55 protein-coding genes and 1 tRNA gene (1 of these 56 only partly in view) are annotated in these 57,671 nt (G+C 36.2%); 27 read left to right on the top strand and 29 right to left on the bottom strand.

Annotation, left to right across the window (positions count from 1 at the left end; genetic code table 11):
- Positions 1-2,766: the 5' portion of a PD-(D/E)XK nuclease family protein gene (locus ACOVO2_RS01275; RefSeq protein WP_421768229.1), read on the bottom strand. 168 nt of this gene lie to the left of the window's left edge; the window shows 2,766 of its 2,934 coding nt (coding positions 1-2,766); it begins with the start codon at positions 2,764-2,766; its stop codon lies beyond the left edge, outside the window.
- A 78-nt stretch (positions 2,767-2,844) separates the two neighbouring features.
- On the bottom strand, positions 2,845-4,158 hold the full coding sequence (locus ACOVO2_RS01270; protein ID WP_421768228.1) for a cryptochrome/photolyase family protein: 1,314 nt from the start codon (positions 4,156-4,158) through the stop codon (positions 2,845-2,847).
- Positions 4,159-4,274: 116 nt separating this feature from the next.
- Between ACOVO2_RS01270 and ACOVO2_RS01265 the strand changes: the two genes are divergently transcribed.
- The 3 genes from ACOVO2_RS01265 (at position 4,275) to ACOVO2_RS01255 (ending at position 6,534) form a co-directional block, all read left to right on the top strand.
- Positions 4,275-5,000: a hypothetical protein gene (locus tag ACOVO2_RS01265; RefSeq protein WP_421768227.1), complete on the top strand. Its 726-nt coding sequence runs from the start codon at positions 4,275-4,277 to the stop codon at positions 4,998-5,000.
- Between the two features lie 111 nt (positions 5,001-5,111).
- Positions 5,112-5,447 carry a DUF6984 family protein gene (locus tag ACOVO2_RS01260; RefSeq protein WP_421768226.1) on the top strand — a complete coding sequence of 112 codons (336 nt, stop codon included), beginning with the start codon at positions 5,112-5,114 and terminating at the stop codon, positions 5,445-5,447.
- Between the two features lie 49 nt (positions 5,448-5,496).
- On the top strand, positions 5,497-6,534 hold the full coding sequence (locus ACOVO2_RS01255; protein ID WP_421768225.1) for a serine hydrolase domain-containing protein: 1,038 nt from the start codon (positions 5,497-5,499) through the stop codon (positions 6,532-6,534).
- Between the two features lie 23 nt (positions 6,535-6,557).
- Here ACOVO2_RS01255 and ACOVO2_RS01250 read toward each other — a convergent pair whose 3' ends face one another.
- Positions 6,558-7,769, bottom strand: coding sequence for a WG repeat-containing protein (locus tag ACOVO2_RS01250; RefSeq protein ID WP_421768224.1), 1,212 nt, complete (start codon positions 7,767-7,769; stop codon positions 6,558-6,560).
- Positions 7,770-7,933: 164 nt separating this feature from the next.
- Positions 7,934-9,178 carry an ABC transporter permease gene (locus ACOVO2_RS01245; protein ID WP_421768223.1) on the bottom strand — a complete coding sequence of 415 codons (1,245 nt, stop codon included), beginning with the start codon at positions 9,176-9,178 and terminating at the stop codon, positions 7,934-7,936.
- Positions 9,179-9,447: 269 nt separating this feature from the next.
- Here ACOVO2_RS01245 and ACOVO2_RS01240 point away from each other — a divergent pair, with 269 nt between their 5' ends.
- The gene (locus ACOVO2_RS01240) at positions 9,448-10,710 is read left to right on the top strand and encodes an asparagine synthetase B (protein WP_421768222.1); all 1,263 of its coding nucleotides are present in this window, start codon (positions 9,448-9,450) and stop codon (positions 10,708-10,710) included.
- Between the two features lie 376 nt (positions 10,711-11,086).
- On the opposite strand, the gene ACOVO2_RS01235 is transcribed toward ACOVO2_RS01240, so the two are convergent.
- Positions 11,087-12,571 carry a hypothetical protein gene (locus tag ACOVO2_RS01235; protein WP_421768221.1) on the bottom strand — a complete coding sequence of 495 codons (1,485 nt, stop codon included), beginning with the start codon at positions 12,569-12,571 and terminating at the stop codon, positions 11,087-11,089.
- Positions 12,572-12,957: 386 nt separating this feature from the next.
- Between ACOVO2_RS01235 and ACOVO2_RS01230 the strand changes: the two genes are divergently transcribed.
- Entirely contained in the window at positions 12,958-14,943 is a 1,986-nt protein-coding gene (locus tag ACOVO2_RS01230; RefSeq protein WP_421768220.1) for a M1 family metallopeptidase, read from the top strand.
- Here ACOVO2_RS01230 and folB read toward each other — a convergent pair.
- The 3 genes from folB to ACOVO2_RS01215 all read right to left on the bottom strand — a co-directional run bounded on the left by folB (position 14,940) and on the right by ACOVO2_RS01215 (position 18,087).
- Entirely contained in the window at positions 14,940-15,293 is a 354-nt protein-coding gene (folB, locus tag ACOVO2_RS01225) for a dihydroneopterin aldolase (protein WP_421768219.1), read from the bottom strand. The two genes, ACOVO2_RS01230 and folB, sit on opposite strands and share 4 nt — an antisense overlap.
- Positions 15,294-15,401: 108 nt before the next feature.
- On the bottom strand, positions 15,402-17,075 hold the full coding sequence (locus ACOVO2_RS01220) for a DivIVA domain-containing protein (protein ID WP_421768218.1): 1,674 nt from the start codon (positions 17,073-17,075) through the stop codon (positions 15,402-15,404).
- 106 nt (positions 17,076-17,181) lie between these two features.
- Positions 17,182-18,087 carry a WD40 repeat domain-containing protein gene (locus ACOVO2_RS01215; protein WP_421768217.1) on the bottom strand — a complete coding sequence of 302 codons (906 nt, stop codon included), beginning with the start codon at positions 18,085-18,087 and terminating at the stop codon, positions 17,182-17,184.
- A gap of 171 nt (positions 18,088-18,258) precedes the next feature.
- On the opposite strand from ACOVO2_RS01215, the gene ACOVO2_RS01210 reads away from it, so the two are divergent.
- Positions 18,259-18,768, top strand: coding sequence for a phosphoheptose isomerase (locus ACOVO2_RS01210; protein WP_421768216.1), 510 nt, complete (start codon positions 18,259-18,261; stop codon positions 18,766-18,768).
- A 43-nt stretch (positions 18,769-18,811) separates the two neighbouring features.
- Here ACOVO2_RS01210 and ACOVO2_RS01205 read toward each other — a convergent pair whose 3' ends face one another.
- From ACOVO2_RS01205 to ACOVO2_RS01195, 3 genes are read right to left on the bottom strand one after another with little or no spacing between them, the layout of a single operon-like run.
- Positions 18,812-19,252 carry a DinB family protein gene (locus tag ACOVO2_RS01205; protein WP_421768215.1) on the bottom strand — a complete coding sequence of 147 codons (441 nt, stop codon included), beginning with the start codon at positions 19,250-19,252 and terminating at the stop codon, positions 18,812-18,814.
- Positions 19,253-19,276: 24 nt separating this feature from the next.
- On the bottom strand, positions 19,277-19,690 hold the full coding sequence (locus tag ACOVO2_RS01200; RefSeq protein ID WP_421768214.1) for a GNAT family N-acetyltransferase: 414 nt from the start codon (positions 19,688-19,690) through the stop codon (positions 19,277-19,279).
- Positions 19,690-20,523, bottom strand: coding sequence for a M48 family metallopeptidase (locus tag ACOVO2_RS01195; RefSeq protein ID WP_421768213.1), 834 nt, complete (start codon positions 20,521-20,523; stop codon positions 19,690-19,692). The genes ACOVO2_RS01200 and ACOVO2_RS01195 overlap by 1 nt, the downstream gene beginning before the upstream one ends.
- Before the next feature lie 216 nt (positions 20,524-20,739).
- Here ACOVO2_RS01195 and ACOVO2_RS01190 point away from each other — a divergent pair, with 216 nt between their 5' ends.
- From ACOVO2_RS01190 to ACOVO2_RS01145, 10 genes are all read left to right on the top strand, one after another.
- Positions 20,740-21,351: a fumarylacetoacetate hydrolase family protein gene (locus ACOVO2_RS01190; RefSeq protein WP_421768212.1), complete on the top strand. Its 612-nt coding sequence runs from the start codon at positions 20,740-20,742 to the stop codon at positions 21,349-21,351.
- 107 nt (positions 21,352-21,458) lie between these two features.
- On the top strand, positions 21,459-23,528 hold the full coding sequence (locus ACOVO2_RS01185) for a M23 family metallopeptidase (protein ID WP_421768211.1): 2,070 nt from the start codon (positions 21,459-21,461) through the stop codon (positions 23,526-23,528).
- Entirely contained in the window at positions 23,461-23,910 is a 450-nt protein-coding gene (gene bcp / locus ACOVO2_RS01180; protein ID WP_421768210.1) for a thioredoxin-dependent thiol peroxidase, read from the top strand. Before ACOVO2_RS01185 ends, bcp begins: the two co-directional genes overlap by 68 nt.
- A gap of 190 nt (positions 23,911-24,100) precedes the next feature.
- Complete coding sequence (locus tag ACOVO2_RS01175) at positions 24,101-24,967, top strand: transketolase (RefSeq protein ID WP_188765050.1); 867 nt, start codon at positions 24,101-24,103, stop codon at positions 24,965-24,967.
- 88 nt (positions 24,968-25,055) lie between these two features.
- The gene (locus ACOVO2_RS01170) at positions 25,056-26,012 is read left to right on the top strand and encodes a transketolase family protein (RefSeq protein WP_188765047.1); all 957 of its coding nucleotides are present in this window, start codon (positions 25,056-25,058) and stop codon (positions 26,010-26,012) included.
- A 292-nt stretch (positions 26,013-26,304) separates the two neighbouring features.
- Positions 26,305-26,868 (top strand): RNA polymerase sigma factor, encoded by a 564-nt coding sequence (locus ACOVO2_RS01165; RefSeq protein ID WP_421768244.1) that lies wholly within the window; start codon positions 26,305-26,307, stop codon positions 26,866-26,868.
- 72 nt (positions 26,869-26,940) lie between these two features.
- Positions 26,941-27,660 (top strand): hypothetical protein, encoded by a 720-nt coding sequence (locus ACOVO2_RS01160; protein ID WP_421768209.1) that lies wholly within the window; start codon positions 26,941-26,943, stop codon positions 27,658-27,660.
- Positions 27,661-27,737: 77 nt separating this feature from the next.
- The gene (locus ACOVO2_RS01155) at positions 27,738-28,178 is read left to right on the top strand and encodes a Spy/CpxP family protein refolding chaperone (RefSeq protein ID WP_421768208.1); all 441 of its coding nucleotides are present in this window, start codon (positions 27,738-27,740) and stop codon (positions 28,176-28,178) included.
- A 124-nt stretch (positions 28,179-28,302) separates the two neighbouring features.
- Positions 28,303-29,544, top strand: coding sequence for a pyridoxal phosphate-dependent aminotransferase (locus ACOVO2_RS01150; RefSeq protein WP_421768207.1), 1,242 nt, complete (start codon positions 28,303-28,305; stop codon positions 29,542-29,544).
- Between the two features lie 103 nt (positions 29,545-29,647).
- On the top strand, positions 29,648-30,478 hold the full coding sequence (locus tag ACOVO2_RS01145) for a S1 RNA-binding domain-containing protein (protein ID WP_421768206.1): 831 nt from the start codon (positions 29,648-29,650) through the stop codon (positions 30,476-30,478).
- A 79-nt stretch (positions 30,479-30,557) separates the two neighbouring features.
- Here ACOVO2_RS01145 and ACOVO2_RS01140 read toward each other — a convergent pair whose 3' ends face one another.
- The 4 genes from ACOVO2_RS01140 to ACOVO2_RS01125 all read right to left on the bottom strand — a co-directional run bounded on the left by ACOVO2_RS01140 (position 30,558) and on the right by ACOVO2_RS01125 (position 34,877).
- Positions 30,558-30,959: an ExbD/TolR family protein gene (locus ACOVO2_RS01140; RefSeq protein ID WP_421768205.1), complete on the bottom strand. Its 402-nt coding sequence runs from the start codon at positions 30,957-30,959 to the stop codon at positions 30,558-30,560.
- A 138-nt stretch (positions 30,960-31,097) separates the two neighbouring features.
- The gene (locus tag ACOVO2_RS01135; protein WP_421768204.1) at positions 31,098-31,772 is read right to left on the bottom strand and encodes a MotA/TolQ/ExbB proton channel family protein; all 675 of its coding nucleotides are present in this window, start codon (positions 31,770-31,772) and stop codon (positions 31,098-31,100) included.
- Between the two features lie 170 nt (positions 31,773-31,942).
- Complete coding sequence (locus ACOVO2_RS01130) at positions 31,943-33,427, bottom strand: helix-turn-helix domain-containing protein (protein ID WP_421768203.1); 1,485 nt, start codon at positions 33,425-33,427, stop codon at positions 31,943-31,945.
- Positions 33,428-33,602: 175 nt separating this feature from the next.
- Entirely contained in the window at positions 33,603-34,877 is a 1,275-nt protein-coding gene (locus tag ACOVO2_RS01125; protein ID WP_421768202.1) for an aminotransferase class I/II-fold pyridoxal phosphate-dependent enzyme, read from the bottom strand.
- A 155-nt stretch (positions 34,878-35,032) separates the two neighbouring features.
- Here ACOVO2_RS01125 and ACOVO2_RS01120 point away from each other — a divergent pair, with 155 nt between their 5' ends.
- Positions 35,033-35,893, top strand: a complete 861-nt coding sequence (locus ACOVO2_RS01120) for a hypothetical protein (RefSeq protein ID WP_421768201.1) — start codon at positions 35,033-35,035, stop codon at positions 35,891-35,893.
- On the top strand, positions 35,894-36,229 hold the full coding sequence (ytxJ, locus tag ACOVO2_RS01115; RefSeq protein WP_421768200.1) for a bacillithiol system redox-active protein YtxJ: 336 nt from the start codon (positions 35,894-35,896) through the stop codon (positions 36,227-36,229).
- A gap of 53 nt (positions 36,230-36,282) precedes the next feature.
- Here the strand turns inward: ytxJ and ACOVO2_RS01110 are convergent, their stop codons facing one another.
- Positions 36,283-36,702 (bottom strand): OsmC family protein, encoded by a 420-nt coding sequence (locus ACOVO2_RS01110; protein WP_421768199.1) that lies wholly within the window; start codon positions 36,700-36,702, stop codon positions 36,283-36,285.
- Between the two features lie 225 nt (positions 36,703-36,927).
- On the opposite strand from ACOVO2_RS01110, the gene ACOVO2_RS01105 reads away from it, so the two are divergent.
- The 3 genes from ACOVO2_RS01105 to ACOVO2_RS01095 all read left to right on the top strand — a co-directional run bounded on the left by ACOVO2_RS01105 (position 36,928) and on the right by ACOVO2_RS01095 (position 39,890).
- Entirely contained in the window at positions 36,928-37,647 is a 720-nt protein-coding gene (locus tag ACOVO2_RS01105) for a hypothetical protein (RefSeq protein WP_421768198.1), read from the top strand.
- Between the two features lie 102 nt (positions 37,648-37,749).
- Positions 37,750-38,625, top strand: coding sequence for a lipoyl synthase (gene lipA, locus ACOVO2_RS01100; RefSeq protein ID WP_421768197.1), 876 nt, complete (start codon positions 37,750-37,752; stop codon positions 38,623-38,625).
- 101 nt (positions 38,626-38,726) lie between these two features.
- Positions 38,727-39,890: a lycopene cyclase family protein gene (locus tag ACOVO2_RS01095; protein ID WP_421768196.1), complete on the top strand. Its 1,164-nt coding sequence runs from the start codon at positions 38,727-38,729 to the stop codon at positions 39,888-39,890.
- Positions 39,891-40,016: 126 nt separating this feature from the next.
- Here the strand turns inward: ACOVO2_RS01095 and ACOVO2_RS01090 are convergent, their stop codons facing one another.
- Positions 40,017-41,231 (bottom strand): NADH-quinone oxidoreductase subunit D, encoded by a 1,215-nt coding sequence (locus tag ACOVO2_RS01090; protein WP_421768195.1) that lies wholly within the window; start codon positions 41,229-41,231, stop codon positions 40,017-40,019.
- A gap of 79 nt (positions 41,232-41,310) precedes the next feature.
- Complete coding sequence (locus ACOVO2_RS01085) at positions 41,311-42,189, bottom strand: phosphodiester glycosidase family protein (protein WP_421768194.1); 879 nt, start codon at positions 42,187-42,189, stop codon at positions 41,311-41,313.
- A 30-nt stretch (positions 42,190-42,219) separates the two neighbouring features.
- On the opposite strand from ACOVO2_RS01085, the gene ACOVO2_RS01080 reads away from it, so the two are divergent.
- The gene (locus ACOVO2_RS01080) at positions 42,220-42,798 is read left to right on the top strand and encodes a DNA-3-methyladenine glycosylase (protein ID WP_421768193.1); all 579 of its coding nucleotides are present in this window, start codon (positions 42,220-42,222) and stop codon (positions 42,796-42,798) included.
- 59 nt (positions 42,799-42,857) lie between these two features.
- On the opposite strand, the gene tgt is transcribed toward ACOVO2_RS01080, so the two are convergent.
- Positions 42,858-43,988 (bottom strand): tRNA guanosine(34) transglycosylase Tgt, encoded by a 1,131-nt coding sequence (tgt, locus tag ACOVO2_RS01075; protein ID WP_421768192.1) that lies wholly within the window; start codon positions 43,986-43,988, stop codon positions 42,858-42,860.
- A 126-nt stretch (positions 43,989-44,114) separates the two neighbouring features.
- Here tgt and ACOVO2_RS01070 point away from each other — a divergent pair, with 126 nt between their 5' ends.
- The 4 genes from ACOVO2_RS01070 (at position 44,115) to ACOVO2_RS01055 (ending at position 46,513) form a co-directional block, all read left to right on the top strand.
- The gene (locus ACOVO2_RS01070) at positions 44,115-45,329 is read left to right on the top strand and encodes a glycosyltransferase (RefSeq protein WP_421768191.1); all 1,215 of its coding nucleotides are present in this window, start codon (positions 44,115-44,117) and stop codon (positions 45,327-45,329) included.
- 27 nt (positions 45,330-45,356) lie between these two features.
- Positions 45,357-45,986 carry a 16S rRNA (guanine(527)-N(7))-methyltransferase RsmG gene (gene rsmG, locus ACOVO2_RS01065; RefSeq protein ID WP_421768190.1) on the top strand — a complete coding sequence of 210 codons (630 nt, stop codon included), beginning with the start codon at positions 45,357-45,359 and terminating at the stop codon, positions 45,984-45,986.
- 26 nt (positions 45,987-46,012) lie between these two features.
- Positions 46,013-46,297 carry a hypothetical protein gene (locus ACOVO2_RS01060; RefSeq protein WP_188765020.1) on the top strand — a complete coding sequence of 95 codons (285 nt, stop codon included), beginning with the start codon at positions 46,013-46,015 and terminating at the stop codon, positions 46,295-46,297.
- A 142-nt stretch (positions 46,298-46,439) separates the two neighbouring features.
- Positions 46,440-46,513: transfer RNA gene (locus tag ACOVO2_RS01055), tRNA-Asn, on the top strand.
- Between the two features lie 1,578 nt (positions 46,514-48,091).
- Here ACOVO2_RS01055 and atpH read toward each other — a convergent pair.
- The 9 genes from atpH to ACOVO2_RS01010 all read right to left on the bottom strand — a co-directional run bounded on the left by atpH (position 48,092) and on the right by ACOVO2_RS01010 (position 55,187).
- Complete coding sequence (atpH, locus tag ACOVO2_RS01050) at positions 48,092-48,625, bottom strand: ATP synthase F1 subunit delta (RefSeq protein ID WP_421768189.1); 534 nt, start codon at positions 48,623-48,625, stop codon at positions 48,092-48,094.
- A gap of 203 nt (positions 48,626-48,828) precedes the next feature.
- Positions 48,829-49,323, bottom strand: a complete 495-nt coding sequence (gene atpF / locus ACOVO2_RS01045; protein WP_421768188.1) for a F0F1 ATP synthase subunit B — start codon at positions 49,321-49,323, stop codon at positions 48,829-48,831.
- Between the two features lie 235 nt (positions 49,324-49,558).
- Entirely contained in the window at positions 49,559-49,828 is a 270-nt protein-coding gene (gene atpE / locus ACOVO2_RS01040) for an ATP synthase F0 subunit C (RefSeq protein ID WP_350263650.1), read from the bottom strand.
- A 94-nt stretch (positions 49,829-49,922) separates the two neighbouring features.
- Complete coding sequence (gene atpB / locus ACOVO2_RS01035; RefSeq protein WP_421768243.1) at positions 49,923-50,987, bottom strand: F0F1 ATP synthase subunit A; 1,065 nt, start codon at positions 50,985-50,987, stop codon at positions 49,923-49,925.
- 38 nt (positions 50,988-51,025) lie between these two features.
- Positions 51,026-51,394 carry a hypothetical protein gene (locus ACOVO2_RS01030; protein ID WP_421768187.1) on the bottom strand — a complete coding sequence of 123 codons (369 nt, stop codon included), beginning with the start codon at positions 51,392-51,394 and terminating at the stop codon, positions 51,026-51,028.
- 10 nt (positions 51,395-51,404) lie between these two features.
- Entirely contained in the window at positions 51,405-51,602 is a 198-nt protein-coding gene (locus tag ACOVO2_RS01025; protein ID WP_421768186.1) for an AtpZ/AtpI family protein, read from the bottom strand.
- A 112-nt stretch (positions 51,603-51,714) separates the two neighbouring features.
- The gene (locus ACOVO2_RS01020) at positions 51,715-52,587 is read right to left on the bottom strand and encodes a glycosyltransferase family 2 protein (RefSeq protein WP_421768185.1); all 873 of its coding nucleotides are present in this window, start codon (positions 52,585-52,587) and stop codon (positions 51,715-51,717) included.
- Positions 52,588-52,619: 32 nt separating this feature from the next.
- Entirely contained in the window at positions 52,620-53,750 is a 1,131-nt protein-coding gene (locus ACOVO2_RS01015; protein ID WP_421768184.1) for a glycerate kinase, read from the bottom strand.
- Between the two features lie 63 nt (positions 53,751-53,813).
- Positions 53,814-55,187, bottom strand: coding sequence for a methylmalonyl-CoA mutase family protein (locus tag ACOVO2_RS01010; protein ID WP_421768183.1), 1,374 nt, complete (start codon positions 55,185-55,187; stop codon positions 53,814-53,816).
- Positions 55,188-55,391: 204 nt separating this feature from the next.
- Here ACOVO2_RS01010 and dnaA point away from each other — a divergent pair, with 204 nt between their 5' ends.
- On the top strand, positions 55,392-56,849 hold the full coding sequence (dnaA, locus tag ACOVO2_RS01005; protein WP_421768182.1) for a chromosomal replication initiator protein DnaA: 1,458 nt from the start codon (positions 55,392-55,394) through the stop codon (positions 56,847-56,849).
- Between the two features lie 161 nt (positions 56,850-57,010).
- Here the strand turns inward: dnaA and ACOVO2_RS01000 are convergent.
- On the bottom strand, positions 57,011-57,671 hold a 661-nt coding region (locus tag ACOVO2_RS01000; RefSeq protein WP_421768181.1), incomplete at its 5' end, for a class I SAM-dependent rRNA methyltransferase.

Raw genomic sequence — 57,671 nt, 5'->3', positions numbered from 1 at the left:
TACTTCTAATTTTTCTTTTAAATTACGGAATGAATAAATTTTAGCTGTAACACCATAATTTTCAAACTTTTCTCCACCAATGATGAGCTTTCGCTCATTCATTGATTTTGTAACAAGGTATTGGTACAACCAAAGTTGGCGTAATTTTTCTTTATCAGGGTCTCGGAGTGCTTCTTCCAAAGTTAGGTCTTTGGGAGTTTCCAAATCTTTCGCAACTACTTTTCCCGTTTTATAATCAATAACTTTTAGGGTCTTTCCTTCTCGCTCAATTCTGTCGATTCGACCAGCAATTTTTATTTTCTGATTCTTCCCAAGAATATTTTTTTCGTAGATAACTTCAATGAGTTGTTCGGCTTCAATTACCTCAATCGGAAAATTTTGAACCTCACGTTGGCTCACAAAAAAATCTTTTAATAATTGTTCGGCTACTTGTTTTAATAAATAATTCATACCCGACTCAACCACAAAACCACCGAATTTTTCTTGGTAAGCATCGTCAAGTCTTTTTTCTAACTCACTGATAATCTTTTCGATATTTTCCTCAAAAATTACTGGACCATAATCTTTGTCGATTTTTTCTAAGGTATTATGAATCCAGGTTCCGAAAACGTCCGCTCCAAAATTTTCATCAATTTCTTCTCTCTTTGAAATTTTTGCAACTTTATCGAAATAGAACTGCAATGAACATTTTAAGTAATTACTCAGCGAAGTTGGGTAAATTCCTTTTTCTGCAATAAGTTTACTTATATTCTCAAGGATTTCCTGATTCTTAAAAATCTCAATTTTATTAATTACATCTGCATCATTATCTTTCCCAAAACTTATCTTTGGATACGACAATTTAATATTTTTATTTTCTTTTACCAATTCATTTTCTATCTGTAAAATAAATCTACTCTTTTCGCTACCTCCGCCCCCAAGTCCTTCGCCATTTGGAATTACATACAAAATATCAATTTCTTTAGCTCTCTGCAATAATCTAAAAAAATGATATGACATTACAGCGTCTTGGTCGGAATGCACTGGTAGATGGTATTCGATACAGGCATCAAACGGAATCAAAGAATTTACATGTTTGGCCGATGGTAAAATTCCCTCATTCACCGATAGAATAATCACTCTTTCGAAATCCAGACATCGAGTTTCGAGCATACCCATAATTTGTAAGTTTGAAACTGGCTCACCGCTAAAGGGTATTTTTTCTTGCTTGATTAACTCATATAGAAAATGTTTGAAGCTTCTCAAACTCAAGTCTTTATTCTGAAATAGTATTTTTTCAAGACGGTGTAATATAGTAAGAAACAGATAAAGGTATTCGGTTTCGATAGCATCGTTTGAATCTCGGTAAACATTTCTGAGTTCGTCAATCAAATCATAAAATGCAAAAAGAGCTTTTTGCGGATTTTCTCCCCAACGTGAAAACAATATTTTGAAGATAGGTTCATTTTCACCTAATTCCAACATTTCATCCTGACTCAGATATACTGCGTTTCTCTTCAAAATTTCAGAAAGTGTTTTTCTAAAAACTGTTCTTTCCTGAGATTTTGCTTTAATATCGGCCGCATACTTTATTTGTTCATAACGTCTTATAAACGGATGGTTCAATACTTTGAAAATGTGCCGATGACTAAACTTTGGCATTTTTACAGTACCACCATCTCTTGTTTTAAATTCTGCAATATTTTGTTGAAGTTCAAAAATTGCGTCAATCAATGTAAATAACATTGAACCACGCAATGAAAGTCCCATCGTAATATTAAAATCGGAGATTCGTTCGTTGAGGGAATACATAACTGGCTGTAATAAATTTTCATCGGCCAGTACAATAACTGTTGGAACATCAGGGTTGTCAGCAACAGCTTCAGCATAAAGATGTCCAGCAACTTTGGTCTGAAGTGTAGCATTCTCCACTCCTATTATTCTCATCTGTTTCTCACCTTTGAGTAATTCATCGGTTTGCCAATTCCATTTTCCAAACCTACCGCTATTTTTATACGTACGCAATAGCGAGCCAGCTTTATGATTATACTCCGGACTCATAAAGTAGGTATCAGCATCCCAAAGAGTTTCGGCTCGGTTAGTTTTCACGAGGGTTTCAATAATTTTTTCTTCGGAGGCACTTAGGGCATTGAAACCGATAAAATAGTATTTTTCAAAGATAATAGAATTTTCATTCTTCTCGACCAAGAGCTGTTTAACTGATTCTGCTAAAATGCGATAGGCCATTCCTCGATATGCCAAACCTTTTTCGGTAAGCGATTTTTGCAAATCAGTATAAACATTATAAATATTTTCGAAGAGTTTGAAATATTTATCAAGAGTCGGAGTAATCTCATAAGCCTGACGGCCATTGTCTAGTTGCGAAGGGTTCCATCTTTCCAACACCTTTGCCTCACTCATGTATTCAAATATCGATTTGGGATTATCGACCAAATATAAATCAATCGTATCAAAATCACGGAGGAGTGTCGGAGCCCAAGAAATAAATCTTTCAAACTTTACCTCGGGGTCGTATTTTTTAAAAGTCTCGTACAATTCAAATAGCAAACTCACTGCATCTATCTGATTGACTCCCGACATTTGCATAACAAAATCATCAATGGCCAAAATCTCAGGCGAGATAAATGGCACATCAGAAAATTTTGAAAGTGCTTGTTTGAAATAAAAAACTGCTCTACGACTCGGCAATACCACACAAATATTTTTTAGCTGTACGAGTGGATGTTTTTCAAAAATATATTGAGCCGATTGATTAAGAAATGTCATTTTTGTTGGATTACTTTTGATTTAGAGCCAAAACCCTCAATCAAAAATACACACTTCGGCCCGAAGTAGCAAATCATTCTACTTTTTATCTAAGGCATCTTTATAGGCTTTCAGTACTCGTTCGCGAGCAAAAGAGTGGTCAACGATTGGTCGGGGATACTCAAAACTATTCAATTCTGGAATCCATTTTTTAATATACTTTAACTCTGGGTCGAATTTCTTAGTCTGAGAAGTTGGATTAAAAATTCGGAAATACGGAGCGGCATCACAGCCACTACTCGATGCCCACTGCCAACCACCATTATTGGCAGAGAAATCGAAATCCAATAATTTTTCAGCAAAATAGGCTTCACCCCAACGCCAATCAATCAATAAATGTTTTATCAAAAAACTGGCAGTAATCATCCTGACTCGGTTATGCATAAAACCTGTTGCGTTGAGCTCTCGCATACCCGCATCCACTATCGGGTAACCTGTTTTTCCTGCACACCATTTTTTAAATTCAGTTTCGTTGTTTCGCCAAACTATATTATCGTATTCTTTTCTAAATGATTTACCTTCGGCTATATGAGGAAAATGGTAAAGAATATTCATGTAGAAATCTCTCCAGATAAGTTCATTCAACCATTTTTCATTGAGAGCCAAAGCCTTCTGCGTAAGTTTTCTGATACTCACAGTACCGAAACGAAGATGAACACTCAGTCGGCTTGTTCCGAGAATTGATGGAATATCACGAACTTCATCGTATTTTTTTATCAACTCTTCTCGCAATTCTTTTTTCGGAAAAACGCTTCCTGTTTCGATAAAACCAATTTCATTCAAAGTTGGCAAATCATAAAGATTTGAATTTATGAAGTTTTGGAAGTATTGTTCGGTAGGATAAGATTTCAAATAAAAATCATTGAGTGTTTCTTTCCACTTTCTGCTGTAGGGTGTAAAAACCGTATAAGGAGTACCAGCCCCGCTTAAAACTTCATTTTTCTCAAAAATGGTTTGGTCTTTAAAAGTATAAAAAGCTATTCCATTCGTATTCAATGTTTCCCCTACCTGCTTGTCCCGTTCGATAGCATATTTTTCGTAATCATGATTGGTATAAACCTCGGCAATATCAAAATCTGAAATCAATGTTTTCCATACCTCAAGAGGAGAACCATATTTCACTAATAATGAAGAACCAAAAGATGTAAGTTGCTCTTGGATTTCGACGAGAGCATGATGGATAAACTCCACTCGCTGGTCTTTCTTATTTTCGAGTTTGTCTAAGATATTTTTATCGAAAATAAAAATTGGTAAAACTTTATATCCACTTTTTAAAGCATGGTACAAGCCAGCATTGTCTTCCAAACGAAGGTCACGGCGAAACCAAAAAATAGCTACTTTTTCTTTTGTCATTATTTATCAGTTTTTTATCTATTTCTATCCTTTTTTTGTATGCACATTAAAATAAAAACTTTACATTTGAGTAAATTGTTTGTCTAAACATCAAATTCAATCAAAATTAAAAAATAATGAAAAAACTAATTGTAACTGCTTTTTCTTTCATCACATTCGGCACTTTTGCACAAGATACACCAAGTGCCGATGCTATCATAGAAAAATATTTAACGGCCATCGGTGGCAAAGAGGCAATCGCTAAAATTCAAGATTTAACCATCAGCAGTACAAGCGAAACTCAAAGAGGTACATCAGAAACCGAAATGAAATTTAAATTTCCTGACCGTTACGCAATGTCGGTTTATGCAAATGGAAACGAAGTTATGAGTACAATATACGATGGAAATAAACTAAAAAATAATAGTAGCTTCGGAGGCGGAGGTGGCCGCCCACCGATGGAAGGTAAAGAAGCACAAATGGCAGCAATGAGAAGCAATCCATTTTCAGAAACACTCTACGATAAAATGGGAATCACTCGCACTGTTGTTGGCAAAGAAAAAGTTGGCGACAAAGATGCTTACAAACTTGAACTTACCACGAGTGACGGAAAAAAATGGAATGATTTCTATGATGTTGAGTCTGGTTTGAAAGTAAAAACATATTCAGTAAACGAAACTCCAAGAGGTAAGTTTGAAAACAATGTTTTTTATTTAAACTATAAAAAATTCAAAGGAGTTGATGTAATGCTACCTTCTCAAACCAAAAGAAGTGCAGGACAAATGGGCGAAATTACTTCGGAAGTACAATCTGTAAAAGTAAATAAGGGTCTCAAGGATTCAGATTTCGTGATTAAGGAGTAAGTTGATTTCAAATATTCAATTCTCAGGGCAGATAATTTTACGGTTATCTGCTCTTTTTTTGATTTATGAAGCATAATTTCTTTAATTTTGAAGAAAAATATTAAAAATTCAATGGAAAACCGTAGAAAAATCAGAGAAAACGAACGTCATTTAATCATATTTTTATTGGAAAAATTGGGGTCAAATACAAAACAATACCCAATCAATGAAGACGTAGAAGAGTATGAAGGTGGAAAAATGGGTAGTATAAGCATGGGAAATCCTGATATTTCTCCCTATAAAGATGACCTCATTCAAGCAAAATATGTAGATTCAGATGGTACGGAGGTCGTAATTACCCTCACGCAATGTGTGAATAATCAGCTACTTGATTTGGATTTTTGGAAAGTTGACTTCTCAAAATTGATTACCTACCCCACTCCAGAAACTTTAACTTTTGCTGATTAACTTATTTTCTAAATTCGCAAGCTGAAAACTTGTACTACAACAGTATAAAATGTTACTAAAAAAAACACTTCTTTGCTCTATACTATTATGTATTTTAGCATTCCAACATTCGCTTGGACAAGTAAATAAGGTATTATCAAAACAGATTGATTCTTTGATAAATGCAAAAACCACGAAAGCATTTAGCGGAATCATTGCTATCACCAAACACGGAAAAGTACAATATTTAGCAATTAATGGATTTGCCGATAAAGAAAAGAAAACGCCTCTTAAAAGAAACGACCAATTTGTAATTGGCTCAATTAGTAAGCAATTTACTGCCGCACTAATATTGCGTGCTTATGATGAAGGGAAGCTTAGTCTCAATAGACCAATCCGAGAATATTTGCCAAATCTAAAGCTTTCTTGGGCCGACACGGTAACAACTCATCAACTTTTAACACATACTCACGGTATTGTATCATTAAATAAACCACTTGCTTTTAAAGCAGGCACACAGTATGCCTATTCTCAAATTGGTTATGATTTAATGGCACAAATTCTTGAAAGCGTTAATAAAAAATCATTTGCTATCCTTGCCAATGAATTATTCAAGAGTTGTGGAATGAACAACACTTTTCACCCAGACTTAAAAAAATACAATAATTTAGTTAAAGGTTATACAGAGCAAGAAAATGGAAAATTAATATTTGAAACAGCAACATTTGAAAATTATCCAGCAGCAGGTGGATTTATTTCTACTGTCGATGATTTAGTCAAATGGAATGAATGGTTATACTCTGGGAAGCTATTTAAACCCGCTACTTTTGAAATGATGAAAACCAAACAACTAGGGGCGGTTCGCCAACATCCTTTATTTGGCAGAACCGAATATGGTTACGGCATTACGGTTGATGATAAAGAAGGATTATTACAACTCGGGCAAACGGGGTATACACCAGGCTTTATCTCGATGAATTTCTATTTTCCAAAAACTCATACGAGTCTTATTATTTTAGATAATTTCGTTTGGTATCCAGAGGAATTAGACAAAGCATTTAGGTATCATATAGTAATTCTGAGATTTTTAAGAAATTCTCTAAAATAATTTTGGGACAGACAGCCACTAAATTATTTTGAAGTCAGTGTGCCTGCACTACTAATTACGTATTCGTTACTATTAATCAACAAAACCACACGAGCAGGCGTAAACGAATCATCGAGACTTACTAAGATTTTCTCTTTACCATCAATGTAACCTTTTTTCTTATCGAGTTTAGCAATTACTATATTACTCTCTTCATCATATTTAGGGTCGAGTGGCGATGTATACACAATTCTACCCTCTAAATCTATATAGTGAAAATTATCATTTAGTTTTACTGCCGCCATGCCTTGGTCAAAAGCAGATGCTTTATCGAACGTTGCTGGAATAAACTCATATCCCAGTCGATTCACAAAACCATATTTTTTATTGATTTTGAAAACGGCAATTCCATCTTCAAAGTCATCCAATAAATCATACCGTGGCGAAATGACCTCTTTTCCTTGGTGGTCAATAACCCCAAATTTATTATTACGCATCACTACCGCAACTCCCTCCTTAAAACTACGAACGGTCTGATAAGTAGGCTTCACCACAAAATTTCCTTTTTTATCAATCACTCCTGCCCTATTATCTAACCTCACCGAAGCCACACCCTCATGAAATGAACTTGCTAATTCATATTTTGGCTCTATCACAACTTTACCTTTTTTATTGATATACCCAAATTTGCCATTTTTCATAAACACGGCATATTCTTCCGAGAAAGGCAACGAAAACTCAAACTGATAATCAATTACTAATTTTCCTTTGGCATCAATGTATCCGTTGTGTCCGTCTTTTCCTACTAAACCTAATCCTTCACTAAATCCCATTGCGAAGTCATGGCGTGGATAAACAACAATACGTCCATTCTTATCTATAAAACCATACTTATTCTGAAAACTCACCATAGCAAAACCATTATAAAATGGCTCGCACTTATCGAAAATCAATGGGGTAAGTAACGAACCATCTAAACGAATAAAACTATGACGATTATTCTCAGTTACAATGGCCAAGCCATCTTTGAAGTCAGAAACCATATCGTATTGACAAGGAATCTGCAAAATACCTTGTCGGTTGATAAAACCGTATTTACCACCAATATTCACCTTGGCCATTCCATCATAAAAGAAAAGTCCGATGCTTTCTCTTTTCGGAGCAACAGGTTCTTCGATATGCTCTTTTTGAGCCAAACTATCGAAATAAGAAGTAAAAAAACTAAATATCAATCCTACAAATACACTTATTCTCATAGCAAAAAATTAAAATAATCTACCCAAAACATTTTAGATATTCAGATAGAGTATTCCAAACATTATGCCAAATGTATCCGTTCAATAATTTTTAGACTTAAGCCTCAACAAAAAAGCCTCATAATTCAATCATTATGAGGCTTTTTCTATCAAAATTATATCAATTATTCATATCGAAGCGATTCGATTGGGTCGAGCTTAGAAGCTTTGTAAGCTGGGTAAAATCCAGAGATAATTCCCACCAAAACACAAACCACAAAGCCCATCATTATCCAAGCCCAAGGAATTATAAAACTACTTTTATCGCTAATCACTTTTGCAATCACATTTCCGATTCCGATTCCGAGTATAATTCCAGCAATACCGCCTAAGATACATATAACGATGGCTTCCATCAGAAACTGTAATCGAATCTTAAATGGTGTAGCACCAATTGCTTTTCTTATACCAATCTCACGTGTTCGTTCGGTCACGGAAACCATCATGATATTCATCAGTGCAATTGCGGCCCCTAAAAGTGTAATAATTCCAATGCCGAATCCGCCCACTCTCAAATAGCCCGTAACTTCCTCAAAATCTTTGGCAAGTGCATCTGAGCGTTCAATCTCAAAAGACTTTGCTTGTCCAATTGCATCTTTCCTAACCCTACGCATAACTGCCTCAGCTTCTCCAATGATATAGTCCATATCCGAAACATTCTTTACAGAAGTCGTAATATCAAATGTAAGTTTTCTATTTCCTGCAATTTGTCGGCCCGTTTCAAGTGGAACCAATGCCACACGGTCATCACCTCCACCGGTGATACTACCTTTCTTTTCCAAGACCCCAATTACTTTGAATCTTAAACCTAACAATGAAATTTCTTTATCAATCGGACTTTCCTTTGGAAAAAGTGTTACGGCCAATTCATTGGCTAGAATCACTACATTATTCGTAAAATTTATGTCATTTTCACTGATATTTCGCCCTGATGCTAGTTTATATCCTTTCATATCAAGGTAATCAGTATCAATTCCACGAACTAAACTATTCGGATTGGTCTTTACTGATTTGTATTTCAACTGTGCAGAACCTGTTACGCTCGTGAAAATACTCACTGTTGCACCCGAGTTATTCTTCTGGAAAAGTTGTTTATATTGTTTGGCTTCTCTATACTCAATCGGTGGATAATCCTTGTCATTTACTCCGCCACTTCTCCGACGAAACATTCTTGGGCCTTTTATATCAAATGAATTTGCTCCAAGCCCCGCAAAACTATTATCTACCGAACTTTGCATACCATCAATGGCAGTTAGGATACCCACCAAAGAGGTTATACCAATGGCTATAATCAAGGCAGTAAGGACAGTACGCAACATATTTCCTTTGATAGAGCGTAATCCTTCGCTGACATTTTCTTTTAAATTCATGTTTTTCTTTCAGATTTTGTACAAATTGTACCTGCATTTCAATGATACAAAATTCACGAAGAGTTTTCAAAAGCACAAACGATTAAGATAGTCGATTCAACCGCTTATCACTTTTTTAAACCTAATCAGTTCTTTTTCAGTTAAAATGATTGTAATTTTAAATGTAAGTACAAAAAATCATTGATTGGCAACTAATAATCAAAAAGCGATTTCGTTGATAATTGGTATAAAGATTGCTACATTTGAATACATAATTTTAATAGAAAATAATGAAAAAACTAACACTACTTGTGCTGTTGACTTTTTCGTTATCATCAAATCTTTTTGCTAACCGCATTCTGATTCCGATGGACGAAACCCAGCGAAACCACCTAAAAGCCTATGGAATAGCTTTTTGGTTATTGAAAACACACGGAACTGAAGTAGAATGGCTACTCAATTATAAAGGTGGTAGTTTTTTATTCACGGCATCGCAAACATTTATCAACGAATGTGTGATTCGTGGTGTGAGTTATGAGGTAATCTCAGAGGCAGAGTCACAATCAATCTTGAATGTAATTGCCTCAAATGATGCCAATATGGACGCCGTAAAGTTGAATAAGGCTCCAAAAATTGCCGTTTATTCTCCAAAAACCACCCAACCGTGGGACGATGCAGTTACGCTTGTTCTTACCTATGCTGAGATTCCGTACGATAAAATATTCGATGAGGAAGTCTTAGAAAATAAACTGCCAGAATACGATTGGCTCCACCTTCACCACGAGGATTTTACAGGACAGTTCGGAAAATTCCTTCGTATGCGTGGCCAAGCTTGGTATCAGGAGCAAAAACAGGAAGCTGAAATGATTGCCAAGAAGTTTGGCTATACAAAAATCCCAGATTTGAAATTAGGCGTTTCAAGAAAAATCAGAGATTTTGTTTTCGGTGGTGGGTATATGTTTGCGATGTGTAATGCAACCGATACTTTTGATATTGCACTGGCAGCCGATGGAATTGACATTGTGGAAGCCCCTTACGATGGAGATGGAGCTGACCCTAATGCTGAAAGTAAATTAAAATATGATAATTGCTTTGCTTTCAAAGACTTCAGATTGATTACAAATCCTTATGAAATGGAGTTTTCGAGCATTGATAATCAGCAAGAAGAGCGTGGCGTAACCGAAAATAATGATTATTTTTCATTGTTTCAATTTTCAGCAAAATGGGACCCAATTCCAACTATGCTTACACAAAACCACGCAAATTTGATTAAGGGTTTCATGGGACAAACAACGGCTTTCAAGAAACAATACATCAGACCAGATGTAATTACACTTGCCGAGAATCGCTCGATTGGTGAAGCTCGATACATTCACGGAACCGCCGGCAAGGGCTTCTGGACATTTTATGGTGGCCACGACCCAGAAGATTATCAACACTATGTAGGTGAAGAGCCAACTGACTTGAATCTTCATCCAAATTCGGCAGGCTATCGTTTGATATTAAATAATGTACTATTCCCCGCGGCAAAGAAGAAAAAATTAAAGACCTAAAAACTCCAAATAAACAAGTACCCGCCTCACTTCGGTAATCGAAGTGGGGCTTTTTTATGTGCTGGTCAAAACTACTTCGGTAAGGTTTTGAAACTTGACGATATTACTGAATATTCAAAAACGATCTATTTGCAATTTAAACAGATTATTTCTGCTATTTTAAACTTGTTTTTGTTCTCATCAACTTCCACGCAATAATCAATAATTGTATTTTTCACTTAATGGTTTTGGTTATTAAGTAAAAAAAACAAATTAGACTTCTATTGCGGTTGCTCAAAATCAACGATGAAAAGGTTCTGAAACTTGCCGTTGTTAAAAATAAAAAAGCCCTACTCATAATATGAATAGGGCTTCCTTCTATACTTAAACTTATGTATTATTTACATTTACCTTCGCCACCTTCTGTGCAACAACGGTTGTAGTTTTTGCTTAAAGCTTTATACTGCTTTTCAGTAAGAGAAACATACAATTTGTTATAATCACCAAGACTTACATCTTGTTTTGTGAAATTATATGTCATTTTAACAGGAACATTGATATTTTGGTCAGCTGGTGCTACACCATCTTTAGTACAAACACTAAGGATTTTTGACAGATCACTACCACCAGAAGTTGTAAATTCATAAGCTGACTTTACAGGTACTTGGAAACTTCCAAGACAAAGATACTTCTCTGGTGTTTCACCTTTATCAAGTTTACCAGTCTTTTTGTATACACCAATAATCGTAACATCATTAGTGGCACTTTTCACACTACCATCTTTAATTTCAGTTTTTCCTAAGAAATTAATTTTTTGGTCAGCACATTTAGTTTCACCTCCACCAAATGAAGTAGAAGCACTCTCTGTGGCAGTACTTGAAGTTACTTTCTTTGAAGCCACTTCGAGATTTGGAGCAGCCGTAGTTGTTACGTTAACGGCTTTATATGCTTTACTTAAAGCTTTGAATTGATCTTCAGTTACATTCAAATATAGTTTTTCACCATCACCTACTAAAACATCATTTTTAGTGATTTTATAATTCAAATTCATCGGTAAAGATAAATTCATTGCTGCAGGAGCTGAATTGCCTTCCGTACAAACTTCAACAGTTTTTGAGAACTGTGTTTCTCCTTTCACATTGAAATCATAAGTAGAACGAACTGAAACTGGATAAGAGCCCAAAAGTAAACCTTTCGTACTACCTGAGGCAGTATTTACTGCAACAATTTCCATAGTTTTGCTTGTTGTCATAACATCACCACTACTTACTTGGCCACTTCCTGTAATATTGATTGTTTGTGTTTTACAAACCATCACAGGTGTAACCACAACTGGAGTAGTCACTGGAGGAACATAAGATGAAACTGGAACAGGATATTTAGATGGCACGTAGAATGCATTACCACATTTTTTCATGATATAGATAAAACATTGGCTTCCTTTTGCATAGACTTTAAATGTCGGAAATTCGTTTCCTAATACCGACCAAGCATATTTATGACCACGAGCGTAAGCTCCCATCCAACCATAAGTACCTGCAGGAATAATTTCAGGGATAAAAGTGCTACTTGAAATAGCAGGATCGGAGAACCCTTTATAACCTAATGCCTTAAACAATTTGTCAATTTCAACTCTACTATTTTTAGTATTTTGGCTGTAAATTGCTTTCATGTGTTCGTAAGCTGAAACACCTGTATGCTCAGGTATTTCTCCAAATTGTGGGCTTGTGCCAAGAACTTTAAGCTCAACTGGCTTCTTTTTTGACGCTCCTTTAAACACTGAGTAAGGAAGTATGTCACATCGTAAGTCACGTAGCTGGGCAATCCCTACAAAAGGTAATAGAATTGCTAAAGTTAGCACGGAAATTAGTTTAGATTTCATTTTGGTTAATTGTTAAGATTTCTGTTTGAAAAATACTCCAATCAGGTTCTAAATTAAGTTTACAGAAATAGTATATATTAAAATTTTGTGCCAATTTATGAAAAAAATACCTTTTGACAAGCTAAAATCGCATAAAATTTATTGTCTGAGTATCGACTATCATAAAAGAACTGTACCACCAGCAGTAATTTTTTATAACAATGGCATCATCTAATTTTCAATAATAATCTTATCAGAACTACTATTTACAATTTGGCAGTACCAAACAAATATAAAAATAATCGATCTCTTTAAAACGAAATTCGGTAATTTGCCGTTTAGAAAGGGCAGTTACACAGATAATGCACGCTTATATTTAACTTACATTTAAATCAATATTAAAATTCATGAAAATCAGTAAAATTTTATTGGTTTGTGCTTTAGCAGTAGCCCGTCAAGTTGAAGCTCAAACGATTTCTAAATATGACCATCGCGAAGCCTTTAATCCACTATTCAACTTTATGCCAGGAACGGCCTATCGGAGTGGAACTGGAGCACCGGGCCCAATGTATTGGCAAAATAAGGCTGATTACAAGATAAATATTAAATTAGATGAGGAAGCCAATTCATTATCAGGTGATGTTGAAATTACCTACAAAAATAATAGTCCAGACAAATTACCCTTTTTATGGCTCCAACTCGACCAAAATCAATTTAGTAATGATTCAAGAGGGGGAAAAACAACTACCATTGCAGGTGGACGCTTTGGAAATACTGGGTTTGATGGAGGATACACAGTTCAATTTGTAAGTGTTGAAAAAAATGCTCAAACTGGGAAAAAAATTACCACACGCTCGGTTTATGCCGAACATCTAACCGATGATACGCGTATGCAAATTCGCCTCTCAGAACCAATGCTTCCTAATGAAGAGGTTAAAATAAAAATTTCGTATGCTTTTAAAATTCCTCGATATGGCTCAGATCGTATGGGTAAACAAGAAACACAAGAAGGAATAATTTACGAAATTGCCCAGTGGTATCCAAGAATGGCCGTTTATGATGATATCGAAGGCTGGAACACCTTACCTTATCTGGGTGCTGGTGAATTTTATTTAGATTATGGTGATTTTGAGTATAATATTACTGTACCATACAATCACATTGTTGTTGGCTCAGGAGAATTAATCAATCCTACGGAAGTACTAACAGCCGAACAGATTAAACGATTGAATCAAGCAAAAAGCAGTGATAAAACCGTAATCATCAGAAGTGCCGAAGAAGTTAATGATGCCAAATCTCGACCACGTACTGACGGCACATTAACTTGGAAATTTAAGTGCAAACAAGCTCGTGATGTAGCTTGGGCAACCTCAAAGGCTTTTATTTGGGATGCTTGCAAAATCAATTTACCGAGTGGCAAAACCTCTTTGGCACAGTCGGTTTATCCGAAAGAAAGCAATGGAAATGACGCATGGGGGCGTTCATCTGAATACGTAAAAGGCTCGATTGAGTTTTATTCAAAATATGTCTACGAATATAGTTATCCAAGTGCAGTAAATGTTGCGGGAGTTGTTGGTGGAATGGAATATCCAGGAATTGTATTCTGTGACTATCGAGATAAAAACGAGAGCCTTTGGGGGGTAACTGATCACGAATTTGGTCATAACTGGTTTCCAATGATTGTGGGTAGCAATGAGCGTAAATATGCTTGGATGGATGAAGGGTTTAATACATTCATCAATAGTCTTTCCACGAAAAACTTTAATAATGGAGAATATTACAGCCCTGAAAATGTTCGTCAGATGACTCCTTATTATTATGACCGTGATCCTATTGCAAATATTCCAGATGTTATTCAAGACAATAATTTAGCCATTGCAGCTTATATGAAGCCCGGCTACGGTCTTACAATGCTCCGAGAATTGGTATTAGGAGAAAAACGTTTCGACTATGCTTTTAAAGAATATGTAAACCGTTGGGCATTTAAACACCCAACGCCTCTAGACTTTTTCCGCACGATGGAAGATGCAGCCGGCGAGGATTTAGGATGGTTCTGGAAAGGATGGTACCTAAACGACTGGAAAATAGACCAATCAGTAAAAGACGTAACTTATGTGCAGCAAGATGCAACAAAAGGCTCTGTTATTACGATTGAAAATTTAGAAAAAATGCCAATGCCGGTTACACTCGAAATCAAAGAAGTGAATGGAGCAAAGAAACGAGTGCAATTACCTTATGAAATTTGGCAAAGAGGTAGCACTTGGAGTTTCAGACACGATTCTAAATCTGCAATTGAGTCTATCGTTATTGACCCTGACAATAAATTGCCAGATGTCAATACGAGAAATAACCAGTGGAAGCCCTCTAAGTTGGCTATCCCTCAACCCAACTAAGGAACCGAAATAGTCACCCTCGAACGGTGGCAAATGCCTCCAAGTGGTGGATTGAATTTTGAAACATTGACCGTAACTGATTCAATGTGAGGAAATTGCAATTTTATAACTTCAATTATTTTATAAGCTATATGCTCAAGTAGCCGATGTTTTTCTTTCATAACATCGGCTACTATTTTATAAACATCTTCGTAATTGACAGTAAACTTCAATTTATCTTCCTGTGCTGCACGGCTCAAATCGGTCGTAATTTCAATATCAATAGAAAACTTACTTCCTATTTTTTGTTCTTCATCATAATATCCATGATAGGCAAAAAACTCAAGACCTTCGAGCGATATAACTCCCATATAAAACTTCGTATTTTAAAAATAAATTAATAATAGCTATATTCTGTGAATGGAATAAAAAAAGGTTCAAGAAGCATCTCTTGAACCTCCCAAAATTTTTTTTTTCGATTATAAATTATCAAAAAATGAGCTTCCTGTCGAGCTTTCATTCTTTGCAATTATATCGTTTAGTGTAGGCAGAGGCGTGTTATCTTTAATTTGTACGTCATTTTTTTCCACCATTGCTTTTCTTATTGCGGCCTTCACTTTATTAACTTTTTCCAGCATTTCTTCTGTAATTGACTCAAGATTATTCTCCACTGGTGGATTTATTTGAGTACTCGGTGAAGTATGCCCTTCTAAATTCGGATCAACAACAATAGACTGCGTAGATGAGGTTTCTTCAACAACTGAATTTGATTCGAAAGCAGGCTTCTCTACTACTAAAGTATCTTCCAGCAATTGTTGATTGTTTATATTAGCCTCAACTGCTTCTTCACCTTTTTTCGGCTCTCTTCCACCAACTAGGTAAAACTTTAAAGCCTCTAAGTCATTCCAACGCCCTTCAGCTGCAAGTTTCGCTTGTTGAGTCCATGTACTTGGGTCATGTCGTGCAAACTGTGGGCCGGCATTGTCAAGAATTTCTTGTATTTTGTACACTGGCGTTATTGCCAAATCTCTAAAAGTAAAAATTCCCGAATCGTATAGAAGCATGGCTATTTTCGGCCCAATTCCTTCGATAATATCTAATTCATCGGCTTTTGGTGTTGGTATCGTTTTCTCAACCTCCGGCTCAATATAGTTATTCACTGAGGATGAAACGATTGTCGCTGGTACTTCTGGCATTTCTACCTGAGTGTCTTCAATAATTTCTAGTTCCTCAACAATTATTTTTTCGTCAATAATTTCTTCAACTAAAGGTTCGGTGACTTGTACGTTAACTGGAGCAGCCTCTTCTGCAATTTCATGATTTATTTCAGGTAACAGACTTGGAATATCAGCTTCCACTGAATCAGTGGTTGGCTCTACTATCTCTCCTGTTTCATTCACTACAGCAATTTCTGACTCTACAGATTCGATGATATCAACCGCATTTTCGGGCTCGATAACCTCAGGATTTGTCTGTTCTTCATCTGTAAGCATCGAGGTTGCTTCTTTGAATTTCGCCTCAACGCCCTCTTTATCAAATTTATCTTCAAATCGTTGAACATGCTCAAGAGTTGCGGTTGAAAGGCTACGCATCTGTACTAAAAGATTAGTCTTATAGTGATCCATCGCACGGAAATCTCTTTCCAACACTTTCACATCGCCCAGCACTTCTTCTTTGATATACCTTGCACGCTCTTCGGCTTGTCTGACGATGAGATTTGCTTTTTGTTGAGCCTCCATCAAAAACTTTTCTCCCTCTAACTTGGCCTCTTGTAGGTGTTTGTCAGCTTGCTGATTCGCCTGTTCGGTTATCATCGTACTAGTATCCTCAGCCGTTTTTAGAGTTTTGAATAGCGTCATTTCTATCTCACGCAACTTATTTGCTTCTTTTTCTGCTATTTCTAGTTGCATTCTTAGCATTTTGCTTTCATTGAGTACTCTTTCCCACTCCTGAGAAAGGTTACCCAAAAAGCTATCTACTTCTTCAATATTATAGCCTCTAAAAGTTTTTTCAAATTCATGCTGGCGTATTTCGAGAGGTGTAATCTTCATTTTTAAAAATGTTTTAGGGAATTCTGAAACGTTTTCTGATGACTGAGCAGTAGGTCTCTGCCCTTTTCGATTGCTGAAATACTCAAAAAATAATATTTTCAATCAAAAATTAAATTAAATATAAGTTAATCAGCAAAAGTAACAAAAAAAGTATGTTTAATATTTAAAATTTAATACATTTATTCAAATACAATGCCATTTAATCGATTTAGAAATTTAGTTCCCAAACCGAAATAGTGCGATCATCACTTGCTGAAACTATCTGATTGTTGAATTTTGTCCAAAGAACTTTATTAACTGATGTACCATGCCCAGCGTGTCTGGCTCGGTCAATTACCTTTAAAAGTTTAAAGCTTTCCGCGTTCCAAATCTTCACAGATTTATCCATGCTGCAAGTGGCAAAGTATTTATAATCAGGGCTGTAAACAATATCATTAATGGCAAAAGTATGAGCTACTATTTCCTTTTCTAAAGCATATTTTTGCTCAACATCCCAAACTTTTAATCGGGCATCTCTACTACCTGAAAGCAAATACCTAAAATTAGGAGAATATTTTAATGTAAAAACTGAGTTAAGGTGAGCTTCTATGACTTGTTTTAACTGGTAAGTCTGCAAATCAAAAATTTTAATGGTGTTATCGCTAAATCCAACAGCAAACTCTCTTTCGACCGGATTGATCGATATACATCGAGCACTCATTTCTGAGGCTTTTATATGCTTAATAAAATTGAGGTTGTCACAATCAATAATCGAAATCACGCCATCTCCACCAGCAACAAACGCTATGTTTTGGTAAACCTGTATGTCAAAATAATTAGTTGGAGCTAACTTTAAGGTTTTAAGTTCTTTTTTTGTTTCGATATCAATTACATGAATTCCTTCAAAGTTTTCTATGATCCATAGATGATTTTCGGCTGGTATGTAAACCATTGAATAAACCGAATGCCCAACTTTCGCTATCATTTCACCAACATCTGGCTTTTGCAAATTCCACCTTACAACAAAACCATCACCCGCAGCCGAAAAAAAACGGTGGTTTTCATTTGTGTTTTCTAATGCATAAACGCAATCTCTATGCCCAGTAAACGTATCAATTTTTTCAACTGTTATCATATACGATTCTCAATATTTGCCCATTAAATTACTTTTTTGAAAATATCGAGGAAACAAAATAATAAATATGACTATTTGAGTTTATTACTGTAAAAAGCAGAACTAAGTCATAAAAAACACTAATTTTGCATGCAAAATTAATTCATTAAAACTTCATTCTTACACAATCACATGAATTTTTCAGCCGAAACAGAAAAAAAAACAGTATTTGATACTGTTGAGAAAAACATATTGGAATTAGGATTCAAAATCGATAAACAAGATCAGAGTCGTCCGTGGGGTGGCTTTTTTGTTTTAGACGAATCTCAAGCTCCACAGTTTATACAAACTTACTTCCCTCACTTATCTCTCAATGATTTTGGGGTTGGACAAAAACTTAGTCCGAAAATTTTAGTTGTTGCTCCACAAAAACGTCTTTCGTGGCAATATCACTTCCGCAGAGCTGAAATCTGGAAAGTTATTGGTGGTGTTGCAGGCGTCGTAACCAGCGAAACTAATGAAGAAAACGAACTTCAAACATTGCCAATCGGGACCATCATTAATCTTAAACAGGGTGAAAGACACAGATTAATCGGACTCGATAGCTGGGGAATTATTGCTGAAATTTGGCAACATACCGATGCTGAAAACCCTTCTGATGAAGATGATATTGTAAGAGTCCAAGACGATTTTGGTAGATAATATAAGGAAGGCTTCCCTTTGAGGGAAGCCTTCCTTTGTTATACTAATTTATCAATCTTCTATGATAATTCACTTGACCAAGATGATAATTAAGGTGTGAAAGTAAATGAATTAAAAAAAATTCATTTGTATCATTGCCCTCGTAAAACTCTGTGGTGTGCTTTTGTGCTAATACTTCGGCAGAGATGCTCGGCAGAACTTCATGGAGCATTAATCTAGTCGAATTTACCCTTTCAATCAGAATTGCTTTAGGTATATTTTTATCAGAAAACTCCAATGGCCTATCTCTTACGTAATTGGTGCCACCTAATTGATGCCCAATATAATGGTTTAGATTACCAATCAAGTGCAAACAAATATTGCCAGCTGAATTATTGATTTCGGATTCAATTTTCCATAAATCAATCTCATTTTTATAAGACTCAATTTCTTCACATAAGCGTCTCAAATCACGATCATAAAGTTTAATTAGAGAGTTAAGCATATTTTATCTTTTTCTACCAATACATTAATTAATTAACGCCAGTTCCATAAGTACATAGTCCTTTCCATTTTTTCGGATAATATCAGAAGCTACTTTCATTCCAAATCGTTGATAAAACTCGATGGCAGATACTCGGGCATTACATTTTAGATTTACTAGTTGCATTTGTTTTGCCTCAGTTATTACATGATTTAATAGCTTTGATCCAAAACCTCTTCCCTGAAAATACTCATCAGTGGCAAATTTTCTAAAATGTCCTTCATTACCATTTACAAATAAGGAAATCACAGAAACCAGAATCTCCTTTTCATAAACACCAAAATGTAGTCCTTCTTCATCGTTGAGAAGGACTACAAATTCGAGTGGTTTATTTGGCCACATCACTTTATGCCTTAGCGGCCAAGTATCAGAAGCTTCAATTTGTCTAATTTCCATCATTATCTACTGGTATATGCCTTGTAATATTTCTGTGCTTGTGGCATTTGTTTTTCTAAGTCAGCAATACGTGTTTCGTCGGCTGGGTGAGTCGAAAGCATTTTTGGAGGCTTCTGTGATTTCGCACCTGCTTCTGCCATTCTTTTCCAAAAATCTACGGCATTTGAAGGATTATAACCAGCCATTGCCATAAAAATAAGACCTAATTTATCGGCCTCAGATTCTTGGCGTCGGCTATTTGGCAAAACATAGCCAAGTTGAGAGCCAACCCCTAACACTTGTCCGGCTATTTCCATGACTTGTTGATTCCCGGTTGCAACTCCTGCACCTACAGCTCCGATTTGTGTGATACCTTGAGCAGCTAAAGCCTGACTCATTCTTTCACGACCATGACTGGCAATAGCGTGAGCGATTTCGTGTCCCATTACAACAGCAACACCTGCTTCATCCTTGCAAATTGGTAAAATACCAGTATAAAAACAAACCTTCCCACCAGGCATACACCAAGCATTTAACTCTTTATTTTGAACTAATTTAAATTCCCATTGATACCCATCAATTACTTGACTATAATTATTCTGAATCAAATAATTTTCTACTGCCGTTTTGATTCTTCCACCTACACGGGCAATCATTTCAGCATCTCTATTATTTTGAGATACCACTTTAGATGTATCCATGAAACCTTTATACTCAGTGAAGCTCATAGTCATCATTTGTTCGTTAGATACTAAGCCAACAAATTGTTTGCGATTAGTAAGTGGTACTCGCTGGCATGCCCATATAATTATCACTAAACCTAATGCAGTGATCGAAGATTTAAAAATTGTTCTCATTGTTTTCTATAATTAAAATTTACTTTTAGACGTTTTATTGTTAAAAAAATCACACTTATGAAAAAGTATTTTTCTGAAAACTAAAAAAAATTATGCCAAGCTAAGGGTGCTTACAAATGATTTATTGCCTATTTTTGTAAACAGAATTGAAATTTTTCCTTGCAAATATTGTCAATTCATCCGAAAGTCTTTCTTCAAATTTTATAATATTTTTTCATGAAAATCATCGCTATTGGTCGAAACTACGCCGAACACATCAAAGAACTTAATAACGAACGACCTGACGAACCCGTTATATTCACCAAACCCGAAACGGCAATTCTACGCGACGGAGAGCCATTTTATTATCCTGATTTTTCACAAGACATTCATCATGAAGTTGAGATATTGGTTAAAATCAGTAAAATGGGAAAAAACATTGAGGAAAAATTTGCCCATAAATACTACGATGAAATAGGAATTGGTATTGATTTTACAGCTCGTGATATTCAATCTAAATTAAAAGCAAAGGGTTTACCGTGGGATTTAGCCAAAGGATTCAATGGCTCCGCTCCTATTTCAAATTTTGTTCCTAAATCAAAATTTGCAGATTTGACAAACCTAAACTTTCACTTGGACGTCAATGGTCAGCTGCGTCAAGAAGGCAATACTTCAATGATGCTCTATCCGATTGATACCATCATTGCTTTTATCTCAAAATACTTTACCTTAAAAACCGGAGATATTATTTTCACTGGAACTCCAGCAGGTGTTGCGGCTGTAAAAGCTGGCGATACGCTAACTGCTTACATCGAGAGTGAAAAAATGTTAGAATTTGAAGTAAAATAATTGGGGATTCTGGCATTCAGATGCTCTGATCTGATTTAAAACATAAATAAAAGAAGTTAAAATATTTTACATATTAATAAATCCCTTACTTGGGGTTATGGGTACTTATGATTATTACACGTATTTTAAGCACGCTTTTGCTCATAACCTATTTATTATCGGATACCTCTTCAAATAGAGTTTTTGCCCAAAGAAGAAAAAATAATCAAAAACAAGAATATCCACAAGGCTATTTTATGTTTCCGATTCAGCCGGGCCAGCAAGCATCATTATCAGGTGGTTTTGGCGATCTACGCACAAATCATTTTCATGCAGGTGTCGATATCAGAACAGGAGGAGTAGAAGGCTATCAGGTATATGCGGCAGCCGAAGGTTACGTTTCAAAGATTAGAGTAATGCGTGGTGGCTATGGGAATGTTATTTATATTACACACCCCAATGGCTACACGACGGTTTATGGTCACTTGAAAAACTTTAATGCTCGAATCGAACAATACGTTCGTCAGAGAGAATATAATCAGCAAGTTTGGGATATAGAGCTTTCACCATCTCCAAAAGACCTTACGGTGAGGAAAGGCGAAATTGTAGGAATTGGTGGTAATACTGGTGCATCAGGTGGGCCGCACCTCCACTTTGAAATTCGTGATGAAGCCGAAAACGCCATTAATCCTTTAAAATTTGGTTTTTGGGAAATTCAAGATTCGCAAGCTCCTGTCATTGAGCGAGTTATCTTAAAAACTCTTAATGCCTATTCACGCGTAAATGGCGAATTTGGCCGAGTTTCTATTGCTCCTACTCGCACCGCAGATGGTAACTACACCATTCCAACTATTGTTAAAGCCCATGGTACAATTGGTCTCGAACTCAATACCTATGACCGTAGCCAAAACTCTCCATTTCGTTTGGGAGTAACTGACGTTGAGGTAAAAATCGATGGAAACACCAGCTATAAACTTAGCTTAGAAAAAATGCCATTTGATATTTCGAAAGACATCAATGTACATATTGATTATGACATTGCCGAAAGTAATGGCGTTAGAATTCAGAAATGCTATGTTGCGGATGGAAATCGTCTTTCAATTTACGAAACTGACCAAAATCAAGGCAAAATTGTTATAAAAGATAAAGAAATCCACCGAGTTTCGGTTGAGGTGAAAGATACCTACGGCAATACTTCAATTATGAATTTTTCGATTCAGGGCGACCAACCCAATGAAACTTTTACCGAAGAATTAGCCGAAGAAAGTAATTATTCAGGGAATATATCCACCTCAATTACTGAAAATACATTGGCAATAAGAGCAAAAAATGCAAAAGCACCAGCCGCAATTCTACAGTACAAAGGCATACCAACAGCCGTTCCGCTAGCTTACCGTCGAGGGCCTGAATCAGTTTATTTACATGATTTGAACAAAGGCATTGCCGATTTTATTCAAGTCGAAAACAGTTCTGAAAGATTAAACATTAAGCAAGAAGTTTTACCGCAAAAGGGTCAGTATTATTCAGAACCTAATTTAAATATTGATTTTGCGGATGCCCTTTATGATACTCTATATCTAAAAACTACAATAGGTGGAAATCGTCTTTCGATAAATACCGAAAAAATTCCACTTAAAGATTTTATAACTGTAACTTGGACTCCATCGGGAGTGGCAGCCTCTCCGAAAACAGGTGTCTATTATGTAAATGATGGTAGAAAATATTTGGGAGGTACATGGCTCGGCAATCAGATTCAGTTCAAGACCAAAGAATTAGGCGATTTCCAAGTGTTTACTGATTACGAAGCTCCCAATATTAGACCGGTAAGAATTGATTCAACCGAATTGCGATTTACGATTTCAGATGCACTTTCGGGTATCAAAAACTTCAACTGCTATGTAAATGGCCGCTGGGTATTGATGGACTACGAATATAAATCTAACCGCATTTGGTCAATAAAACTTGATGAGTCAGAAACATTTAACGGTGATTTGAAGTTAGAGGTAACAGATAATGTAGGTAATTTGGCTGTTTATGAAGTCGATATCGACGAATTTATTGCCACACAAAGAGCCATAAAAAAAGTTACGAAGAAGTCATCATCGAAGAAAACCTCAAAAAGCAAGAAAAATGTCTCTAAAAGTAGGAAGTCCAGCTCCAAAAATTCAAGCAAAAAATCAACTAGGAAACGTCGTTAATTTATCAGATTATTTAGGCAAAAAAGTAATACTATACTTTTATCCCAAAGATTCCACACCTGGTTGCACCGCACAGGCATGTAGCCTTCGAGATAATTATGAAACGCTTTTGGCAAAAGGATATGTAGTTTTAGGTGTAAGCGTTGACGACGAAAAATCGCATCAAAAATTCATAAAAAAATACGAGTTACCATTTGATTTGCTGGCCGATACCGACCAAAAAATTGTGAATGATTATGGTGTTTGGGCCGAAAAATCAATGTATGGCCGTACTTACATGGGTATCGTACGCACAACTTTCGTGATTGATGAAAAAGGTATCATCGAAGAAATCATTCAGAAAGTAGATACAAAAAATCATGCCGAGCAGATATTAGGATAAACCCAAACAGCTGATTTTTAACACGATAAACCTTTCAAAACACAAAAACCTCACATTCGTGAGGTTTTTGTGTTTTGAAAGCAAGATGTATTGCTTACTTTTGCATAATACTAAGTAAAATATTCCTTTTTTATATTTTTTTATTACTTTTGTATTAATTGTATATTTGACACTTAATAATTATTTGTAAATGCAAACCAAAGAATTACAAGACATCGCTTCGCAGGTACGTCGAGACATCGTTAGAATGGTTCATGGCTGTCAATCAGGTCACCCAGGTGGTTCATTAGGTTGTACTGATGTAATTGTTGGACTTTACTTCCAACAAATGAAAATCAACAACCGTAAAGGTAAAGGCGGATTCCTTACTTTTAACATGGACGCCACAAACGAAGATTTATTTTTCCTTTCAAATGGCCATATTTCGCCTGTTTTTTATAGCGTTTTGGCTCACAGAGGCTATTTCGATAAAGCAGAATTGGCTACTTTCCGTAAAATAAATTCACGTTTACAAGGTCACCCGACTACGCATGAGCATCTTCCAGGTATCCGTATTGCGTCAGGTTCACTCGGACAAGGCTTGTCGGTAGCAATTGGTGCAGCATTGGCGAAACGTCTGAATGGCGAAAAAACTACGGTTTATTGCCTAATGGGCGATGGCGAGCAACAAGAAGGACAAGTTTGGGAAGCAGCACAAGCCGCTCCGCACCACAAATTGGACAACTTGGTTGGTATCATCGACTTAAACGGACAACAAATTGACGGCCCGACTGAAAAAGTAATGTCGAACCGTGATTTGAAAGCTAAATACAAAGCATTCGGCTGGAATGTAATGGAAATCAAAGATGGTAATGACATGGAACAAGTAGTAGCGGGTTTGCGTAAAGCAAAACGTTTATTGGGCAAAGGTCAACCAGTAATGATTTTATTAAAAACTGAAATGGGTGCTGGCGTTGACTTCATGATGGGAAGCCACAAATGGCACGGTGTAGCTCCAAACGACGAGCAATTGGCAGCAGCATTGGCTCAACTACCAGAGACTTTGGGAGATTATTAAACCAAATCAATACTAAGTTTAAGTTATTCAAGAAAACCTCTCCAATCAAACACTCATTGATGATTGTTTGAAAAACGATATTATAAAAATGACAAAATATCCATTTACCGAGAAAAAAGATACACGCTCTGGATTCGGAGCGGGCATGACCGAGCTTGGTCGCACAAATCCTAATGTCGTGACACTCTGTGCCGACTTAGTGGGTTCATTGAAAATTGATACGTTCATCAAAGAAAACCCTGAGCGTTTTATCCAATGCGGTATTGCTGAGGCAAATATGATAGGTGTAGCGGCTGGTTTGACAATCGGTGGAAAAATTCCGTTTGCTACAACTTTCGCTAACTTTGGTTCGAGCCGTGTATATGACCAAATCCGTCAGTCAGTAGCTTATTCTGACAAAAACGTTAAGATTGCCGTTTCACATGCTGGTCTCACATTAGGCGAAGATGGTGCAACTCACCAAATCTTAGAAGATTTAGCCATGATGCGTTCATTACCAAATATGACAGTTATTAATCCTTGTGATTTTAACCAAACAAAAGCGGCCACAATCGCCGCTGCCGAACACGAAGGTCCAGTTTACTTACGTTTTGGTCGCCCAGTTGTGCCAGTTTTCACAGCTCCTGACCAAAAATTTGAAATCGGAAAAGCATGGATGGTTTCGGAAGGTAAAGATGTAAGTATCTTTGCAACAGGTCACTTGGTTTGGGAAGCAATTCAAGCGTGTGAAATTTTGGAAGCAAAAGGCATCAGTGCTGAAATCGTTAATATTCACACTATCAAGCCTCTAGACGAAAAAGCTATCTTGAAATCTGTTCGTAAAACAAAATGCGTAGTTTCGTGCGAAGAACACCAAATGAATGGAGGTTTGGGCGATGCAATTGCTCAGACTTTAGCGAAAAACTTTTTAGCTCCACAAGAATACGTAGCGGTAGATAATTCATTCGGTGAGTCTGGAACTCCTGCTCAATTGATGGAGAAATACGGCTTAAATGCTGCAACAATCGTTGAAAAAGCATTGAAAGTGATTGCAAGAAAAGGATAATACTTACATACTCAATAAAAAGTGCTGATTACATACCAAGTAATTAGCACTTTTTTATTTTTAGCAAAAGTAGCAATTAAACTGAAAGTTTTTTTTTACCGAGCGTCGGTCGCCACGGAGTTGCCCGGAGTTTCACAGAGTTTTGCTATTTTTCCTTGTATAACTCCGTTTCGTACTTCGTGTTCCTCTGGCAAAACAGTGTCAATTAAATTGTTCTTAATACTTATTCATTTTTAAATTAAACTTTGGGCAATTTAATCAGTCAAACCAATATCAAAGATTTTTTTGTATGATCTCCGATTCGGAACTGCTATTACAATTTCAAGACGATTTAAAACGTCAGGAAGCATTTACTCAACTGATAAAAAAATATCAGCAGAAAATCTATTGGCATATTCGTAAGATGGTAATCGACCACGACGATGCCGACGATGTTGTGCAAGAAACCTTCATAAAAGTTTGGCAAGGCCTGCAAAACTTTAGAGCTGACTCACAACTATATACATGGATTTACAGAATTGCTACCAACGAGAGTCTAAATTTTTTACAAAAAAAACGTCGTCAGAATCACGTACCACTCGAAAACGACGATAGTCTTGATTTGCTCAATACGCTTGAAAGTTCGATAAGTCAGGATTATATTTCGGGCGATGAAATACAAATAAAATTACAAAAAGCACTTTTACAATTACCTGATAAACAGCGACTTGTATTCAATATGAAGTATTACGACGACATGAAATACGAAGAAATCTCTGAAATAACAGGCACTTCGGTTGGAGCTTTAAAAGCGTCTTATCATTTAGCAGTCAAGAAAATTGAAGAAACGCTTAACAGCGAAGAAGCAAGTTTTTGATAAAAAAATTAAACCATTTTAAAATATGTTTGTCAAAACAACGTTCTGATAAACTTTTGAAGTAAATACACGATGATTTCATTAGATAAAATAGCAAAGATCAACGTTTTCAAAATACCAATTAATTATTTTGAAAATCTCAATGCTGCTATTTTAAGACAGACAATCGAAGCGGTCGAAACTCAAAATCAATCAGCTAAAAAAATGCCTTTCTCAATGCCCGAAGGCTATTTCGATACACTTTCGGCCAAAATTATGGGACGAATTGAGCAAGCTGAAAAGAAAAATATTAGCTTAGAAGATTTAGAAAAAGTTAATATTTTTAAAGTTCCAGAAAACTATTTCCAAGAACTTGAGCTTAATACAAATATTGAGAGGTTTGGCAAAGCGAATATCTACAAAGTTCCCGATGGCTATTTTGATGGCTTAAGCAAAAATATTTTATCAAATATTGCCCCCAAAAAAGCTAAAGTAATTAATGTTAATTGGTGGCAAACTCAAAAAATCAGATGGTCGGCTGCGGCAAGTGTCATTCTGATGGCGGGTTTATGGTTCGGAATTGCTGAGTATAATAAAGACAAAACCAAACTGGCCTTAGAAAAGGTAAGCAATGATGAAATAAAAACGTATTTAGAAACCCAAGATTTAAGTTATCTCGAATACGAATCAAGTACTGAAGCAGCTCAGAATACCATAAAGCCAGCTGATAATAAAGTATTGGATGGCCTGAATCTTGATAAACAAGCAATTTTGGAGCATCTCGAAAATCAAGATTTAGAAGAAGAAATTTAATAAGAGGTCTGACAGACCCCAAAAATAGAGTTTTATTACCATAAACTGGTCAGACATTCAGTCAGACCCCAAGTACGATGAAAAAAATAGTTTTTATACTGCTGCTTATTCCGATAATCTCAATGGCACAAAACCGACAAGGTGGCGGCGGCGGGAGATTGCAAAAAATTCATTCTGCCAAAATAGGTATGATTACCGAAAGGCTAAACCTAACACCCGAGCAAGCTCCACAATTTTGGGCGGTTTATAATGAATACGAAAACAAAAAAATCGAATTAAAAAAATCAATCCGTCGCACCATGGAAGATGCAGTTTCGTTGGCTGCAACTGATGATAAAATACTTTCAGCTCAAAAACAAGTTATAAATCTTCGCCGAAAAGAACTTGATTTAGAAGAAGAATACATGAATAAGATTCTTCGAACAATCACTCCTCGACAGTTTTCTGAACTCAAACGTACCGAAGCAAATTTTAACAAGATGCTTCTTGAAAAGCTAAACGAAAAAGCCGATAATTAATAATTTGGAGTTATAATTGCAGGAAGGCTTCGCTTTGAGCGGGGCCTTTCTTATTTTTATTCGTAAAAAGCAAAATAAAGCACGATTTTTGACTAATTTTGCGTAGAAATTATTCCTTTTGAAGATGCAAAACAATATCAATAAAAGTAATCGTCTCAATAATTTGAGTTATGCCATTCGTGGACCCGTTTTCGAGAAAGCACAACAACTCGAAGCCATGGGACAAAAAATTATCAATCTGAACATCGGAAACCCAGCCCCGTTTGGCTTTGATGTTCCTGACGAGATAGTTCACGACATGATTATGAATATCAGAAATGCACAAGGTTATGTGCATCATCTCGGTATTTTTGCTGCTCGAAAGGCCATCATGCACTATACGCAACAGATTGGTATTCACGGAGTTACGATTGATGATATTTTCATAGGAAACGGTGTAAGTGAATTAATCGTAATGACCATGCAGGCATTACTAAACGAAGGAGACGAAATTCTGATTCCTTCACCTGATTATCCACTCTGGACAACTTCAGTGGCACTTTCTGGCGGAAAACCCGTACATTATATCTGCGATGAAGAATCGGATTGGAATCCAGATTTAGATGATATTCGTCGAAAAATCACTCGCAAAACCAAAGGAATTGTCGTCATTAACCCAAACAATCCAACTGGAGCGGTATATGATAAAGATATTTTGGAAGGAATCATAAAAATAGCGGCCGAGCACAATCTGATAGTTTTTGCCGATGAAATCTATGATAAAATCCTTTTCGATGGGGCAAAACACATTCCAATGGCATCTTTGAGCGATGATGTTTTTGTAATGACCTACGGTGGTTTATCGAAAAATTATCGTGCAACAGGTTTCCGCGGAGGTTGGGTAATTTTGAGTGGTGCTACCCACCGAGCAAAGTCATTTGTAGAAGGCTTTACACTCTTGGCGAGTTTACGCTTATGTGCAAACGTACCAGCTCAATATGCCATACAAACCGCTCTTGGTGGCTATCAAAGTATCAACGATTTAGTTGCACCAACTGGGCGTTTATGCAAACAACGAGACTTAGTTCATTATAAAATAACTGATATTCCTGGGGTTACGTGTGTAAAACCTAAGGGAGCTTTGTATCTTTTCCCGAAAATAGATTTGAGAAAGTTTTCGTTCAAAGACGATGAACAATTTACTTTCGATTTATTGTGCGAACAAAAAGTATTGGTTGTGTCGGGCACTGGCTTTAATTACATAAAACCTGACCATTTCAGAATTGTATTCTTGGCATCATCCGAGGAGTTAGAAACAGCCACCGGCCGTATCAGAAATTTCTTAGACCATACCCGCACACGAGTTGACGAATTAGAATTAGCTTAAACTAATTGAAAATGTAGAATTAAAATTTGAGAGTTATGATGTAGAAATTCTCAATTATTCATTTTCATTTTTAATTACTCATTTTCAATTATTAATAAAAAAGATGCTCGATTTAGGAGTTAAAAATACGTTAAGAATTTTACGTGGTACAGGCGTAGGAATGTTTTTGGGCGATGCCGAAGGAAATGATGTATTGCTGCCAAAGAAATATATCCCCGAAGATGCAATCGTGGGTGATGATATTGAGGTATTTATTTACCGAGATTCGGAAGATAGAATTATTGCCACCACCCTCGAACCCAAAATCCAACTTAACGAATTTGCTTACTTACAAGTAAAAGCTGTTACACAAGTGGGGGCTTTCCTCGATTGGGGGCTCGAAAAAGATTTGTTTGTGCCGTTTAGAGAGCAAAACAAAAAAATGGAAGTTGACAAATGGTATGTGGTGTATCTTTACATAGATGAAGACACCGACCGTCTGGCTGCTTCCTGCAAAGTAAATCGTTTTTTCGAGAAAGAAAATATTGATTTAACCATCGGGCAAGAAGTAGATATTTTAGTATTTGAAGAAACAGATTTAGGCATGAATGCCATCATTAATAACCGATACAAAGGTTTAATCTACGAAAATGAAATTTTTCAGAGAATAAAGGTAGGTACACGAACCAAAGCTTATGTAAAGAATATTAGAGATGACAAACGCATTGATTTGAGCCTTCAAAAACAAGGATATGCCAACGTAGAACCCAATGCCGAACGAATCTTAGAAAAACTAAAAGCTAATAATGGTTTCTTAGATTTGACTGATAAAAGCGATGCCAATTATGTGATGTATCAGCTTGAAATGAGTAAAAAAACTTTCAAAAAGGCAGCTGGGGCTTTATATCGTCAGCGAATCATCAGAATTGAAGAAGATGGTATTTACTTGAACTAAATATCTACAACAATAGCAAACAAAAACGCTCAAACAGTTCGGAAACTATTTGAGCGTTTTTGTTTAGTGTAAAAGATAGCTACTTACTTAGTTCAGTAGCTAAAACCATTCTTATTTTGAGTTTCGCCCCGAGCGACATCGCATCTACTAAATCTTGAACAGTCAGCGAACTTTCAGCCCTCAACACTACCGTTGGCTCTTCCATGCCTTGCACAGCAGCAATCAGACGCTCTTCTAACTGCGGAAACGGAATCGGCGTTGAGTTGATATAATATACTTTATCCTTCGTAATTGTCAGCGAAACTGGCTGCTTGCTTACGTCATGCGTTGATTTTGAAGATTTTGGTAACAATAACTTTATCACATTCGGATTTCCGAGTGTTGAAATAATCAAGAAGAACAACAACAAGAAGAACATGATGTCATTCAATGATGATGTTGATACCTCAGCTACAAATCTTCTTTGTCTTTTTAATTTCATATTTTAGACGATGGTCAATAGACGACGGACGATAGCTCTTTACCGCCAATAGATTTATAAAAGAATTCAAAAATAAATAGACTCAGTCTTAGTTTCTATGGTACAGAATACCGCTCACAAGCAACTATTGACTGCGGATTATCTCACTGGCTCATTCAAAGTATCAAGAAAATCCATAACGGTTGCTTGCAACTGAATACCGAATTTATCAATCATCATATTGATACCATGATAACCAATGTAGGCAATTAAACCTACCACCAAACCCGAACACGAAGAAATCATTTTTTCATACAAACCATTGGCAATGATTTCGATAGTGAAATTTCCTGTTGTACCAATATCATAGAAAATACGAATTATACCCAAGATTGTACCCACAAAGCCCAAAATTGGAGCAACCCCCGCAATCAATCCAAGATACCCCATATTTTTTTCCATTTTCGATACTTCCAAATTCGCTTGAATTTCCATCGCACTTTCAATGTCTTTCACCGGGCGGCCTATGCGGGTAATTCCTTTTTCCAAAATTCTTGCGATAGGCAAATTTGTACTTTTACAAAGGGTTGTTGCTGTTCGTAAATCGCCTCTTAAAATATTATCTTTTAATGACCTTAAAAACCCAAAATCCATGTTCGATGCATTTCTTATGAACAAAAAGCGTTCTATCATAAAAAATATCGTAACAAATAATAGAATTAAAATTGGATAGATAACCACCCCTCCTTTGAGAAGAAGGCTCAAATAATTAATTGATTCAGCACTTGCTGCCGTAGCGGTAGAGTCAACTTGAAGCAAAATGGTTTGTAACATATAAGGTCAAAAAATCTATGGTTCGCTTATTAAACTTTAAAATGACAAAATTTAGTATATAAAAACTACTTTTTTTCTTGAAAATTACAGATAGTTCTGCGTTTGAAATACTGAGTTCTGATTAGTTTTTCGCTGCAAAGCTAAATTCTTAACTTCGAACTCAAAAATCATCAAGCTCCCATTGATTTAAGAGCAGCTTTCATGTTTTCGAGTTGGCGTTTTTTCTGTAAAATTACTGGGGCGGCCACTCTTTCTTTGCAATTGAATAAGCTGCAACGCTCGCAAGTTTGATTTACCTCTCTTACAGGAATTTTAGGGTCGGCCAAAAACTTAAATTTACTTCTTAGGTTATCATTCAGCTCAAAACCCATCGTAACACTGATGTTTAGATGTGAAATAATATTGAGCGGACGAGCCATCGACATCACAAAATATTGATTTTCGGAATCGACATAGTTTGAAATCTGCACACCCACAAGCGGTTCTTTATATTTATTAGACTGCTGTATGTTGGACATTTCATCTAAAATATTGAGTGAAATCCACCGACGACAATAATGTTCTTTTTGTGTTTCGTGTGGGTTATGTCTTTTTGCTAAGTGCATTTCCTTGGTTAGATGATAATCTTTATGCCCCGAAGGTGACTCGAAACGCAAAAAGAATATGCCATCAATACCAAAATATTTTGGTAGCACATTACTAATTCTGTGGTAAAGTGTTTCGGGAGTTGCTTGAAAATAATCAGCCAATTCAATCAAGGTCTTGTTATTCCAGGTTTCTTGATTGAAGAGTTTTTCTAATTTTTCAATCAGCTTTTCTTTTCGAATCAGAATGGCCCCAGCAAAATACGACGCATTAAAATTGTTGAGTACCGAATCAAATGATTTTACCTCTACCCATGAAGATGTGTAAGGGCGTTCTTTGATTTTCATGTATAAAAACCCTAATTCTCGTCCTAAAGTAAATGCTCTTTGATCGGATGTGATTCGTTTATTGATAAGTAAAGTATTCGTTTTAGGTAAAAACACTGAACGAATATTCACAATATCGGGATAATCTTCTTCATCAAAATACTTAATTGTAAACCCATATTTATCAATGAGTAAATTAGATAAAAAGTATTCATCTACCTGTTGTTCTGGCGATATTTTATGTTCGGCTAAAAATCGATCGACCACTTCTTCTATCTCGGGAAAATAGTTATCGTGCATTTCTTGGTACGAACGAAGCACCGCAAAATAAAACTGCTCGACTGACATATTATAACTACGCCCAATTTCGATAATCGTGCTAATGAATGCACTCAGCTTGGTTGGGGCATCAGAGAGCAATTCGAGTAAATCGGCGGGCGAAATCCCAAAAATTTCAAAAGGAAGTTCAGTCAAGAAATTTGACCGCAAGAGTTCTGAAATTGGTTCTAATTTTTTATTGAGTTTCAGCGAAACAAGCGTGTCATAATCTACACCCATGGCTTCAGCCAAAGCCACTATTTTATCAGATTTTGGATATTTTTTTCCTTTTTCAATTTCATTAATGTACGACATCGAAAGACCTGACTTTTGAGCCAGTTCAGTAAGGGACATTCCTTTATCGAGTCGCAATTGTTTAAGTTTTAGTCCAAATACAAGACGGATATTATCAGTATTAAGGCTCATCAATTAATTTGGAGTTTCTTTGGTTTATTTTAGGGTTGTTGCAGAAAATGTATTTTATTAATTTTCAAGAATAAAGGTAACAAAAATGTACAAATTTCAAGCAACATTTCTTAAAAAAACACAAAAAAAGCGTTTATTTTCTGATAAACGCTTACTCATTAATATGTAAAATCCTTTAAATCAACTCTCTTTTTCGTTCTGCTCTTCTGAATACTTTCATGATATTTTCACGATTAAATTGCCCTGTTTTTTCTAAATCTTCCATAAACTGAGCAATTTCACAAAGCAAATTTTCGATATCATCAATGGTTTGGTGCAAACCCAAGATGAATCTTAATCCAGATTGATTCATAGGAACGCTCGGAGCTGAGGCAACATTCATTAAAAACCCTCTCGACTGTAGATGTTTTGAAAAACGAAAAACCTCCTCCAAACTACCTAAACCCAAATAAAAAATAGGTGTATGGCATTTATTTGCTAATGGTAAATTTAACTCCTTCGCTCTTCTATTAAAATACTCGATACGCTCGCTGAGCATTATCTGTTTTTCATAAATTTCTACAGATAAATGAATATCGGCAATCTTAGAAGCTGCGGTAACTCCTGCGTGCATTGTTGGAGATGAAAATATTACAGGAAAGCCACAATTATGTACTAACTCTTTGGTTTCTTTATTGGGAAACACCAAAGCGGCACTTGTTCCGCCAAAGCCCTTGTTTAATGCACAAATTGCATATAATTTTTCGTGTTTAGGAATACTATGAAAACAATATCCTTTGCCATTTTCACCAATCCAACTCATGCCATGAGCATCATCGATATATACATGAAATTTATCATAAGTATTTAACAATACTTCAATATCTTTCATCGGAGCCACATCGCCGTGCATTGAATACACACTATCTGCTAAATACCAAACTCTATCATAAGATTCGCTTAAAACCTTTATTCTGGCCTCCAAATCATCCATTTTATTATGACGAATCATTTCATTATACACACCACCGCCTTTCATATACTGCACTGCTACTTGTACACTCGCGTGCAAGAATTGGTCGGTTATGATAGCATCGTTTTTACCTATAATAATTGGTAAATACGAAAAATGCCCCAATGAAGTATTATTTGATATAAACACGGGTAATCCAAATATTTTTTCCAGCTTATCCTCTAACTCCAAATAATGTTCATACGAAAAGTATGTTCTCGACACAGAGGTAAATACTCCATAGCGATTTATTCCGTCAATGGCAGCTTCTTTTACACGTGGGTCAGTCTCAAATCCTAAAAAATTATTTGTTGCAAAATTCACAAGAGGTTTCTCTTCAATATGAATAACCCTATTTGAATATTCGTCTTTCCGAGCTTTTAGTCTAATCACACCAATATCTGTTGCATGATTATATACATCATTAATAAACTGTAATTGTTTTGACAAATGTTTCATACTAATCTCTTGATTTTGAAATACGGTTTGGGGTAGAATATTACAACCTTGTCTTGTCAAAAATAATGCCATTCATAAAATAAAAGTAACTAAGTCGGTGGAATTACATTTTTTTTTTAATATTTGTAGCTAATTTGAAAGACTTAACAATTTTAATGAATATAAATAACCTGATAGCATTGCTAATAGCCATACTTATTGGATTAACAATCTTTGGTTTGTCTAATAATACTCCTGTTCTTGTTACAATAGGACATATTTTTATTCTACCAATGATTGGTATCTGGTATGGTTTTAAGCGTCACTGGCAAATAACTGCCATTGATATTGCAGTCTATACAACATACCTGGTTGGCTCTTTTTCTGACTCCTTTATATTATTTGGCGGGCAAATCGGAGAAACACTTCAAATATCAATGACGCTCCTTATGCACATGATATTAATTATTATTTTTAGGCAAGAAGGTACTCGTATTTATTCGGAAAAGCTTAAAGATTTACCTAAAATCCTTGTGCCTGTGTCAATTATCTTTATTTTTTTTGGAACAGTCCTCATTCCTATACTCCCAGATATACATTATTTCCTTTTGATTTTTTATGCTATTCAGGAAATGATTTTGATTTCGCACGGTTTGTTTCGTCAAGTGAAAGGTAAAAGTTATTGGTGGGTTGCTGTGGGAGTAAGTCTCATATTAGTCAAAGATATGTTGTACTGTTACAACTTTTTTGTTTATCAAAATAAAATCCTTTCTCTATACATTATTCAATACACATTAAGTGCTACCGTGTATTTCATGATAGCAGTTGGTTTGGCTTACAATAACCAAAACAGAAAGCAAGAAAAAAGTATCAAACAATATATACAAAATAGCATTAAGTTATTACTTAACAACCATCGTATTACTCAGTTTTCTGAATTTTTAAAACTTCGTTATTTATCTATAAAAGTATTGTTCAAAAGAAACTTTCTATACCTTAGAGATGTTTTGAAAGAGAACAAACCCAGTCTTAAATAGATGAATTGGAATAACCTTACAGAAGAGAATCAGTTAGAAGAAATTAAGCAAGAATCATATAATCAGCCAGTTATGATTCTCAAGCACAGCACAACTTGTTCAATCAGTGCTACTGCCTTATCAAGATTAGAACGTTCGTGGAAAGATGAAGTTGCCAAAGATTTAAAACCCTATTATCTTGATTTATTAAAACTTCGTCCGATTTCAAATAAAATTGCCCAAGAATTTGGCGTTGAACACGAATCACCCCAGATTTTAATCATTAAAAATGGACAATCAGTTTACGATGCTTCGCACTTCGATATTCGATTTGATGAAATCGTGAATCATATCTAAAAATATAATGGTAAATGATGTTTGCTAAAACACATCATTTACCATTAATTATCTTAAGCAATAACCCATTCAAAATTAAAAACTTGTTCTACATCAGGGTGTAAGCTCAACGATACAGGGCAAGTATGTGCTGCACGAACATATTTTGCTTGAACTTCTTCTGTAAGTGCCTCTGGGGTTTTCATAGTAAAATCAACAATAACTTTCGCAATTTTTCGAGGTGGTTCGGCTGACATTATTTTCGTTATTGCTATTTCTGAGCCAGTAAAATCAATCCCTTCACGCTTAGCCATTATTCCCATAATTGTCATTGCACAACTTCCGAGAGAGGTTGCGGCCAAATCAGTCGGCGAAAACGCCTCTCCTTTCCCGTTATTATCAACTGGAGCATCAGTAATTATTGATTCGTCTGATTGCAGGTGGGTAGCCTGTGTACGCAAATCGCCGAGATAAACTATTTTCGAGGTCGCCATTTTCTTTGGTTTATTGGTTAATTTTTGATTAAATGTTGCCCGAAATAAGTCAAAAAACACTATTTTTCAAAAATAAAGAACATTCATTTAATTTATTTGGTTACATAAGTGATGTTTTTATAAAAAAATACGTTTATATTTATATTATAAATCCCGAATAAAACAATGGCTTCTGTGATTGTCCGATTTCTAAGCATATTTTTTGTACTTTGCTCGCTCAGTACCATGGCACAGCGTAAATCATCTTCAACCGCTCCTAAAAAAACAAGTGAAGATTATAAAATGCTTGCCTATGGAGCCACAACTAATACCAATTCCGGTCTATTGGGAGGTGTAGTTGTGCGTCATTCGAGTGCGATTGGTACAAAAACGGGGCATCCGTTACATCGTTATATTGCTATTGAAGCTGTAAATATAAAACATCCCAAAGAAAAATCGGAGCCAACCAGTATTGCTAACCGATTTATTTACGGAAAAACCAATTACCTTTTTTCGGTGCGTCCGCAGTATGGTAGAGAGATTGTATACTTCAAAAAAAATGGAGAAGATGGCATTGGGATCAGTTTAATCGTAGCCGGAGGGCCTACTATTGGCATACAAAAGCCATATTATATCAAATATGATCGTACAGGTCGAGGACAAATTGAAGTTGTTCAGTTTGACCCCAATATACACAAAGAATTGGCACGTATTCAAGGTTCGGCTGGTATATGGCAAGATTTCTTTAAAGGAATGAGTATCAATCCGGGAGCTCACCTAAAAATTGCAGCTAATATAGATATGAATACTTTTGGTAACAGCCTCACAGGATTTGAAATCGGTCTTACAGCTGAAGCATTTAGTCGCAAACCCGAAATTATGTCGAGCCAATTATCTCAAAACTCACAATTTTATACAGCAGGATTTCTGACAGTATATTTTGGAAATAGAAAACAAAAAAAATAACTCCTCTAAAGGTTTAATGCCTTACCTTTGCAGTAACAAATTCTTCTTGTTTTGTTAAAAGAAAAATTAGCAAGACAAGTTCAGTAAAACTTCCGTAAAATAATGATAGAATTACCCGTTGTAAGTACCGAACAACGTACTCGTCGCCCAGATTGGTTGAGAGTAAAACTTCCTATTGGCGAAAACTATAAAAAAGTACGTAGCTTAGTTGATGAATATAAATTACATACCATATGCCAATCGGGAAATTGCCCGAATATGGGTGAATGTTGGGGCGAAGGAACCGCCACTTTTATGATTTTGGGAAATGTCTGTACTCGTAGCTGTACATTCTGTGCCGTGGCTACCGGCCGCCCCAATGAATATGATACCGATGAGCCACGCCGTGTGGCCGAGGCTATTCAATTGATGCAAGTGAAACACGCTGTACTTACATCGGTGAATCGTGATGAATTAAAAGATAAAGGTGCCGAAATTTGGTATCAGACCGTAAGGGCGGTGAAGGAAGTTTCTCCGAAAACTACCATCGAAACACTTATTCCTGATACAAAAAGTAATTGGGAAGCCCTCTACCGTATGATTTCGGCAGGACAAGAAGTAGTTTCGCACAATATGGAAACAGTTGAGCGTTTGTACCGAAATGTGCGTCCGCAAGCAAAATATGCACGTAGTTTAGAGCAAATCCGTAGAACAAAAGAGTACGGTCAACGTACAAAATCGGGTATTATGCTTGGTTTGGGTGAAACGCAGGATGAAGTTTTCAAAGCAATGGACGATTTAGCCGAAAACGGTTTGGATATTCTTACACTTGGACAATACCTTCAACCAACAAAAATGCACCACGAAGTAATTGAATTTATTCATCCAGATACGTTTGCAATGTATCGTGAAGAAGGCTTACGTCGTGGATTGAAATATGTTGAGTCAGGGCCGTTGGTTCGTTCAAGTTATCATGCTGAAAGACACGTACATGTGTAAAAGAAAATGTTCAAAAACATATTTTAAATAAATTTGTTCTTCCATAAGATAAGCTGCAATTTATCTTATGGATTTTTTATTTTTAGCAAAACCTAACTCAAGTGAAAACTAACAACTGGGATTTTATTATCTGTGGAGGAGGAATGGCGGGACTTTCGTTGGCGTATTATTTACAAAATAGCCAGTTAGGTCATTCTTCCATTTTGATAATCGAACCTCAAGAAAAAAATAAAAATGACCGTACTTGGGCTTTTTGGGAGTCGAAAAAAGGCACTTTCGAGGATATTTTATACAAAAAATGGAATGCCGTTAATTTCCGAGATGCTTCCAACAAAATTCAGAAACTTGATATTGGAAACTACCAATACAAACTTCTTCGAGGAATAGATTTTTATAATTTTATAACGGCCGAACTTAGCAAATCTCCAAATATTCAATTTATCAAGGAGTCAGTAATCAATATCGAAGATACTAATGAATATGCGACTGTAAAAACAGCAACTGGGCAGACCTATAAAGCTGATTTTGTATTTGATAGTACCTACAAACTCAAGCTAAATATTCCAAAAAATCATAATTTACTACAACATTTCAAGGGTTTAGTTATCCGTTCGGAAAAAGCAGTCTTCGACCCTACCCTACCCGAAATGATGGATTTTGGCATAGAACAATATAATGAATGTCGTTTTATGTACGTTTTGCCTTTTGATGAACACACCGCTATTGTTGAATATACACTTTTTACAGAGAGATCATTAGAAGAAAAAGAATATGATGCTGAACTTAAAAAATACATTTCTGAAAAATTACAAATAGCTGACTATGAAGTAATTGAAGATGAGTTTGGAATAATTCCGATGTCTGATGAGGCCACAAATGAATTTCCGAGCGAGCACGTTGTCAGAATCGGTACTGCCGGCGGTTACACAAATCCTGCTACAGGTTATACTTTTCAAAATACTCAAAAACGCTTAAAAGCACTCGTAACACAACTGGAAAAAACAGGTTCACCACAAATAAAAACTTCATGGTTTCAGAAACGTTTTTTCTTTTACGCAAGTGTTTTATTGAATGTTCTCGAACAAAAAAGACTTCCCGCTGCCGAAGTTTTTGCACGCCTGTACGAACGAAACCCCGCTTCACAAATCTTCAAGTTTCTAGATGGCGAAACTAATCTTTGGGAAGAAATAAAAATCATGAATTCGACCAAAAAAATTAAGTTTATTGCCGCTGCGATTGATGTTATTCGCAGGAAAGTGATCTAAGTTAAACCAAGCTAAAGAAGAATAGTTTCTTAAAAAAATAGTATTTATTTTACTTATAAAAAGTATTAAAAGTAAAGCTTCATAAAACCACTTCCCAATTTGGCACAGAAGTTTTGCAAACTTCTCCTATCTATCCACCTCTCCCATCACAACATCGAGCGAACCAATAACAGCTACTAAATCGGCAATCATGCCACCACGGGATAATTCGGGCAGAACTGACAAATTATTGAACGAACAAGCACGAGCTTTGACTCTCGTCGGAATATCCGAACGTCCATCGGTACGGAAAAAGAAGCCCAATTCTCCTTTTGGATTCTCAGCACGACAATAAAAATCCATTTTTGGAGGGCGAATTTTCTTAGGAACGAGTGCTTGTGGATCGAAATCAGTGGTTCGCTTATGTGCTTTAGTCAGTTTTTCCAGACATTGCTCAATAATTTTCACCGATTCCCAACATTCTTGAACACGTACATTGTTTCTATCCCAGCAATCCCCTACTTTTCCCATTTCACCTTTCCCGACTGGAATATCAAACTCAATTTCACCATAAACCGAATAGGCATCAACTTTCCGTAAATCCCATTTTAGTCCCGAACCACGCAAAACTGGTCCTGTACAACCATAATTGATAGCCATAGGCAAAGGCAAAACGCCAATATTTGCCGTACGATTAATAAAAATATGATTTTCGATGACAAGCTGTTGTAATTCAATGAGTTTTGGCTTCAAATAATCAATAAATTCTCGGCAACGTTCTTCAAAACCAACTGGCAAATCATAGAACAATCCTCCTACCCAAACATAATTATAGAGCATTCGGGCACCGCAAAGCCATTCGAGCATACGCATAATATGCTCACGGTCACGGAAAATCCAAAGAAACGGCGTTGCTGCACCAATATCGAGTGCATACGTACCAATGGCAATAAAATGAGAAGCCAAACGGTTTAATTCAGCCACCAAAACTCTGATATATTCAACTCTTTTTGGCAAATCCTTATCAATTCCGAGCATTTTTTCAATCCCCATCACATACGCCAACTCCGAATTCATGGCCGCCACATAATCCATTCTATCAACGTAAGGAATAATTTGATTGAATGGTAAACTTTCGGCGTGCTTCTCAAAACAACGGTGTAAATAGCCCAAATGAGATACAACATCAACCACAATCTCTCCATCAGTAAGCACTTCCAAACGCAAAACTCCGTGTGTAGATGGGTGCTGTGGACCAAGATTCAGTACCATTTCTTCCGAATATAAATCTTCGGGTTTGTACTTATTCGGTTCTGAAATAGTAAGGTTTTCGGGACGGTATTTATATTGTACTTGTTGCATTTTTTGTCCATAGTCCGCAGACTATGGTCGATAGTTTCGTGAAAATTATGACTTTTAACTATGGACAGTCGTCTGTGGACTATCGTCTTTTTATATAAAAAATATTACTAACAGGGCGTTCGCCAGCATGGTCAAACAATTTATTGTCTGATGGATAATTCACCACACCACTTTCGGGTTGGCCTTTGATATACATGGTTGTTGAGCCACCACCATCAAAATTAATAGCTTCTTTACAATTCAAAGCCTTTGCCAATGTACTTAATTCAGCTAAAGTCATACCAAAAGACTCAGCAGAACGCCCATCTACGGTAATCAACAACAATTTTTTATCATTTGTTACACAAGCACACGTACGAGGATGACGATTATCATTGAAAGGGGTTTTAGCCAACTCTTCCATTCCGCCATTATACATTAACAAAGGTCCAGTCAATAAAACATTTTCTTGCGTTAGGTTTTTCTCCCAACCCGCTTTTTGCTCTCCTTTGATGATGCTTACCTTATTATTTTCGATAATTACACCCGAAATAGAATGAAAAGGCAGACGAGCAACATTTGATATTCGAGTTGTATCTACTACTGTTCCGCCAATTTTCAGAAAATCAACCGCTCCACCATTTTTCATATCAAAAAAGCCAGCATTCACTGCAGCAACTGCTCCTAAATCGGCGGCTATTTTACTCGTTTTTTGTAATGAACGCTTGATTTGTGGGTCGGTTTTCATCGAGTCTACGGACGCAAAACCAAACTTTACTTTTTTATTATTGAGCGAAATCTCCAAAACATTAATAGACTGATTGCTACTAAAAAGCTCTTTTTGCTTAAAATGTATTTGTTTCCAATAAAACTTTCTTCCCAACTTCGTAGTTTCCCAATTAGCATTCTTAATGATTGCGGCTTCATCTTGAGCCATGCAAAAGTGAGATAAAAGAACAAAAAAGAGAAGTTTTTTCATACAATAACTTAAAGTTTACCAAAAGTACAGATGCAAAATATTCTTCCCAAAGAATTTTACGAAAAACATGATACATTGACTTTATCAAAGCTACTTTTAGGCTGTACTTTGGTACATGAAAGTCCTGAAGGACGAACAGCAGGAATAATCGTAGAAACTGAAGGATACCTTCAAGGCGACCCTGCCTGTCATGCTTATCGAAAAAAATCAGTTCGAAATGCACCCATGTTTGAAAGCCCCGGAACGTGCTATGTGTATCTAATTTATGGAATGCATTATTGTGTAAATATTTCGAGCGGAGCAAAAGATATTGGTGAGGCAGTACTAATTAGAGCTTTAGAACCCACCGAAGGTATCGAATTGATGCAAAAACGCCGAAAAACCAATGATTTAAAGAATTTATGCAGTGGCCCAGCAAAATTGGTGCAAGCAATGGGTATTACGCTTGATTTCAATTTTCTCACCCTTGATTCAGAAGAATTTCATTGTCTTGCATCAACCAATCATGATTTTTCTATCGTAACTACTACCCGAATCGGCATTACACAAGGAGCAGATTTACCTTATCGGTTTTATATTGAGGGGAATAGGTTTGTGAGTAGGAAGTGAATAGACTATTTTCAAAGGAAGTCTTCGCTCAGAGCGAAGACTTCCTCTAAGTTCTATATTTACAACCGCTGCATTACCTGCTTCACCATTGCATTTTTCCAAGTCAAGAAATCACCCGCTAAAATATGCTCACGTGCTTGTCCAACTAACCATAAATAGAATGTAAGATTATGCACACTGGCGATTTGTGCCGCCAAAATCTCATCACATTTTACTAAATGACGCAAATAAGCTTTTGAATAAAACGTGCTTACATAACCACCGAGTGTTTCATCAATTGACGTAAAATCATCTTTCCATTTTTCGTTTCTGATATTGATAATACCTTGTGTTGTAAATAACATTCCGTTCCGAGCATTTCGAGTTGGCATTACGCAGTCGAACATATCAATGCCGAGAGCAATTCCCTCCAAAATATTCTCTGGCGTACCAACTCCCATCAAATAGCGAGGTTTATCTTTTGGCAAAATATCATTGACATAATCAATGGTTTCGTACATTTTTTCGGCAGGCTCTCCTACCGCTAAGCCTCCAATGGCATTTCCTTCACGGTTTTGCTCGGCAATAAATTCTGCCGATTGAATACGTAAATCTTTATAAACGCTTCCTTGTACAATCGGAAACAATGCTTGCGAATAACCATATTTGCCTTCGGTAGAATCAAAACGGTCGATGCAGCGTTTTAGCCAACGGTGGGTCATCTCCATTGATTTCTTAGCATAAGTATAATCGCACGGATAAGGAGCACATTCATCAAAAGCCATAATTATATCCGCTCCGATAGTTCGCTGAGTATCCATAACATTTTCGGGTGTAAACAAATGCCTCGACCCATCAATGTGCGATTGGAACTTCACTCCTTCTTCCGAAATCTTACGAATATCTTTCAGTGAAAACACCTGATACCCACCCGAATCGGTAAGAATTGGGCCACTCCAACCATTAAATTTATGAAGTCCGCCAGCACGCTCGAGAATATCCAAACCTGGGCGTAAATATAAATGATAAGTATTTCCTAAGATTATTTGAGCTTTAATATCATTAGCCAACTCTCGTTGATGCACTGCTTTTACGGTTGCAGCTGTTCCAACTGGCATAAAAATAGGCGTCAGAATTTCGCCGTGGTCAGTCGTAATTTTCCCGGCACGGGCCTTCGACTGTGAGTCTGTTTTGTGTAATTCGTATTTCATACAGCAAATTTCACCCTTCATTTTGGCTAATACAAGTATTTATTCACTGATTTTTAGCAATAACTTTCTCTTGGTTTCATTGAAGGTTTGTATATTTGCACAAAGTTTCACCTAAACCGCATTTGCATGGTGTTTTGGCACTATTTACTACCGTTTGTATTTTTTACTGCATTGGTTATTCAACTCATTTATATCTTGGGGGTTTTTACTCGTTTGCTCTCACATTACGATCATGAGCCAAATGCCGAACAAAAAAAGAAACCAAGTGTTTCGATTGTTGTAGCAGCATGGAATGAGCTTGAAAATCTGAAGGAACTTCTTCCTCTACTCGAAGCACAAGAATATCCAAATTTTGAAATAATTGTTTCAGATGACCGCTCGGTTGATGGAACTTACGATTATTTACTTTTCAATGAAGGAGGCTTTAAAAAGGTAAACTTTGTAAGGATTGAGAGCCTTCCTGCTCACTTTACTGCAAAAAAATACGCAGTAACAATGGGGATAAAGAAAGCTACCAAAGAAATAATCTTATTGACCGACGCCGATTGCCGCCCAACAAGTCCACACTGGATTGATTATATGGTTGCCCAAATGACCCAAGGCAAAGATATAGTGTTAGGGTTTTCGCCTTATGAATATGCCGATAGTCGATTGAATTCTTTGATTCGCTATGAAACCTTTCAAACGGCTCTCCAATATTTCTCGTATGCCTTATCAAAAATGCCATATATGGGTATCGGTAGAAATTTGATGTACCGTCGAGAACTCTTTTGGGTAACAAATGGCTTTGCAAGCCATCATGGACTTTTGGGTGGAGATGATGATTTATTTGTGAATGAAGCATCAAATCAAGAAAATGTAGCAATCTGTATTGAGCCACAAGCACACATTATTTCTGTGCCGAAGAAAACATGGAGCGAATGGATAACACAAAAACGTCGCCATCTTTCGGTAGGCAAACGCTATAAATTACGTGATAAAATTTCATTGGGGCTTTTAGCGGCCAGCCATCTTATCTGTTGGTTTTGGTTCTTACCAGTATTTTTCATTAAACCTGAATGGTTTGAAGCACCAGAGTGGTCACGTATTCCGACTTATCTATTAGATGATAATAACCTACAAGATTTTTATTTATACAATGATTGGATGCGTCTAATTACGTTTGTATTTTTCTTGTGGCTAATTATTCGTTGGATTGTGCTGGCAAAAGCTAATAAAAAACTCAATAATACCGTTAGTTCATGGAAGATTCCGTATTATGATATGTTGTATGCGGGTTATTACCTGATTTTTGGTCTAATTACTTTATTTTCAAATCCTAAGAAAATTAAATGGCGTTAAGCCGTGCGACGGTCGCCGAAATTGTTTATGTCAGACGTTTCCTTAATTACCAAATATTTTCCAAACCTTACAGAAAAACAATTAAACCAGTTTGGACAGTTGCAAGAACTATATAGTTTTTGGAATTCACAGATTAATGTGGTTTCTCGTCAGGATATTGAAAACCTTTACGAAAAACACGTACTTCACTCACTTGGCATTGCTAAGGTAATGAAGTTTAAGCCTGGCACGGAAATTTTAGATGTAGGTACGGGGGGAGGTTTCCCCGGAATCCCATTGGCAATATTATTTCCAGATTGCCAGTTTCATTTAGTTGATTCGATTGGTAAGAAGATAAAAGTTGTTACGGAAGTTTCACAGGCAATCGGCCTAACCAATTTAACCGCTCAACACGAACGTGCAGAAAATGTAGCCAATGATTATGACTTCATTGTGAGTCGTGCAGTAACTCGTTTAAAGCCATTTTATGGTTGGATTAAAGATAAAGTAACAAAGAATCAATTCAATGACCTTAGAAACGGAATTTTGTATCTAAAAGGCGGAGATTTAACCGAAGAATTGGAAGAGTTCGGTGGAAAATACTCGTTATACAACTTATCCGATCACTTCACGGAAGAATTCTTTGAGACCAAGAAAGTAGTATATGTACCATTCTAATTTTGACTATCAAATATTTTACAGATATGAACGAAAGATTTTCAGCAAGTACCTTAAAAAATCCTTTATTGCCTGACGAGGTTATCTTCAGTGAAAAAGGCGTAACATTTAAAGAACGAAAAGTATTCAGTAGTACCGAAAATTTTGTTTTCTACAACGACATCGCAGGTGTAGAAATCGACTCTGGTATCTTTTTTTCAACTATCAGAATCAAGGCAAGAGCAAGAGAACAAGAAATTTTAATTAGAAACTTTGCCAAGGCCGATGCACGTAAAGTAAAGGAATTAATTCTCGAACGTGCAAGACATTGATTATCAATAAACTAAAAAAAACTTCAAAAAAAAGTTAAAAAATATTGGTCAGAGGACTTGACAAGTTAAAATAAAAGCTATACCTTTGCATCATGATTTCGGGACGAACAAAACAGAAACGAAATCAAAATCGAAATAAGTTTCCCGAATAGCTCAGTCGGTTAGAGCATCTGACTGTTAATCAGAGGGTCGCTGGTTCGAGCCCAGCTTCGGGAGCAAGCTAAAAGCCTTATAGTCAATAGATTATAAGGCTTTTTTTATTGTCAAAATTCTGATTCTGAAAAAGTGTACATAAGGGATCAAGCAGGAAAGTTGGGGGTCAACCGGAAGTGGTGGGTGATTAGGAATAAATTTTTGATACCCTAAATAGAAAAACGATAACATTCCGTACCCATCTAAACTGGTTTCTGAAAGACTATGTTAAGTCAACCGGAAGTGGTGGGTGATTAGGAATAAAACTTGTTGAGTAAACATTCTTTAGGATATATTTGAGTGAATCCATATAAAATGAGCGGGATTTATCTACCTCTCATAATTAGCTATTGATTGCTTGATTCTTGGTATTAAAGACTCAAGGAAAGCCTTTAATACTGTTCTTAAAGAAGTTAATAATTTAGAATTGAGAAGACTACTGTATTGAATGTTTTAAAACCCTCCTATCTAAATTTTTTCTTGCCATTTAGCCAGGTCTTATTTAAGCCATATAGTTTATTTTAATGATATCCGTGGGAGAGTCTCATCGTTAAGTCATACGACTATTTAACAATTAGGTACAGGCCTAATAAGAAAATGACTCTTTGTTTCTGATTTTCCATCTAGCCTTTCTCTTTTTTATTTAATAAATACTATCGAATTAACTCTATACTTCCATTGAGAAATATTTTAGGAATATAATCAGTATCGGTTTTCTTACCCAATTCAATGACATCACTTTCTACATATAAGCCATCAAATCTGTATTTGATTCTAATTTGCTATAAGGCTTCTGTAGCCAATTTCTTAACGTGGAACCTATAATTTTGGGGCAAGTTCTTTCGACCGGCTAAAACTCTATTTTTGCTGCCATTTGTAAGGTATTTTCTCTGACTCTTATATGCAGATTAACTGGAGTTTTCTTTGGCACATTAGTCACTAGCTCGCCTTTGTACCTATTATTTGATTGCCATAATGCCACCTTTCCTACCCTTTGCGGCGTTGTTTGTAAGCATTACATATAAGTTCTCTATCGCATTAACAAGCCTCATCGATAGATATACATTTACTAATATTACGAAGAAAAAGAAGTTGAGTCCAAGTTAAAAAAACTTATTTCTCTTGTAGTCTTTTACTAATCGTTCTAAAGTAACCTACGATATATAGTATTCGAATTAACTAATCTCTTTTAAAAAGGTGCAAACACGTTTGCCATTCGAATACTGCTACCAAATCTCAGTTCTTGAATTATACTTTACTGAAGGTACGGCTATGCCATCAGTGTCGATTAATTTCTTAAAAACTTGAGTCATCTGATAGAAAAATTTTGTATTTTAATCTCATCAAATATGTGTCATTCCAAACTTTGAGATCAAACTATCCATCGGGGTTATATAATTGGTTTTTCAAAAAAACATGTTTCTTAGCAAAGATTGAAATTATTTTGCCACACTACAACTCTTTAGACCGACCCCGCTTACTTTTTTTTAATGCTTTAAACCAGACCCACATAAAAGAAAAAACCCCACCTAAAGGGCGGGGGATTTCTCAACTTTATAGCCATGAAAACTAATATTTTAAATTGAAATGACTTACAGAAATTTAAGCTAATGCAAGTTTCAACTCGTTTAATTTCTTTCTAACTGAGGTATCGATTTGTGTATCGCCTACGCTTAGTATATATCCACCAATCAGATTGGTATTTACTTTCTCTTCCAATACAACTTTCTTACCAGTTGCACTACTAACAATTTTTGTAAATTCAGTTCTCTGAACTTCAGTCAGAGGTGAGACAGTAGTCACTGTAACTTTCTGTATACCTTGCTGCTGATTGTACAATTTGTCGAACTCTTCAGCTATTGAATAAATCAGATTTTCTCTGTTCTTCTTAGTTAAGACGTTGAAAATTGAGAAAGTCACAGGATGTACGTTTTTTTCGAAAGTTTTTTTCAAAATTCCTAATTTTGTGTGGTGACGTACAATTGGATTACCCATTACCACTAAAAACTGACGATTTTCATCACAAACTGTTTTAAACAAAGACATGTCATTGTTTACTTCACTAACAACATTTTTCTCTGTTGCTAAATCGAATAACGATTTAGCGTATCTATAAGCAACTATTGAGTCTGCCATTGTATTTTGAGCGAATTCTTGGTTGCTTTACAGCTTAGAACTAAGCAAAAATACAACCGAGTGGTTCAATAAAACAAATTTTGTATAATATTTTTTGCAAATCTTTGCATCTACTTCGCAAAATATTGGATATCCTAGAAGATAATGCAATGGCTGCCATTAAAGAAATTTACTAAACTTATTTAGTCTATCTAATCGACAGATTAATTAAGATTTGCATCAGCAATCAAAGTAGATACCAATGCCTCTTGTGAAGTTTTATCTGCTAATTCTCGACGAATCACTTTCTCTGCTATTTCAATCGAAAAACTAGCCATATCTTTCTTCATTTGAGCAAGCATAGCTATTTTCTCTTGTTGAATAGCTTCACGAGCATCGGCAATAATTTTATTTCCTTCAACTACTGCTCTTTCTTTGGCTTCAGCAATCAACTTATCAGCAGCTTCTTTACCAAGTCGAATTACATTATCGCGTTCTGCACGAGCTTCAGCTAAAATTTTATCGTTATCAGCCTTTAATTTTGCCATTTCGGCACGTGTCTCTTCGGCCATACGAAGGGCTGATTCTATTGAATCTTCACGTTCTTTTAAAGATGAAAGGATAGGTTTCCAAGCAAATTTCTTCAAAACGAATACTAAGATTCCGAAAACTAATGCCATCCAAAATAAAAGGCCAATGGCAGGGGTTAGCAATTCCATTTTATTATAAAATTATAAAAATTAATAATATTTAAAAACTATTGATGAAATCTGCCCAAACTCTACAGGAACGGCACTAATTAGCCTGTTTTTCAGCGAAATGCTGGCAGAGGAAGACAGTTTCAATTTCTTATTTAGTAAACTTGTTTGTACAATACTTGAAACCTGCACCGACGCCTAATGCGAACGGAGCAGGTTTTCAATCTAAAAATTTCAAAGACCGCTTGGTTGACTCTTATGCTAATTTGAAAGAGATCAACAAACAGATTACAGCTGCAAATAATGCAACGGCTTCTACAAGGGCAGCAATGATAATCATCATTGTTTGGATTTTGTTTGCAGCTTCTGGCTGACGAGCAACACCTTCTAATGCACTGCTACCAATTTTACCCAAACCAAGACCTGCACCGATAGCAGCAAGACCTGCACCAGCAGCAGCACCCATAACAGCAAGACCACGTCCGCCATCAGTGGCAGCTTGTAAAAGAACTTGTAAAAAAGACATGTTAAAAAAAATTATATAGTGAAACAAAAAATGCAAATTAATCAAATGTCAATAGACGATAGCTAAAAAAACTTGTATCATCTGTGGACTAAAATCAATGTCCATGATCGGCATCGTGATGCTCTTCGATGGCACTGCCAATGTACATTGACGAAAGTAATGTAAATATAAAGGCTTGTAAAAACGCTACCATTAATTCAATGGTATTCATGAATAACGTAAATAGGGTTACGATTCCACCAACAGCTAAGCTTTTGAAAATAAAAATTAATCCAAGCAAACTTAAGATAATGATGTGACCGGCAGTAATATTTGCAAATAGACGAATTGTAAGAGACATTGGCTTCATGAAAACACCTGCAATTTCAACTACCCACATCAATGGCAACATCGCAACTGGTACACCCTCTGGTTTAACTAAGTGTAACCAGTAGTGCTTATTAGCGTTTGCATGAGTAATAAAGAACGTAATTACAGCCAAGAAGAGCGTGATACTGATATTTCCTGTGAGGTTAGCACCACCTGGTACAAGTCCTAACAAATTATTGATAAGGATAAAGAAAAACAAAGTCAATAAATAAGGCAGGTATTTTTCGTATCTTGGGCCAATATTTGGTTTAACAACCTCATCACGGATGTATATAATAATTGGCTCGAGAAATGATTGAATACCTTTTGGAGCTTTGCCACGGTTTTTGCCAAAACTTTTAGCAACAGTTGACATCAAAGTAATCAAGATAATTGCACTTAATATCATTGATGCCACGTTTTTAGTGATCGACAAATCCCAAACGTGAACTTCTTCATCAATTCCTCCTTGTGGATTCAAACGATAAATATGATCATGATTATTAATGTAGCCATTATAAACACCGTTACCTTCTGCAAATCTTTTTGAAGAGAAAATTTCAAGTCCATATTGCTTGGTGTAAATTATAACTGGCAGCGGTAAAGTAAGACCATGGGCAAATTCCCACTCGTGAGAATCGGCAATGTGGTGCATAATCATCTTACCGATGTCAAATTTTTCTTCTTCGTGATTTGTGGTTTCGTGGCTTTCATGATGAGCTTCGTGACCTTCTTGTGCTGATACGAAGTTTATCGAAAATAACGATAATGATAAAACGAGTAGGAGTTTTGTTGTAATCTTACGCAACATATTTTCTGTAATTATTCGGTCAATTAATAGTGAATTCATCACTTTCCTGAATTTTGCCGCAAGTTACTACTTAAATTCCAAATCTCAAACACTGTATAAAATAAATATAGTACAAAAAAGTTTAAAATAAATAATTCTTGTTGCTGTAAGCCTCTGTAAAGCTCAAAACCGATGAATCCTAAACTTAGAATTAGGCGTAAAACAGTTGCAGCTAGGTAAAACATAATGATATTTTTATCTTTTCCCTGCAAACCCATATCGATTAAGCGATGCATAAGAAAAGAGAAAGCTACAAAAAAACCAAGTATTAACCACCTTTTTGAATGCAGAAATGTATCGATCGCAAAATATTTGGCTAAAAAAAATACAATTACAAAAAAAGATGTAAAAATGATTGTACGTAACATTTTGAGGAGTTTAATATTTAGGAAGTTGCCTTATGACGTTGTATAAGGCAGTAGCAATAGAAATTAATGAACAGATGAGTGTGGCTATGGGATTTCTGTTGGCCATTTTGCCATCAAGCCAATAGCCAGCCCATGTACCAAGTCCAATCGTTAAGGCCATTTGGAGGCCAATTTGGGTAAATACAAGCCAGTTTTGTTTGTCTTTCATACATTATTGGTGTATTTGTTATTAGTGTAGCGTAATATTTATTATTAATGAATTTGAAAATTGGTTAATTTACCTTTATCATCTCAATAATCAGTACACCAATAACCAATCTCTAAATCTTGATATAGTTTTTATACTCTCCTATTCGCCAGCCTGTTAGTTGTTCGAGTTTCATCAATACACGATTTTTGAACGAATATTTTTTTTGATGAATATCAAAATCGAAAGCCCAGTTCATGCGTTCGATACGTGGTTGGATAACTTTGGGGTGAGTTCCATCAAAAAGCGTCAATGAATCAATTCCTGAGTAATCGAATTCAACATTAGCGGGTTGTTGTTGGTCAAGTTCTTTGTCTGTATGCCAGAAATATGATAAACCCCTCACTTTTTCGGTCATTTTAGTAGGAGGTTTAACCCAACCATAATGATAAATGTACGCTTCGATTGGCTTAACTTTCAGCTTGGTGTTATCATTTTTTCGGAACCCTTGAGCATCTCGATAAGACACAACCTTTTTTGTATGACGAATTACCCTGATTTCATTTCGATACCACTTTCTGGAATCGGCTACATACTTATAAGAGCCATAGAAATGTGTATATTTAAAAAGTAAGCCTTCCACCGAAAGGTCATCTTTGTAAGCCAGCATGGCATCTTTAATGTTTTGATGATATTTTTCATGCACAACTTCATCACTTTGGATATAAAATGCCCACGTTGTATCATCACTTACGGCGGCCAGAGCTTTATCGGTTTCAATGGCTAAAACTCTGCCATCTTTACGCAAAGAATCATCCCAAATGGTTTCGATGATGCGAATTTTATCTGAATTGATTGATTTTATTAAATCCAAAGTTCCATCTTCTGAATTTCCAACCGCAACAACAAACTCATCACATACTGGCAAAATCGAAGTAATTGCCTCTACAACTGGATAATCGTACTTAATGGCATTTCGGATTATTGTAAAACCTGTTATTTTCATACCCCCAACCCCTAAAGGGGTGTTCTTATTTTCTAAGATGATTTATGCAGCAAATTTACCAAATAAAATGTGGCATTTCGCACACCTTCGTGACCATATTTTAAAGCATCATCCAAATTCATGGGGCGATTTAAGATTGAAGTAGCATAATTGATACCTATTTCTTGCAGCTCTTTTGGCGAAACATCGAGCGTGCCACAGATGGCTGCAATCGGAATTTGGGCATGAGTAGCTAGGTCTGTAATACCTTTGATGAGTTTACCTTGAAGGGTTTGATTATCAATTTTACCTTCTCCAGTAATAATAAGGTTTACATTTTTTAGATTTTCTTCGAAAGCACAAAAATCCATTAATAACTTCACGCCTTCTTTTAATTCGGCATTCATAAAAGCCATCAGTCCAAAACCTAAGCCTCCTGCAGCCCCAGTTCCTGCAATTTGAGCGTAATCTTTACCAAAATCTTTAGTGAAAATCTCAGCAATATTTTGTAGTCCTTTGTCTAAAAGCTCAACGGCCTCTTTGTCAGCCCCTTTTTGTGGACCATAAATATATGCAGCTCCATTTTCGCCAAAGAGTGGATTTGTTACATCACAAGCAACAGTAATTAAAACCGGAAACTGGTTACTACTTATTGGTGGCTGTATTTTTTTTACTTTTAAGAGATTTTCTCCGATTGGATTTAATTCTTGACCATTTTCATCTAAAAACTTCCAACCAAGGGCAGCTGCCATACCAATTCCTGCATCGGTTGTGGCACTTCCACCAATTCCTAAAATGATGTTTTCTACGCCTAACGCTACAACTGTTTTGATTAATTCCCCAGTTCCAAAGGTAGAAGTTTTTAAAGGATTTCGTTCGTCTGCTTTTAATAAACGTAAGCCAGAAGCCATGGCCATTTCGATAAATGCGGTCTTTCCATCGGCCGAAATACCGTACTCGGCTTCAATAATTCGCCCGAGTGGGTCTTGAACTTTAGCGATTTGTTTTTTTCCTCCTGAATACCATAATAGTAAATCGAGTGTACCTTCTCCCCCATCTGCCATCGGTAAACTAACCACTTCGATTGCTGGTGAAACCATACGAATACCTTCGGCCATGGCTTCGCAAACTTGTGGTGCATCTAACGAACCTCTGAATTTATCGGGAGCAAGCAGGATTTTCAAAACTATTCTAATTTAATTGATGGCAACAAAAGTCGGCAAAGTTTTGCCCGACTTTTGAAGTTTCTATTCAAAAACTGCCGAAAGTCTTCTATTTTGTAATTTATTGGTATTTGCTTTTTCAGTTTTAGGCAAAGTATTTTCTGGCTCAACTCTAAACTTATTTACGCCAACCATAACTTTACCTCCTTTCAATCGATTTACATTCGCCTCATACGATTTATTAACTTCTTCTTGTACAAAACCTTGCTCAAAAGCTGCCGTGATACCACCCAAACGTTCAACTTTCTGAAACATCTCCCAAGCTTCGGTTGCCAGTTGATAAGTTAGGTTTTCGATATAATACGAACCTGCCGAAGGGTCAATGGTTTTATCGAGATGTGCTTCTTCTTTCATCAATATAGCCATATTCTGAGCAATACGTTCGCCGAAATCAGAGCTAAGCTCATTGTTTAAAACGGCATCATAAGCACTGATAGTCAATGAGTCACAACCACCCATAACTGCCGACATGGCTTCGGTTGTGGCCCGCAACATATTAGTATATGGACTGAGCGTTGAATTATAAAAACTCGACGTTTGGCAATGAATTTGGCAATCCTTGATAAGTGACGCACAGTTGTAGGCTTCTAATACTTTACTCCACAAATAACGCAAAGCTCTTAGTTTAGCCACTTCCATAAAATAATTTGTACCAATCGAAATCGAGAACTCAAACTTTGAAATAACTTGCTCGGGAGTTAAGCCTAAATCGGTTAATTTATCAACGTACTCTACCGCTGAGGCGAGCGTGAAGGCTAATTCTTGTACGGTATTAGCTCCTGCATTATGAAATACGTGAGACTCGACTGTAAAGGCAGAAAATTGAGGAAACTGATGTGTTTTACTGAGTATTTGTTTTGTATTTTCCCAAGTATAATTACTTAATGTTGGCTCATCATTCAAAAACAACTCCGCCAATACATCTACCTGAAAACCTCCTTTGGGTAAATAATGGACAATTTTTGTAAGTTGATCTAAGGCTTGCTCTCGGTAGGGAGTCTTGAAAAATACAGGATTATCACTCAATTTAACGTTATTTAGCAATTTCACCCAATCTACTTTCTCGACATCAGTATTTTCAAAATCAATCACAACTGCCGACATACCTCTTTGTAAATAACTGATAATTAAAACATTAACTTCCTTCTCGGTGTTATACTTTATGTAAGCACGATTTTGCCAACTTCCTGAATTTTTATTTTTTTGAGCCGCCTGAATATTGGCAATTGGTAAATTACGAAGGTCTTCTTCCGAATAGTAAGGTTGTACTTCAAAATTTTCGAGTGTTTGCCAAACGAGGGTTTCATCAAAACTTTTTCCTTTTAAATCTTTAGTAACTTGAGTAATCCAATCACTTTTTGTGATTTTAGGAAACTCAGAGAAGAGAGAAGTGTTCATAAGTGAAATTGTATTTTTCTAAGATTATATTTGTTGTACTCTGACAAATGTAAAAATAAGCTTTGTACTTTTATTAGGCAAATTTTATTTGGAAAAATTTAGTTTAGTAAATACTTTGAAAATAGATTAAAAATCTCAAAATTCACCACTCGGTTAGGTCGATTTTTTTGTTATCTTTGCAACCCTTTTGATTTTGACTAAAAAATGACCGTTTTAGAAACTCCAAAAAACTCCAATATAACATTGCAACGTGAGGTGGACATAGTGTGGCAGAATTGCCTTAAAATGATACGGGAAAGTATCTCCGAACAAAGTTATAAAACTTGGTTCGAACCGATAGTACCCGCTAAATTAGAAGGGAAAAAACTGACTATCCAAGTGCCAAGCCAATTCTTCTACGAGTGGCTTGAGGAAAATTATGTACATTTACTACGAAAATCTTTAGATTATGCCATCGGTCGGGATGGAATGCTTGAATATTCGATTGTAGTGGATAGTGGAAATCGTCAGAAAAACGAGCCACAAATTGCCGTGAATATGCCACCAGTGCATAGTCCGCAATATGCCAAGCCTGATAATCATAATGCCGATGTTGTGAAAAATCCTTTTCAGATGAAGGATTTGGATTCGCTAAGCCTTGATTCTTACCTTAACCCAAATTATACTTTTGATAATTTTGTGGAAGGTGATTGTAATCGTTTGGCGAGAGCGGCGGGTTTTGCGGTTGCATCAAAACCAGGAGTTACGTCATTTAATCCATTGATGATTTATGGAGGAGTTGGTCTTGGAAAGACCCACTTGGTGCAAGCCATCGGAAATTTTATGAAAAATAAAGCGGGCGGAAAATTTGTGCTTTATGTTTCGTCTGAAAAATTTACGAGTCAATTTATCAACGCCATCAAGAATAACAGTCTGCAAGATTTCATGAATTTCTATATGCAAATTGATATTCTGATTATTGATGACGTACAGTTTTTATCAGGAAAAGAAAAAACCCAAGAAACTTTCTTTCATATATTCAATCACCTTCACCAATCTGGCCGCCAGATAGTCATGACTTCTGACCGCCCACCAAGAGAATTAGAAGGTGTTGAAGACCGTCTTTTATCACGCTTTAAGTGGGGCTTAACTGCCGATTTACAAACGCCTGACTTAGAGACACGTATCGCAATCATTCAGAAAAAAGTCCAAGCTGAAGGTATTCAAATTGCTTATGAAGTGATTGAATATTTGGCTCACAGTATCGATACAAACGTACGTGAATTGGAGGGTGTAATGATTTCATTATTGGCTCAAGCATCACTTACTCGACGTGAAATTGACTTAGAATTAGCAAAAACGACGCTTCGCCATTTAGTAAAAGATTCGGAAAGAGAAGTGACGGTCGATACAATTATTGAAGCAATTACTGAATATTATAAAGTACGCACTGCCGATTTGAAAGGAAAGAGCCGTTTGCGTGAAATTGTGTTACCTCGTCAAGTAGCTATGTACTTAGCTAAGGAATTAACTAATCTTTCGCTGAAATCAATTGGTTATCATTTTGGCGGTCGTGACCACAGTACGGTTATTCACGCCATTCAGACTGTCAATGATTTGATGGATACTGATAAAGAAATCAGCACGGCAGTTGCTAAATTATTGAAGATGTTTAGGAAGTAAATAGACCACGGTCGATAGTCAATAGTCCATAGAAATGAGCGAATTTGGATAAATTCGCTCATTTTTCATTTTATTGCCGTTGGTTTTAACCAACGGTAAATAATAAAATTTTCCTGTTCTTTTGCGAAGATGAGCCGCCCGACGTTCGGTTCGGCTCCGTTTTATTCTACATAAAGCACCAAGCCTTTCAAATAACTACCTTCGGGATGGAATAAATTTACGGGGTGGTCGGCTCCTTGCGTGAGGTGATGTAAAACTCTTACTTGGCGACCAACTTCGAGAGCAGCCGACATTATTGTGTTATAGAATAACTCACGGTCAACTACTTGTGAGCAAGAGAATGTAAATAATATACCACCTTTGGCCAATCTTTTTATGCCTTCGACATTCAATCGCTTGTAGCCTTGTACGGCATTATGACGTTTCGCAATGTTTTTGGCATAGGCTGGAGGGTCGAGAATAATGACATCATAAAACTGGTCATTTCTCTTCAAATAGTTCATTACATCTTCGGCGTATGCTTCGTGTTTATCGGTTTCTCCGAAATTCAGTGTCACGTTCTGATTCACTAAATCAACAGCTTTTTTAGATACATCAACCGAATGAACCAACTCCGCTCCTGCCTTCAAGGCGTAAATCGAAAATCCGCCCGAATAACAGAAAGAATTTAATACCTTCTTACCTTTTGCATACTGAGCCAATAACGCTCGATTATCTCGTTGGTCAAGGAAAAAGCCCGTTTTTTGGCCAGTTAGCCAATCAATCAGAAACTTATTATCGTTTTCTGCAACTTCGTGTGGAATTAACGAATGAGCGAATGAT

Source organism: Emticicia sp., assembly GCF_049241225.1.
GTDB lineage: Bacteria > Bacteroidota > Bacteroidia > Cytophagales > Spirosomataceae > Emticicia.
This window is presented reverse-complemented; position numbering and strand designations above follow the sequence as displayed.

What these genes read in the sequence shown, in the direction of transcription:
- ACOVO2_RS01270 (WP_421768228.1), bottom strand. Translation starts at nt 4,158, where the DNA reads ATGACAAAAGAAAAAGTAGCTATTTTTTGGTTTCGCCGTGACCTTCGT.
- ACOVO2_RS01265 (WP_421768227.1), top strand. Translation starts at nt 4,275, where the DNA reads ATGAAAAAACTAATTGTAACTGCTTTTTCTTTCATCACATTCGGCACT.
- ACOVO2_RS01260 (WP_421768226.1), top strand. Translation starts at nt 5,112, where the DNA reads ATGGAAAACCGTAGAAAAATCAGAGAAAACGAACGTCATTTAATCATA.
- ACOVO2_RS01255 (WP_421768225.1), top strand. Translation starts at nt 5,497, where the DNA reads ATGTTACTAAAAAAAACACTTCTTTGCTCTATACTATTATGTATTTTA.
- ACOVO2_RS01250 (WP_421768224.1), bottom strand. Translation starts at nt 7,769, where the DNA reads ATGAGAATAAGTGTATTTGTAGGATTGATATTTAGTTTTTTTACTTCT.
- ACOVO2_RS01245 (WP_421768223.1), bottom strand. Translation starts at nt 9,178, where the DNA reads ATGAATTTAAAAGAAAATGTCAGCGAAGGATTACGCTCTATCAAAGGA.
- ACOVO2_RS01240 (WP_421768222.1), top strand. Translation starts at nt 9,448, where the DNA reads ATGAAAAAACTAACACTACTTGTGCTGTTGACTTTTTCGTTATCATCA.
- ACOVO2_RS01235 (WP_421768221.1), bottom strand. Translation starts at nt 12,571, where the DNA reads ATGAAATCTAAACTAATTTCCGTGCTAACTTTAGCAATTCTATTACCT.
- ACOVO2_RS01230 (WP_421768220.1), top strand. Translation starts at nt 12,958, where the DNA reads ATGAAAATCAGTAAAATTTTATTGGTTTGTGCTTTAGCAGTAGCCCGT.
- folB (WP_421768219.1), bottom strand. Translation starts at nt 15,293, where the DNA reads ATGGGAGTTATATCGCTCGAAGGTCTTGAGTTTTTTGCCTATCATGGA.
- ACOVO2_RS01215 (WP_421768217.1), bottom strand. Translation starts at nt 18,087, where the DNA reads ATGATAACAGTTGAAAAAATTGATACGTTTACTGGGCATAGAGATTGC.
- ACOVO2_RS01210 (WP_421768216.1), top strand. Translation starts at nt 18,259, where the DNA reads ATGAATTTTTCAGCCGAAACAGAAAAAAAAACAGTATTTGATACTGTT.
- ACOVO2_RS01205 (WP_421768215.1), bottom strand. Translation starts at nt 19,252, where the DNA reads ATGCTTAACTCTCTAATTAAACTTTATGATCGTGATTTGAGACGCTTA.
- ACOVO2_RS01200 (WP_421768214.1), bottom strand. Translation starts at nt 19,690, where the DNA reads ATGATGGAAATTAGACAAATTGAAGCTTCTGATACTTGGCCGCTAAGG.
- ACOVO2_RS01195 (WP_421768213.1), bottom strand. Translation starts at nt 20,523, where the DNA reads ATGAGAACAATTTTTAAATCTTCGATCACTGCATTAGGTTTAGTGATA.
- ACOVO2_RS01190 (WP_421768212.1), top strand. Translation starts at nt 20,740, where the DNA reads ATGAAAATCATCGCTATTGGTCGAAACTACGCCGAACACATCAAAGAA.
- ACOVO2_RS01185 (WP_421768211.1), top strand. Translation starts at nt 21,459, where the DNA reads ATGATTATTACACGTATTTTAAGCACGCTTTTGCTCATAACCTATTTA.
- bcp (WP_421768210.1), top strand. Translation starts at nt 23,461, where the DNA reads ATGTCTCTAAAAGTAGGAAGTCCAGCTCCAAAAATTCAAGCAAAAAAT.
- ACOVO2_RS01175 (WP_188765050.1), top strand. Translation starts at nt 24,101, where the DNA reads ATGCAAACCAAAGAATTACAAGACATCGCTTCGCAGGTACGTCGAGAC.
- ACOVO2_RS01170 (WP_188765047.1), top strand. Translation starts at nt 25,056, where the DNA reads ATGACAAAATATCCATTTACCGAGAAAAAAGATACACGCTCTGGATTC.
- ACOVO2_RS01160 (WP_421768209.1), top strand. Translation starts at nt 26,941, where the DNA reads ATGATTTCATTAGATAAAATAGCAAAGATCAACGTTTTCAAAATACCA.
- ACOVO2_RS01155 (WP_421768208.1), top strand. Translation starts at nt 27,738, where the DNA reads ATGAAAAAAATAGTTTTTATACTGCTGCTTATTCCGATAATCTCAATG.
- ACOVO2_RS01150 (WP_421768207.1), top strand. Translation starts at nt 28,303, where the DNA reads ATGCAAAACAATATCAATAAAAGTAATCGTCTCAATAATTTGAGTTAT.
- ACOVO2_RS01145 (WP_421768206.1), top strand. Translation starts at nt 29,648, where the DNA reads ATGCTCGATTTAGGAGTTAAAAATACGTTAAGAATTTTACGTGGTACA.
- ACOVO2_RS01140 (WP_421768205.1), bottom strand. Translation starts at nt 30,959, where the DNA reads ATGAAATTAAAAAGACAAAGAAGATTTGTAGCTGAGGTATCAACATCA.
- ACOVO2_RS01135 (WP_421768204.1), bottom strand. Translation starts at nt 31,772, where the DNA reads ATGTTACAAACCATTTTGCTTCAAGTTGACTCTACCGCTACGGCAGCA.
- ACOVO2_RS01130 (WP_421768203.1), bottom strand. Translation starts at nt 33,427, where the DNA reads ATGAGCCTTAATACTGATAATATCCGTCTTGTATTTGGACTAAAACTT.
- ACOVO2_RS01125 (WP_421768202.1), bottom strand. Translation starts at nt 34,877, where the DNA reads ATGAAACATTTGTCAAAACAATTACAGTTTATTAATGATGTATATAAT.
- ACOVO2_RS01120 (WP_421768201.1), top strand. Translation starts at nt 35,033, where the DNA reads ATGAATATAAATAACCTGATAGCATTGCTAATAGCCATACTTATTGGA.
- ytxJ (WP_421768200.1), top strand. Translation starts at nt 35,894, where the DNA reads ATGAATTGGAATAACCTTACAGAAGAGAATCAGTTAGAAGAAATTAAG.
- ACOVO2_RS01110 (WP_421768199.1), bottom strand. Translation starts at nt 36,702, where the DNA reads ATGGCGACCTCGAAAATAGTTTATCTCGGCGATTTGCGTACACAGGCT.
- ACOVO2_RS01105 (WP_421768198.1), top strand. Translation starts at nt 36,928, where the DNA reads ATGGCACAGCGTAAATCATCTTCAACCGCTCCTAAAAAAACAAGTGAA.
- lipA (WP_421768197.1), top strand. Translation starts at nt 37,750, where the DNA reads ATGATAGAATTACCCGTTGTAAGTACCGAACAACGTACTCGTCGCCCA.
- ACOVO2_RS01090 (WP_421768195.1), bottom strand. Translation starts at nt 41,231, where the DNA reads ATGCAACAAGTACAATATAAATACCGTCCCGAAAACCTTACTATTTCA.
- ACOVO2_RS01085 (WP_421768194.1), bottom strand. Translation starts at nt 42,189, where the DNA reads ATGAAAAAACTTCTCTTTTTTGTTCTTTTATCTCACTTTTGCATGGCT.
- ACOVO2_RS01080 (WP_421768193.1), top strand. Translation starts at nt 42,220, where the DNA reads ATGCAAAATATTCTTCCCAAAGAATTTTACGAAAAACATGATACATTG.
- tgt (WP_421768192.1), bottom strand. Translation starts at nt 43,988, where the DNA reads ATGAAATACGAATTACACAAAACAGACTCACAGTCGAAGGCCCGTGCC.
- ACOVO2_RS01070 (WP_421768191.1), top strand. Translation starts at nt 44,115, where the DNA reads ATGGTGTTTTGGCACTATTTACTACCGTTTGTATTTTTTACTGCATTG.
- rsmG (WP_421768190.1), top strand. Translation starts at nt 45,357, where the DNA reads ATGTCAGACGTTTCCTTAATTACCAAATATTTTCCAAACCTTACAGAA.
- ACOVO2_RS01060 (WP_188765020.1), top strand. Translation starts at nt 46,013, where the DNA reads ATGAACGAAAGATTTTCAGCAAGTACCTTAAAAAATCCTTTATTGCCT.
- atpH (WP_421768189.1), bottom strand. Translation starts at nt 48,625, where the DNA reads ATGGCAGACTCAATAGTTGCTTATAGATACGCTAAATCGTTATTCGAT.
- atpF (WP_421768188.1), bottom strand. Translation starts at nt 49,323, where the DNA reads ATGGAATTGCTAACCCCTGCCATTGGCCTTTTATTTTGGATGGCATTA.
- atpE (WP_350263650.1), bottom strand. Translation starts at nt 49,828, where the DNA reads ATGTCTTTTTTACAAGTTCTTTTACAAGCTGCCACTGATGGCGGACGT.
- atpB (WP_421768243.1), bottom strand. Translation starts at nt 50,987, where the DNA reads ATGTTGCGTAAGATTACAACAAAACTCCTACTCGTTTTATCATTATCG.
- ACOVO2_RS01030 (WP_421768187.1), bottom strand. Translation starts at nt 51,394, where the DNA reads ATGTTACGTACAATCATTTTTACATCTTTTTTTGTAATTGTATTTTTT.
- ACOVO2_RS01025 (WP_421768186.1), bottom strand. Translation starts at nt 51,602, where the DNA reads ATGAAAGACAAACAAAACTGGCTTGTATTTACCCAAATTGGCCTCCAA.
- ACOVO2_RS01020 (WP_421768185.1), bottom strand. Translation starts at nt 52,587, where the DNA reads ATGAAAATAACAGGTTTTACAATAATCCGAAATGCCATTAAGTACGAT.
- ACOVO2_RS01010 (WP_421768183.1), bottom strand. Translation starts at nt 55,187, where the DNA reads ATGAACACTTCTCTCTTCTCTGAGTTTCCTAAAATCACAAAAAGTGAT.
- dnaA (WP_421768182.1), top strand. Translation starts at nt 55,392, where the DNA reads ATGACCGTTTTAGAAACTCCAAAAAACTCCAATATAACATTGCAACGT.